This is a genomic window from Bacteroides sp. AM16-13, assembly GCF_003602705.1.
Taxonomy (GTDB): Bacteria; Bacteroidota; Bacteroidia; order Bacteroidales; family Bacteroidaceae; genus Bacteroides; species Bacteroides xylanisolvens.
On sequence record NZ_QTLK01000004.1, the window covers coordinates 1 to 57,671 of the forward strand.

Sequence of the window (57,671 nt, forward strand, 5' to 3'; positions counted from 1 at the left end):
TTGATACTGTTGTTGTAAAAGCCGTTTGGGCGAATGAGGAGAATCCGTTGAAAGGTTACCGGTTGGAAGGTATAACCTTAAGTTCCCCGACTGTCTTGTCGGTCAGTTATTACGATTCCTACGACTTCCTTGGTAAAAACGGTATTCCCGATGACGCAACGACAGCTTACAGCGAAACAGCCGGTTATGGCAAACGTTATGGAGATGATTGCAAAGGGCAGCAGACCGGAATCTTGACCGCCCGTTTTACTGACAGGGAATATACAGGCTTCATTTACTCGGCATTGTACTATGACGACCGCTACCGCGTTATCCAACGTAAGGGCAATAACGGGCAGCACGGTACTGAATCCGTTTATACGGCTTACAACTTCGAGGGTAGCCCAACGAAAGAGAAACATGTGCACATCGTTCCCGGACAGGCGTCGGTTACCGAGGTTCATACTTATACCTACGACCTTGCGAACCGCCTGTTGAAGAGCGTTTATCAATTGAATGACAAGGATTCTATCACTTTGGTTGACAATATTTACGACGAGGTCGGTCGTCTGTTTGTAGACAGGCGCAACGGTGTTCCTGAATTGCGTACTAATTACAGCTACAATCTCCGTTCTTGGCTGAAAGGAGTCAGCAGCCCGTTATTCAGCCAGACTTTGAACTATCAGGAGACTATTAATGATATTTCTCCTTGCTATAATGGTAATATCAGCAGTCTGTTTTGGCGTACGGCACAGAATAATGCTTCAAATGCATTGATTAGTTCTCCTGAAAAAGGCTATGGTTTTACCTATGACGGCCTTTCCCGCCTGAAAGACGCTGTATATGGTGAAGGTGCAAGCCTGAATCAAAACCGTAACCGTTTCAACGAACAGATAACCGGCTATGACAAAATGGGTAATATTCTGGGTCTGCTTCGTTACGGTCAAACGGGTACGGATTCTTACGGTCTGATTGACAACCTGAATCTGACCTACAATGGCAATCAACTAGAGTCCGTTTATGACAATGCCACCAACTGCGTATTTGGCAATGGTATGGAATTTAAGGATAATGCCGATGAGGCGGTAGAGTATGAATATGATAAAAACGGCAATCTGACTAAAGATTTAAACAAAAATATAAGTGGAATTCAATATAATATCTTAAATTTGCCTAGTCACATTAGCTTTGCTGACGGAAGTAGTATTGAATATGAATATGCGGCAGATGGCAGTAAAGTCCGTACTACGCATACTATAAACAATAACGTCACGTCCACTGTTTATTGTGGCAATGCGATCTATGAGAACGGCAGTTTGAAGATGTTGCTGAATGAAGTTGGTTATTATAGCTTCCAAGATAACAAGTTCCACTTTTACATTAAAGAGCATCAGGGAAATATCCGTATAGTTGCTGATGAAGCCGGTAAAGTCGATGAAGTGAATGATTATTATCCTCTTGGCGGATTGATGTCTAATGTATGCAATAATGTGCAGCCTTATAAGTATAATGGTAAAGAGCTGGATCGGAAAGGCGGATTGAATTGGTATGATTATGGGGCGAGACATTATGATGCGATGATTGGACGTTGGCACGTGGTGGATTCGATGGCGGAGAAATATTATGGTTGGAGTCCGTATACGTATTGTTTGGCAAATCCGATAAAATATGTAGATATTATTGGTGCTTTTACATCTCCTTATTACACAGAGGATGGTCAATTTTTGGGCGTAGATGAAAATGGGTTTACAGGTAATATTTACATTACAGATGAGGAAGTTTTTGAAAAGTATTCTAAAAACGGAATTGCTAATTCAAAAGATATTCAGAAAGATATGAATACTATTTTAATGAAAGATAAACTTTTAACTTCAGCAGCTGAATCTCATATATATACAGATATACTAAAGAAAAGCACGGATGCAAAACTTGATGTGTCGCAACTTTATAACGGTGAAGTGTCAATTGTGGAAGATGTGGTGAAGAGAAAAGATGAGGTTGTAGGGGTAGGATATAATAATCCAGAAGGGCATAGAAATGCTCCTAAGTACAGTCAATCGTATGTTGATGGAAAAATTAGAGTAACTGTAGCACAAGGTTCTAATCAGCATGATTTATATACAGTAGAAAGTGTGCAAAACTATTTAGGGGTGCATGAGTATTATGGTCATGGAATCAACAATTGGAGTCAAAAGGATACACATTGGAAATGTTATAATGCTCAAATGAATCATCCAACTTTTAGTAAATTACCTAAAGATCAACAATATGAAATCAAAACAAGAAAATATCACTATTATATCAATCGTAATCGTTAGGCGATTTATATGTTTTTTCGGTATAGCGATAATATTTGTGCTCAATGGGTATGCTCAAATAAACGAGTTGTCAATAGAATTGGAAATAGTAAGTATCAGTAAAGGAGATTATCATCCGAGTCCTCAAGAGTTGGTTAAAGGAGATACTTTTCCAAAACGAATTGATTTTGAATTCATTGTATATAACAATAGTAATAAAATGCTTATGATTGGCTCAAATACTCGTTGTTATTATCATTTTGATGGAAAAGATACTAACTGTGAAGAAATAGGACGTTTCTTAATGATAAATGGTATGGATACTATTCCTCTTTATACGGACAGGTATTATTTGCATCCTAACCCGCATTCTGGCGTAAAAGCGATTTGGGGAATTATAGAAAGTTCAAAGGATTCTAAGACTTGTCCCATATTTACTCCATTTCTTAGGCGTTGGACTAATGTGGGCAACGATAACATTAAAGAACTTTATAACTATTTGAAATCTTCTCGTTTTGTATATGTTCCAATACTAGCAGATTATCAAAGAGCACTTAATAAAATTAACAATAAATCAATAATTGACTGTATTATTTATCCTCGTAATACACTTGAGGTGAAAAAGAAAGAGCCTTTTTCTGTTTTTGTTGGTTATTCAGAGGAGAAGGATCATGACTATATTTATCCTTCAGAAGATAAATAAAAACGAGATATTAGGAGTATGGTATTTTATCTAGATTATTGTCTTACCCTGATATAGGTTGACTATTTTGTAATCTCATTTGGTTGTTACCCTGATATGGAACTAGAAATTATTCTGTGTCAGGGTATTTTTTACATAAATGCGGAAATGAAAAGTTGTTTTCTCAATGTAATATCTTAAATTTGCCTAGTCACATTACGTTTGGCAATGACTATAGTATTGAATAGAAATATGTAGTAGGCAGGGAAATCTATGTGTGATGTAACTTGCTGAAATTGAAGTACAGTGATTTGACGGTTGATATGAGTGCTGTAGAACTATATGTGAGAGATAAACAAGGTAAGCTAATTAAAGATGTGTGTAACACGAGTGTTATAAATGGATTAAGAGGATATAACAGCATTGGCTGTAAATAATGTAAGTAAGGCTATAATGTACTTGGACTGCCTATAATATAACGATGTTACAACTTGTGAGGAATAGTAAAGTTAATCAGTGCTATTTTGAGGTTGATGTATAGGTTTAAAAAATAATTGATTATGAAAAAGTATTTTATGCTAATAGTGTTATTGATTGGAGTACTATCATGCAGAATAGATAAGGCTGGTAGTTATGAGATGAAAGTGTTTAATGAGATTTTTGATAACTTGGTTGAGGAGATGGGAGCATTAAGTAGTTTTGAAATTCCTCCTCCAATACCATTTCTTGATAACAACAATCCAATAGCGTATGACACTGTTGGATATGATAAAAAGATTGTTGAGATTGAGAGAAAAAATAGAAAAATGAGAGATACGACCTTTGTTATTGCTGTTTTTGATACTCTATTCACTTGTTGTAATCTAAATTTAGATGTTGAATATATCGGAAAACAATTAATAGAGCCGGATTATACCGAGGCACTTAACTCTATGAATAAACAATCAATACAAAGTCGTCCACTGGATTTGTCTGAAATAGAGAATAGAAAACGGTTCATATTGAAATACACTTCAGAGTTTCCCGAAGGATTTAAGATATGGGAAAGAGAAAACTATAATTTTCTTTTTTCAGGAATATTGAGAATGTCGAGGATATACTTTGATAAAGAAAAGCGAGTTGGACTTTTTTATTGTTCTTATGCTTGTGGGCGGCTTTGCGGAGAGGAAACAATTATATGTATTCGCAAAATTAATAAAAAATGGATCATTGAAAAAGTAGTAGAGCTGGGTGTATCGTAATAGTTATCTCTATAAAGAACCATTATGAAGATTATGGTTGCAAATTATCTGGAAATTCAGCTAAGAATCAATGAAATGTGTCTTATTTCAGTAAACAGGAGAACGATTTTGTTGCATATAATATATCATGTACTAATCCTGTATTTGGTAATGGTTTGTAACTCAAGAACAATGTCAATGAATCAGATAAAGATGATAAAATAGCAATCTGGCTAACGATTTAAACAAGGAGATATTTGGAGTTTGATATATAATTGTTTAAATTTGTCTAATAAGATGCAGTTTGAAAATGATGACAGTATTTTTTTATGATGCAGATGTAACTAAGGCTTGGTGTTGTATATCTAACAAGTATGGCTCTGTATCTCTTTTGATGATTGGATGGCTGATGTATATAGAATTGTATACAAAATAACCACAGATGATTTAAAGTCAAATAATGAGTTAATATGAAAATAATAATAAAATTAATACCATATTATTGGATTATTCAAGGTCTATTAATTGCGATAACTATTCGAGGATTGGGTAGCTTACCATTTATTGGATGCATATTATTGATAGTTTGTACTATATTACATCAAAAAGTAAATGCTAAATACACAAAAGTGTTTTCAATATTATATATGATATATTCAATTATATTCATAATCATACAGGGGATCGTATTTCTTTTCTTCGGTTTTTATAATATTCATATTTTGATATTAATAGTTGCTATATTGAATGTTGCTTTATCGTTTATACAGTTGAGATATTCTGATAAATAATATATTAAATTAGCGTAGCTACATGTCTACGCGTCAGCAGAACATACAAGAAATAAACTAAATAAGCACCCAAAAGATCAAAAAGAAAAGCTCAAGATAGAGGTGGTGAAAAAGGAGATGTGCGAAGAACTAGATATAAATAGTAAGGTATGGAAAAAGGAAAATTGTATTCGTTTGAAATAAAAGGTTGGAAAGAACCTATATGCGGAATCGTTGAGGCATTTAGTGTTGATTGGATATTAATAAAATGGATTATTAATGATTTTCTGTTTGATGGATATTCTGTGATTCAGAGGAGGCATATAAAGAAATGCTTTCAAGATGAGAATCTCTTATTTAAAGAATCTGTATTACGAGCAAAAGGTGTAATGGATATTCCTACTCCAGAAATTCCTATAGATAGCAAAAGTGCACCTCTTAAATGGTTTTGTGATAATATGAATATCGTTCTTGTATCTCCTATAGATGAATCAGTCTGTGATGTGGGAAAAATAACGAAAGTTTTAAATAGAGTTTTTTATCTTAAAACGATGGATTGTGAGGGAAAATGGGATAATGTTTACGATAATTGTTTACTAAGTGAAATTGTGTCATTTAGTATTGATACTGATTATGTGAAGTCTCTATTGATTTACAGTCTGAAATTTGAAAAATAGGAATTGATTAAAGTTTTTATTTTATGGAAAATAAAAGACTATATACTATTTATATTAAAAACTGGAAGGATCCCATATCGGGAATAATAGAATCATCTTCCAATTATTGGGTATTAATAAAAAGGATACCTAATGATTACATATTGGATGGGTTTGCATTTATTCAAAAATGTCATATAGAATCATACAAACGCACAGAGGAAGATCGTTTTAAAGAGAAAATATTGATAGCTAAAGGGATTATGGATATACCAGTCCCAGAATTCTCTATATCTAATAGGTTGGATCTTTTGAATAGGCTCAATGCTCTGCAATGTGTTGTTGAAATTCAAACAGATCTGGAATCCTCTTTTTTTATTGGAAAGCTAGAAGAGGTGAAAACCTCCATTTTTCGATGGAAATCAATGGATAATCGAGGAAAATGGGAAAATGATCTTCGTCAATTGCGAGTTAGAGATATTGTTTCTATTAACGTAAATACTGATTATGTCACTTCATTAGTGGCCTATAATCAATCTCTTTAAAGTCAAAGATAGAGTTGTCCTGATACGAGCTGTTAAAACTACTCTTATACTGTACCAGAGACAACTCTTCTATTAAAAGTCCTTAACAAAACCCCAATCCATCACTTTTTATTTGTTTCTTTGCACCAAATTCGGGTATAGTGTTGTCTTGTCATTCGAGGCAGCACTTAATTTTGCTTAGATAGTTAATGGAGAAACTCAGTATAAATGCTTGTCCGGTGTGTGGCGGTGCGCACTTGAAACGCGTCATGACTTGTACGGATTTTTATGCTTCGGGCGAACAGTTTGAACTGTATTCGTGTGAGGACTGTGGATTTACATTCACACAAGGAGTTCCCGTGGAAGCAGAGATAGGCAAGTATTATGAGACTCCCGACTATATCTCTCACACTGATACGCGCAAAGGCGCGATGAATAATATCTACCATTATGTACGTTCCTATATGCTGGGCCGCAAAGCGCGCCTGGTAGCTAAGGAAGCGCATCGTAAAACAGGGCGCTTGCTCGATATAGGTACGGGAACTGGTTACTTTTCTGATACGATGGTTCGTCGGGGATGGAAGGTAGAGGCAGTGGAGAAAAGCCCACAGGCACGTGAGTTTGCGAAGTTGCATTTCGATCTGGACGTAAAGCCCGAATCGGCTTTGAAAGAGTTTGCTCCCGGCAGCTTTGATGTTATCACCCTTTGGCATGTGATGGAACATTTGGAACACCTTGATGAAGTGTGGCAGCGACTTCATGAGTTGCTGACAGAAAAAGGAGTATTGATTGTAGCTGTACCCAACTGCTCTTCTTATGATGCTCAACGCTACGGCGAGTATTGGGCGGCATACGACGTTCCCCGTCATCTCTGGCATTTTACTCCGGGCACTATACAACAACTGGCTTCCCGTCATGGCTTTATCATGGCGGCGCGTCATCCGATGCCGTTCGATGCGTTCTACGTATCCATGTTGAGCGAGAAACATCGTGGAAGTTCGTGCAGTTTCCTGAAAGGGATGTTTGCCGGAACGTTAGCGTGGTTTAATGCTTTAGGACGGAAAGAACGCAGTAGTTCCATGATTTATGTATTCCGAAAAAAGAGATAACGCATGAGAAATCAACACAAATATAAGTCAGGTTCGATCTTCGACATGCAGTTCATCACGTCGAGTATCAGTACGACACTGGTGTTGCTGCTGTTAGGACTGGTTGTCTTTTTCGTATTGACGGCGCACAATCTTTCCGTATACGTCCGCGAGAATATCAGTTTCTCCGTTCTTATCAGTGACGACATGAAAGAAGCGGATATACTGAAACTTCAGAAAAAACTGAATCAGGAACCTTTCGTGAAACAATCCGAATACATCTCTAAAAAACAAGCATTGAAAGAGCAGACGGAGGCAATGGGAACTGACCCGGAAGAATTCCTGGGCTATAACCCCTTTACCGCTTCCATCGAAATCAAGCTCCATTCCGACTATGCCAACTCCGACAGCATCGCGAGGATAGAGAAAATGATTAAAAAGAACACCAATATTCAAGACGTGCTCTATCGAAAGGAACTGATTGACGCTGTGAATGATAACATTCGAAATATCAGCCTGGTGCTACTCGCTCTGGCAGTGGTGCTCACTTTTATTTCTTTTGCTCTGATAAACAATACAATAAGGCTGGCCATCTACTCGAAACGCTTCCTCATTCATACAATGAAACTGGTAGGGGCGAGTTGGGGATTCATCCGAGGACCATTCCTCCGAAAGAATGTATGGAGCGGAATACTGGCAGCCATTGTTGCCGATTCCGTATTGATGGGAACCGCCTATTGGGCGGTGACGTACGAGCAGGAATTGCTTCAGGTCATCACGCCTGAAGTCATGTTGATTGTCTGTGCAAGCGTATTGGTATTTGGAATTGTAATAACGTGGCTATGTGCCTATTTCTCGATGAATAAATACTTGAGAATGAAAGCAAACAGCCTGTACTATATTTAGCGGATGGCGATCGGCTGATTGCAAACCTGTGTTTGTGTGTGGTTAGCATCCGTAACGCCCGGCTGATAGATTAAGGGAATGATTGTAATTAGTAATTTGTAATTAAATAAACTATGTCTGACAAGCAGAAATTTGCCTTTGATAAAGTGAACTTTATCTTGCTCGCGATAGGGATGGCGATTGTTATTATCGGCTTTCTATTGATGACGGGACCTACATCGTCCGAAACCTCTTTTGAACCCGATATTTTCAGTGTACGCAGAATCAAGGTAGCGCCGGTCGTTTGCCTGTTTGGTTTCTTGTCTATGATATATGCCGTGTTGCGTAAACCTAAAACAAAAGTAGAACAATAAAGAAATATGAGTTGGTTAGAAGCATTAATCCTTGGGCTGATTCAGGGGTTGACAGAGTACTTGCCTGTAAGCAGTAGTGGTCATTTGGCCATTGGGGCGGCATTGTTTGGGATACAGGGGGAGGAGAATCTGGCATTCACGATTGTGGTACATGTAGCTACGGTGTGTAGTACATTGGTGATTCTGTGGAAGGAGATAGACTGGATTTTCCGCGGCTTGTTCAAGTTCAGGATGAATGATGAGACGCGATATGTCATCAACATATTGATTTCAATGATCCCGATTGGTATCGTAGGAGTGTTCTTTAAGGATTATGTGGAGACGATTTTCGGTTCGGGACTGCTGATTGTGGGCTGTATGTTGTTGTTGACTGCCGCCCTGCTGACTTTCTCTTATTACTATAAGCCGCGTCAGAAAGAAAAAATCTCGATGAAGGATGCTTTGATTATCGGTATCGCACAAGCTTGCGCGGTTATGCCGGGGTTATCCCGTTCGGGGTCTACCATTGCTACGGGGCTTCTGTTGGGTGACAACAAGGCGAAATTGGCACAATTTTCTTTCCTGATGGTTATTCCGCCTATCTTGGGGGAAGCGTTACTCGATGGAATGAAGATGATGAATGGCGAAGATGTGGTAGGTGATATTCCTGCGTTGTCGCTGATTGTCGGTTTTCTGGCTGCTTTCGTGGCGGGTTGCCTGGCTTGTAAGTGGATGATTAATGTGGTGAAGAAAGGAAAACTGATCTATTTCGCTATTTATTGCGCGATAGCAGGGTTGGTAACGATTATATTGAGCTGATGAATTTTAAAAAAGGAGAAGTACTGTTTTTCAATAAACCTCTTGGCTGGACTTCATTTAAGGTAGTAGGGCACGCCCGCTATCATATTTGCCGTCGGATCGGAGTGAAAAAACTAAAAGTCGGCCATGCCGGAACACTGGACCCTCTTGCAACGGGGGTGATGATTGTATGCACAGGCAAGGCAACCAAACGAATAGAAGAGTTTCAATATCACACGAAGGAGTACGTCGCAACGTTGCGTTTGGGTGCTACTACCCCGTCATACGATTTGGAACATGAGATAGATGCCACCTACCCTACCGAGCATATCACAAGGGAGCTGGTGGAAGAAGTGTTGACGCGCTTTATCGGTGCCATCGATCAGGTGCCTCCTGCTTTCTCTGCCTGTATGGTAGATGGTAAACGTGCCTACGAACTGGCCCGGAAAGGCGAAGAAGTCGAACTAAAAGCAAAACAGCTTGTTATCGACGAGATTGAATTGCTGGAATGTCGCCTGGACGATCCGGAACCGATGATTCAAATCCGTGTCGTATGCAGCAAAGGAACATATATTCGTGCTCTGGCGCGTGATATTGGTGAAGCGCTCCATAGTGGAGCCCATCTGACAGGATTGATCCGCACCCGTGTAGGTGACGTCCGGTTGGAAGACTGCCTGAACCCCGAACACTTTAAAGAGTGGATTGACGGACAGGAAATAGAAAATGAGGAAGAAAATAATTAACGTAATAAGGAATAGATATGAAATTATCACAATTCAAATTTAAGTTACCCGAGGATAAGATCGCTCTACATCCTATGAAATATAGGGATGAGTCTCGTTTGATGGTATTGCATCGTAATACAGGTAAGATTGAGCACAAGATGTTCAAAGATGTGTTGGACTACTTTGATGATAAAGATGTGTTTATATTCAACGATACGAAGGTATTCCCTGCCCGTTTGTATGGTAACAAGGAAAAGACAGGTGCTCGTATCGAAGTATTCTTGTTGCGTGAGTTGAATGAAGAACTTCGTTTGTGGGACGTATTGGTCGATCCGGCACGTAAGATCCGTATCGGTAACAAACTGTATTTCGGTCCGGACGATTCGATGGTGGCCGAAGTGATTGATAACACTACTTCCCGTGGGCGTACGCTCCGTTTCCTTTATGACGGACCTCATGATGAGTTCAAAAAGGCTTTGTACTCTTTGGGTGAGACCCCACTTCCCCACTCTATCATCAACCGTCCTGTGGAACCGGAAGATGCAGAACGCTTCCAGTCTATCTTTGCGAAGAACGAAGGTGCGGTGACTGCTCCGACTGCTAGTTTGCACTTCAGCCGTGAGTTGATGAAACGTTTGGAAATCAAAGGTATAGACTTTGCATATATCACTTTGCACGCTGGTTTGGGTAACTTCCGCGACATCGACGTAGAAGACTTGACAAAGCATAAGATGGATTCGGAACAAATGTTTGTAAACGAAATGGCGGTGAAAACTGTTAACCGTGCCAAAGATAACGGCAGAAATGTTTGTGCGGTAGGTACGACCGTAATGCGTGCTATTGAAAGCGCAGTCAGCACCGACGGACATTTGAAGGAATTCGAAGGGTGGACTAATAAGTTTATCTTCCCTCCGTATGAGTTTACCGTAGCCAATTCAATGATTTCCAATTTCCACATGCCACTTTCTACCCTGCTGATGATTGTAGCTGCATTCGGTGGTTATGACCAGGTGATGGATGCTTACCATGTAGCATTGAAGGAAGGTTACCGTTTCGGCACGTATGGAGATGCAATGCTGATTCTGGACAAATAATGGCAAAAGTATATTTGGGACTTGGTACTAACCTTGGAGATAAAGAACAGAATCTCCGGGATGCCGTGCAAAAAATAGAAGAGCAGGTAGGGAACGTAGTTTCCCTGTCTGCTTTTTATGTTACTGCCCCCTGGGGCTTTGCTTCTGAAAACAGTTTCCTGAATGCGGCCGCTTGTGTAGAAACGGAATTATCTCCATTGGAAGTATTGCAAGAGACGCAAATGATTGAAAAGGAGCTGGGGCGTACCAAAAAGTCCGTCAATGGAATATATAGCGACCGCCTGATTGATATTGACCTGTTACTTTATGAAGATTTAGTGCTTTCTGTGACCTCTGCTTCCGGAGCAGAGTTAACCCTCCCCCATCCGTTGATGGCAGAACGTGACTTCGTTATGAAACCACTAGCGGAAATTGCTCCGGACATCTTGCACCCTGTGTTGGGAAAGACAATGAAAGGTATTTTGAACGCACTCTAACCCCTGTTCGGTGGGCATATATACTCACCGTATTGGGCATATATGTACAGCGTATTGGATATATATATCCAGTATGGTGAGTATATATACGCACCAAACAGACTATTTATTTCTTTTTCTCCGCAATAAACACCGGCAAATAGGCGATGCATCCTATCAGTACTGCATACAGCAAATGAATCTCCTGAAACGGCTTGTCGATGAAATGGCAAACAATGGCATAGATAGCAATCGTGAATCCTACATAGAACGCCAGCACCAAAAGCGTTTTTAATTTCTTATTTAGAATCATTATAAATCTATTTATGTGTTAAATACGTGGCAAAGATACTCATTATCTCCAAAATCTCTTTATCTTTGCAACCGAAATGAAAGTGTGGACAGATTTGAGTAGCTTGCAACCACGGAAAAAAATGCTAAAACACGTCTGATTGACGCCTTTCGGCTTATCCTTTGCAGCACTCGCCTCTCCTACTCTCTCATTCTTGATTCTTATTTTTTAATTCTTAATTTAAGAAAGATGGGATACTTATTTACATCCGAATCGGTGTCAGAAGGACACCCCGACAAGGTAGCCGATCAAATATCGGATGCCGTGCTTGACAAACTGTTGGCTTACGACCCCAGTTCGAAAGTAGCTTGCGAAACACTAGTGACTACCGGACAAGTGGTGCTAGCGGGTGAAGTGAAAACAAAAGCGTACGTTGACCTACAACTCATCGCACGCGAAGTGATTAAGAAAATCGGTTATACCAAAGGAGAGTACATGTTCGAAAGCAACTCTTGTGGTGTACTTTCCGCTATTCATGAGCAAAGCCCCGATATCAACCGTGGTGTAGAGCGTCAGGATCCGATGGAACAGGGTGCAGGCGACCAGGGAATGATGTTTGGTTATGCTACCAATGAAACGGAAAACTACATGCCGCTTTCTCTTGATTTGGCACACCGCATTCTGCAAGTGCTGGCCGACATCCGTCGTGAAGGAAAGGTAATGACTTACCTCCGCCCCGATGCCAAAAGCCAGGTTACTATCGAATATGATGACAACGGAACGCCTGTCCGTATCGATACAATCGTTGTTTCTACACAACATGATGACTTTATCCAACCGGAAGATGACTCTCAAGCTGCTCAACTGAAAGCTGACGAAGAAATGTTGTCTATCATCCGCCGTGATGTGATCGAGATTCTGATGCCTCGTGTAATTGCTTCTATTCATCACGATAAGGTATTGGCACTGTTCAATGATAAAATCATCTATCATGTGAATCCTACCGGAAAATTTGTAATCGGTGGTCCTCACGGAGATACCGGTTTGACCGGTCGTAAGATTATCGTTGATACTTATGGCGGTAAAGGTGCTCACGGTGGTGGCGCTTTCTCCGGAAAAGATCCTAGTAAGGTAGACCGTAGTGCAGCTTATGCAGCACGTCACATCGCAAAGAATATGGTTGCGGCAGGTGTAGCAGACGAAATGCTTGTACAGGTGAGCTATGCTATCGGTGTGGCTCGTCCGATCAATATCTTTGTCGATACTTACGGCCGTTCTCACGTCAACATGACTGATGGCGAGATTGCGCGTGTTATCGACCAATTGTTCGATCTTCGTCCGAAAGCTATCGAGGAACGTCTGAAACTTCGTAATCCTATTTATCAGGAAACAGCTGCTTACGGTCACATGGGACGTGAACCGCAAGTGATAACGAAGAAATTTTTCTCTCGTTACGAAGGAGACAAAACTGTGGAAGTGGAACTCTTTACATGGGAAAAACTCGACTACGTAGATAAAATTAAAGCTGCTTTTGGTCTGTAAAACAGTCTGAAACAGGGCTTAACTTGTTAAGAAAGAGCTGCAATTTCAACTTCCTTTAATGGAAATTGAAGTTGTAGCTCTTGATTTTTAATAAGTTATATTTAAATAAATGTTTTTTGGCTACTAAGTATGTTTTATCGGAAATTGCTACTTTTGTATCGTAAAATAAAACAGACTGCTAAATGAAAACAAGATGTTGTTGTTCTAAACGCTATTTATTGGTGTTCTCTATTTTACTTGTCAGCGTAGGTAGCATTTTTATGTCTGTCTCTCTTTCTTCCTGTTCCTCTCCTTCAGTGAAGAATCCATTGTTATTATGCGCTGATTCATTAATGGAGACATATCCAGATAGTGCTTTGTCTATTTTGGAATCAATTACTTATCCACAGAAGATGCCACGTGCTGACCGGGCGCTTTATGCGCTACTGCTCACCCAGGCACGGCATAAAAACTATATTGCTTTAGAGGATGATTCGTTGATAAAAACGGCTGTTGACTATTATGGCGATAAGAAGAAAAGTCTGCGTGCTGCAAAGGCTCATTATTACTGGGGAGCTACTTATCGGGAGATGGGGTATACTTCATTTGCTGTAGAAGAGTATCTGACAGCAATTCGGCTGATGCCCGTTAGGGATGAATTCTTAGCAATGATTTATGATAACTTGGCGGAGTGTTATGCAAAAGATGGTTTGAATAATGTGGCTATGGAGGCTTATCGTGCAGCTTATCAGATATTAAAAGGAGAAAGAGCACAAGTATACCCATTAAGAGGGATCGCAGGCGTATTTTTCTCGCAAAGTGAGAAAGATAGTGCATTATGTTATTATCAACAAGCCCTTGATTGTGCATTGACAATGCAGAATTCTAGTATGATAGGTGCAATTTATCATGACTTTGCTATGGTTTATAATGAAGAGAAAGATTATATCCGAGCAGATCAATATATATCAAAAGCTATTCTAGCAATGGGGCAGGATGAAGCGACTAATGCTTATTTGTTAAAAGCTGAAATTATGCTTAATTTGAATAAGCTTGATTCTGCGAGCTATTTTTTTAATAAAAATATGGATTATCTCGATATTAATGGAAGGGCTGTATGTTATGATGGAATGTATCAAGTAGCAAAGAGAAAAGGTCAATGGGAAGCTGCGATGAAAAATATGGATGCATATAAGGTTCTTTATGATTCTATCCAAGTTATGGCTGACAATGAGGAACTTAATCGGCTCATGGACAAACATCAATTGGAGGAACATAAAAGGTTATTGTCTGAGCGTACAAAAACATTGGTTTTTAGTTTAGTTACTGTATTTTTTTCTTTGATGGTTATATGTATCTTCTGGTTTATGTGGAATGATAGGCGAAGGAAAAAGTATTATATTGATTTGCAACACGAATTAACTCAAAAACGAGTAGATACAATGTTGTTGAGAGAGGAGGAGGTTTCTGAATCTAATAAGGAACATATAAATAAGAAAAGGTCAGATCTGACGGAACAACAGATTCAATTGTGTATATCCGTACTTAAGACTACTAATTGTTACGATCAATTGGAGGCGTTAGAGGGAGCGACTCCTAAACAGTTATTGGCGATGCGTAGCTTGAGGAAGGAAATACGTTCTGATATTTCTAACGCTTTTGTTGATGTGATGATGAATCTTAAGGAACGCTGCCCTGCTTTAACTGGCGATGATATCTTTTTTTGTGTTCTTTCACTGCTTTGTTGTTCAAAAACTGTTGTGATGGAGTTGATGGATGCTACATCAGATGCTCTTAAAACACGTAAAAATCGTATAAAGAACAAAATGGATGCGCAAATTTTTGAACGGGTATTTGGTGTTGATAATCAGTGAAATAGGACATGGTTTCTTGGCTGTTTTGTTTTTAGGTAACTGAGTGTTACCATTGTTACCACATAAAAATCGTTTCTTTTGCTTCATCTGTGTATTTTTGAAGCGAAATTTTAAACTCAATTATTATGAAAGCTAAATTTTTTCCTCTTTTGTTATTGACTATTTTGCTTCAAATGAGTATGTTTTCTTATGCGCATGAGATGATATCTGCACGGCAGATTAAATTGAGAACTAAGACTGAGGTACAACATCGGTCTGTCCCTGTTACTCCTGCTGCTTGTATTGAAAACTCATTGTTGTCTATAGACCTTCTTTCTACTGTTCCTACTGTAACTGTTATCATAAAGAATGCAGAAACAGATGAAGTTGTTTATACGTCTACTGATTTAAATGTAGATAAGGTTTATATTGATCTTACAGGTGAGGAGAAAGGTAAATATACTTTGGAGATACAACTTCCAAAGGAGGCCTTTACCGGAGATTTTGAATTAGAATAAATCTTTGAAATATATATTATTTGCAACTAACATAATGATGATATACCTAAATCATTAACTGATGAAGCCCCGCTGTTGAAATATATGGCGCATTGCTGAAATGGCGATTAGATGACCGAAAGGGGAAAGATCGGTAAATTCTATCCGTGGGCTTAATAAACCTTGTGAAAGGCGCATAAAGGTATATTGAAACGTAGAATTAAAATCACTTTTTTAAATTGTATGCTGAATACTACTGGTAGGGTGTTCGAATGATTTTATGATTCGAATAATAAAGTTCATTCAGCAACAATTTGATACACCTGTTAGTAGATGAGATATCTGTGATAGATGTATTCTTTGTGAGAAAGGTTCTTGGACTTCTGGATAAGGAGTCCAAGATTTTTTTTATAGGGATAGATAAATGTAAAGATAAAAATGATCTCTGATTAAGTTGAATGTGAATAACGGAATTTTTTCGTAATTTTGCCTTCTCGATATAATAATGGATAGTGATGAAGATGAATCAGATAAATTCCGTATGTGTATATAGTGCTTCCAGTACCAAGATAGACGCTGTTTACTTCCAAGCAGCCGATACTCTCGGCTATCTGCTTGCCGAACACCGTATTCGTTTGATAAATGGAGCCGGAAGTATTGGCCTGATGCGTTCTGTGGCAGATGCTGTATTGAAAAATGGTGGTGAGGTGACAGGTGTGATTCCTCGTTTTATGGTGGAGCAAAACTGGCATCATACGGGATTGACAGAACTGATTGAAGTAGAATCCATGCACGAACGCAAGCGGAAGATGGCAGATTTGAGCGATGGTATTATTGCTTTGCCCGGTGGATGCGGTACCCTTGAAGAACTGCTGGAGATTATTACCTGGAAACAATTGGGATTATATCTCAATCCGATTGTAATCCTCAATATAAACGGATTCTTCGATCCACTCCTCGAAATGCTTGAAAAAGCTATTGATGAGAACTTTATGCGCCGGCAGCATGGCGATATATGGAAAGTGGCGCAGACGCCGGAAGAAGCGGTTCAATTGCTTTATGAAACTCCTGTATGGGACATTTCCATTCGTAAATTTGCAGCGATATGATAGGCGACACACTAAGTTCCCGAAGTGCGGATACGCTGTCCCTTCTTCGGCAGAACCAGACTAGTCCGGCAAAGGCGGACACTGATAGTCTGCAGTTGGTTGATCTTCATGCTGTGCAAGAAGTTGATTCCGGCTTTGAGGGGACACCTATCTCCTACTCTCCCCGCACGGACGATGCCATTGCGTTGACTTTGCTGGCTTGCTTCTTTCTTTCCTCCATAGCCTTGGCGCGCGGAAAGAAATTTCTCTCCCAACAGGTGAAAGACTTTGTATTGCACCGTGAACGAACGAGTATTTTTGATAGTTCTACGGCAGCCGATGTGCGTTATCTCCTTGTGCTTGTGTTGCAGACTTGTGTCTTGTCGGGTATCACATTTCTCAATTATTTTCATGATACATGCCCTGCTTTGATGAACCGGGTATCCCCCCTCCTTTTGCTGGGTATCTACGTTGGATTCTGCCTTGCTTATTTCTTACTAAAATGGCTGATTTACATGTTTCTTGGGTGGACGTTTTTTGATAAAAATAAGACAAATATATGGCTGGAATCCTATTCTGCGCTCATATATTATGTCGGATTTGCCCTCTTTCCATTCGTTCTTTTTCTAGTTTATTTTGATTTAAGTCTCACAAATTTGGTCATAATTGGGGCTATTATTTTAATTTTCACTAAAATATTGATGTTTTATAAGTGGATAAAGCTTTTTTTTCATCAATTTAGCGGGCTTTTCCTATTAATTTTGTACTTTTGCGCTCTTGAAATAGTACCTTGTTTGCTACTCTATCAAGGTATGATTCAAATGAACAATATTTTGCTAATAAAATTTTAGGACGTTGAAAATTAAAAAAGTACTAGTGTCGCAGCCTAAGCCTGCGTCAGAGAAATCTCCCTATTACGACATAGCTGAAAAGTATGGCGTTAAAATAGATTTCCGACCATTTATTAAGGTTGAAAGTCTTTCGGCGAAAGAATTTCGGCAACAGAAAATTTCGATTCTCGACCACACTGCCGTAATATTCACTTCGCGCCATGCTATTGACCATTTTTTCACTTTGTGTACTGAATTGCGCGTGACAATTCCCGAAACGATGAAGTATTTCTGCGTGACGGAAGCTGTTGCATTGTATATTCAGAAATATGTGCAATACCGCAAGCGTAAGATCTTCTTCGGAGCTACCGGAAAGATTGAGGACCTGATACCTTCCATTGTGAAGCATAAAACGGAGAAATATCTCGTTCCGATGTCAGACGTACACAATGACGATGTGAAAAACTTGCTCGACAAGAATAACATTCAGCATACAGAAGCTGTGATGTACCGTACAGTGAGCAACGACTTTACACCGGACGAGGAGTTTGATTATGACATGTTAGTGTTCTTCAGCCCTGCCGGAGTGACTTCATTGAAGAAGAACTTCCCTGATTTTAATCAGAGAGAGATTAAGATCGGCACTTTCGGCTCTACTACCGCACAGGCTGTACGTGACGCAGGTCTCCGTCTGGACCTTGAAGCTCCTACGGTGCAGGCTCCGTCAATGACTGCCGCACTTGATATGTTTATCAGAGAAAACAATAAATAAACAGAGTGGGTATATATACTTTGTGTAAAGCCGAAAGGCTGAATAGTAAAATTTTGATCGGAAAGATGTTTGAAGGCGGCGTTTCGAAGTCGTTTTCCATCTTTCCGATACGCGTTGTATATATGCCTGTTGAGCAGGGCGAGGCTCCTGCTTCTATATTAATCAGCGTATCGAAACGTCGTTTTAAACGAGCGGTGAAACGCAACCGTGTGAAACGTCAGATACGTGAAGCCTACCGGAAGAACAAATCTCTCCTGGTGGACGAACTGCAACGTCGGGAGCAGCGGTTAGCCGTTGCCTTTATCTATCTGTCGGACGAGCTTATTGCAACTTCCGAATTGGAAGAAAAGATGAAAATAGCGCTTGCGCGCATCTCTGAAAAACTATCCTCATGAAACCTCGTAACTCCCGAATATCTGCCCTGTGGGTATTCGTAACGGGAATTTTGAGGAAAGTATTCTCTTTCTTGTTGCTTGTTCCCATCTACTTTTACCGGGTTTGTATTTCGCCTCTTACTCCTCCCTCTTGTCGATTCACGCCAACTTGCTCGGCTTATGCCGTCGAAGCAATTAAGAAACATGGTCCTATAAAGGGGCTTTATCTCGCTGTGCGACGTATTCTGCGGTGTCATCCCTGGGGTGGCTCCGGCTATGATCCCGTACCTTGAAACAACTGAAAGGAGAAATGAAAAATGAAAAAGAATATGACTGACATTTTGGATATTCATACTCATAAACAGGAGATTGACTCCCAAGGAAAATCCATCATCAATTATCCGCTATTAACGGACTCTCCATTGTATATGCCTTTGGCAAAGAATGCGGAAGTGGCGGTGAGCAGAGGGCTCCTGCTTGAAGAGTATTTAGGTTTTCTGAATGAGGGCGAGGGTTTGGTGGATGCTTTGTCTAACAATGTGTTCTCTGCTAGGAAAGGATATTATTATTCTGCCGGTATTCATCCTTGGGAGTTGGCAGAACGTAATGCCGATCAGCAATTGGCTTTTCTTCAGAAGCAGTTGAAGCATAAGCAGTTTGTGGCTGTAGGAGAGGCCGGGCTGGATAAGCTGGCAGCGGCTCCAATGGAACTGCAGTTGACAATGTTTAAGAAGCAGGTTCAGTTGTCGGAGAAGCATGGCTTGCCGTTGATTATCCACTGTGTGAGAGCGACGGATGAACTGCTGGCCGTGAAAAAAGAATTTCGTCCCCAACAAGCTTGGGTATGGCATGGTTTCCGTGGAAAACCGGAGCAGGCGATGCAGTTGTTGAAAAAGGGTTTTTATCTCTCTTTTGGAGAGTATTATCCTGATGAAACGATGCAGACAGTACCCGACGAACGGTTGTTTCTGGAAACGGACAACAGTTCGCTTGATATTGAAGATATCCTGTGCCGGGCAGCCAAAGTGCGTGGGGTAGAAGTGGAAGCGTTGCGTGAGACGATCCGCCGAAATATCCAAAATGTCTTTTTTAGGGCGTAAGAGTTGTATCTTCCGAGAAAGAGTCGTACTTTTGTCGCACATGGAATTGAAATACAATAAAAACCAAATAATTAAAGAGTAATACGATGAATTTTGTAGAAGAATTGAGATGGCGTGGCATGTTGCAGGACATTATGCCGGGAACGGAAGAGTTGTTAAGCAAAGAGCAGGTGACTGCCTATTTGGGTATCGACCCGACTGCCGATTCGCTACACATTGGTCACCTTTGTGGAGTGATGATCCTTCGTCATTTACAACGCTGCGGTCATAAGCCGCTGGCACTCATCGGTGGCGCTACAGGTATGATTGGAGACCCTTCCGGAAAATCTGCAGAACGTAACCTGCTGAACGAGGAAACATTGCGTCACAATCAGGCATGTATTAAAAATCAGCTTGCCAAGTTCCTCGACTTCGAGTCGGATGTACCTAACCGTGCCGAACTGGTGAACAATTACGACTGGATGAAAGATTTCACTTTCCTCGATTTTGTTCGCGAAGTAGGTAAGCACATCACTGTGAACTATATGATGGCAAAAGACTCTGTAAAACGCCGTCTGAATGGTGAAGCGCGTGATGGATTGTCATTTACCGAGTTCACTTATCAGTTGCTTCAAGGATATGACTTCCTTCATTTGTATGAAACAAAGGGCTGTAAGCTTCAGATGGGTGGTTCCGACCAATGGGGAAACATTACTACCGGTGCCGAATTGATCCGCCGTACCAATGGGGGAGAGGTGTTTGCACTGACTTGCCCGCTGATTACAAAAGCTGACGGCGGTAAGTTTGGTAAAACAGAATCCGGAAATATCTGGCTGGACCCTCGCTATACTTCACCTTACAAGTTCTATCAATTCTGGCTGAATGTAAGCGACTCCGATGCCGAACGTTACATCAAAATCTTCACTTCTATCGAAAAAGAAGAAATTGAAGCGTTGGTTGCCGAGCATCAGACAGCTCCGCACTTGCGTCTCCTTCAGAAACGTCTGGCTAAGGAAGTGACTGTGATGGTTCACTCTGAAGATGATTACAACGCAGCAGTAGACGCGTCGAACATATTGTTCGGTAACGCGACTTCGGAAGCTTTGCGCAAACTGGATGAAGATACTCTTCTTGCTGTATTCGAAGGAGTACCTCAATTTGAGATTTCACGTGACGCATTGGCGGAAGGAGTGAAGGCTGTCGACCTATTCGTTGATAATGCGGCCGTATTTGCGTCGAAAGGCGAAATGCGTAAGTTGGTTCAGGGCGGCGGCGTTTCGTTGAATAAGGAGAAGCTGGCGGCTTTCGATCAGGTGATTACAACTGCTGACTTGCTCGATGAGAAATATCTGCTTGTTCAGCGCGGCAAAAAGAACTATTATCTATTGATTGCAAAGTAATAATGCACGATTCACTCGATAGAACGTAAAAAAGTGAACGAAATATTTGGAGGTTTGCTTGCAAACCTCTATCTTTGCACCGCTTTTTAACAGAAAGCACATAAGTTTGGACTATGGTGTAATGGTAGCACAACAGGTTTTGGTTCTGTTTGTCCAAGTTCGAATCTTGGTAGTCCAACGAAGAAAAGCCCCGAAAGATGTCTCTTTCGGGGCTTTTTCTTTCGTGACTCTGAAGTCGTCGTTTTTGTATATCCTTATAAAATTGAAGGATATAGGGGATCAGCGTATATAGAATTCATTAATCTTATTTTATTCGTTATATTGACTATTTTAATGCTTATCGTGTTGGTCGTTGAATAGCTTATATTTTATTATAGAAGGTTCAAACTGTATTAGGTAGAAATCTCTCCCAAATCGTATTATAGTTCGTTAAAAAAGTGTACATTGCACAGATTCTGGACATTTTTGGTGGATAATTGGAACAAAATTGCAAGGTAAACCCGTTTTCTTTTGCTATTTTTGCATCGTGTACGTAAACGAAGTGCACGTAGAAAGAGAACTTATTCAATAACTATAAATAAATAAGGTATGAAAACGAACTATGAAATTCGCTATGCTGCGCATCCTGAAGATGCAAAAAGTTATGATACTACAAGAATCCGCAGAGATTTCTTAATCGAAAAGATATTTGTCCCCAATGAAGTAAATATGGTATATTCCATGTACGACCGTATGGTGGTAGGTGGTGCGCTGCCGATAGGAGAGGTGCTGACGCTTGAAGCAATCGATCCGCTGAAAGCTCCGTTCTTCCTCACCCGTCGCGAAATGGGTATCTACAATGTTGGTGGTCCTGGTATTGTGAAAGCAGGCGACGCGGAGTTCGAACTGGACTATAAAGAAGCTCTTTATCTGGGTTCGGGCGACCGTGAAGTGACTTTCGAAAGCAAAGACGCTGCCCATCCTGCAAAATTCTACTTCAACTCACTGACTGCACATCGCAACTATCCCGACCGCAAGGTGACGAAAGCCGATGCCGTAGTAGCTGAAATGGGTTCTTTGGAAGGCTCCAACCACCGTAATATCAATAAGATGCTGGTGAATCAGGTATTGCCCACCTGTCAGTTGCAGATGGGTATGACGGAGCTGGCTCCGGGAAGTGTATGGAACACGATGCCGGCCCACGTACACAGCCGTCGTATGGAAGCCTACTTCTATTTCGAGATTCCCGAAGATCATGCTATCTGCCACTTTATGGGTGAGGTAGGCGAAACACGCCACGTATGGATGAAAGGCGATCAGGCTGTTCTTTCGCCCGAATGGTCTATCCACTCGGCTGCTGCTACCCACAACTATACCTTTATCTGGGGAATGGGTGGTGAGAACCTCGACTATGGCGATCAGGACTTCTCGTTGATTACAGATTTGAAATAACAAATCCAATAGTTTTCCTAATTTAATAATAAAAAGAATTATGAATCAGTATTTGAATTTTTCTTTGGAAGGTAAAGTAGCGCTCGTTACAGGTGCTTCTTATGGTATCGGTTTTGCTATTGCTTCTGCATTCGCAGAACAAGGCGCTAAAGTTTGTTTTAACGACATCAATCAAGAGTTGGTAGACAAAGGAATGGCAGCTTATGCAGAAAAAGGTATCAAAGCTCACGGTTATGTATGCGACGTGACAGACGAACCGGCTGTTCAGGCTATGGTGGCTACGATTGCCAAAGAAGTAGGTACAATTGATATCCTTGTAAATAATGCAGGTATTATCCGTCGTGTTCCTATGCACGAGATGGATGCTGCTGATTTCCGTCGTGTAATCGACATCGACTTGAATGCTCCGTTCATCGTTGCTAAGGCTGTTCTTCCTGCTATGATGGAAAAACGTGCAGGTAAGATCATCAACATCTGCTCTATGATGTCCGAACTGGGTCGTGAAACTGTATCTGCTTACGCTGCCGCTAAGGGTGGACTGAAGATGCTGACTCGCAATATCTGCTCTGAATATGGTGAATACAACATTCAGTGTAACGGTATCGGCCCGGGTTACATCGCTACTCCGCAAACTGCTCCTCTTCGTGAGAAACAAGCAGACGGAAGCCGTCACCCATTCGATTCATTCATCTGCGCCAAGACTCCTGCCGGTCGTTGGTTGGATCCAGAAGAACTGACAGGTCCTGCTGTATTCCTTGCTTCTGAAGCTTCTAACGCTGTCAACGGCCACGTTCTTTATGTAGATGGTGGTATCCTTGCTTATATCGGAAAACAGCCGAAATAATGTAAGATAGAAGAGATTCCGATAAGGTGATAGAATGGCAAAGAGCATCCTCTTTTCATCTGTCACCTTATTTTTTATCATTCCCTTTGCAGGAGCTATAGGACCGACTTATTGGACATATATGCCCAACGTGTTGAACATATATATCCAACACGTTGGATATATATAGCTGATGCGTTGGATCTATATATCCAACAGATGCGGATATAATAGCCTCTATTTGCAAAGTATATATTATTCATTCAATATAGACTAATTATGAAAAAGATATTAATTCTGTTTGCTGTAGTCTTGATAGGGTTTGCTTCTTGTGCCGACAGTAAACAGTCAATGACAATCACAGTGACCAATCCGCTGGCTCTTGAACGGGTGGGGGAGATGGTTGAAGTGCCGATGAGCGATGTTGTTGCCAAGTTGAAACTGGCAGATACAGCGCAGATTGTAGTGCTTGATGTTGACGGTCAGCAAGTGCCTTATCAGGTGACGTATGACGAAAAGGTTGTTTTCCCCGCTACGGTAGAAGCGAACGGAACGGCTGTTTACACTATTCAACCGGGTACACCGGCGCCTTTCGATGTCGTTGCTTGCGGTAAATATTATCCCGAACGTCTGGACGACGTTGCCTGGGAGAATGATCTTGGCGGATTCCGTGCGTATGGTCCTGCCTTGCAAGCCCGTGGAGAGCGTGGTTTTGGCTACGATCTTTTCACGAAGTACAACACAACGGAACCGATTCTGGAATCTCTCTATGCGGAAGAACTGAATCCTGAAAAGCGTGCCAAGATAGCTGAATTGAAAAAGACAGATCCTAAAGCTGCCTCCGAACTACAAAAAGCTATCTCTTACCATATCGATCATGGATATGGCATGGATTGCTATGCCGTAGGACCTACGTTGGGTGCCGGTGTTGCTGCTCTGATGGCAGGTGACACTATTATCTATCCTTACTGCTATCGTACACAGGAAATCCTTGATAATGGTCCGCTGCGTTTCACGGTGAAGCTGGAATTTAATCCGCTGGTAGTTCGTGGAGACTCTAATGTAGTGGAGACTCGTGTAATCTCACTGGATGCGGGTTCTTATCTCAACAAAACGATTGTTTCATATACCAATCTGAAAGAAGCAATGCCGGTGACTACCGGACTTGTATTGCGTGAACCGGACGGTGCGACTGTGGCAGATGCTGCCAATGGCTATATCACTTACGTAGATCCTACAACAGATCGTAGCGGTGCAAACGGCAAGATATTTGTCGGTGCTGCATTTCCTGCACAGGTGAAAGAAGCGAAAGTGGTTCTTCTTTCTGAAAAGGAAAAGAAAGAACGTGGCGGAGCCGACGGTCATGTTTTGGCTATCAGCGAATATGAGCCGGGTTCTGAATATACTTATTATTGGGGTTCTGCCTGGGATAAGGCCGCTATCAAGACTCCGGATGCCTGGAATAAATATATGGCTGAATATGCGCAGAAGTTGCGTACTCCGCTGACAGTAGCATATTGATGTGTTGAATTGCTTTTCCAATAGATTAAGCAAAGGTTTCTTTGGTAAAAAGAAACCTTTGCTTAATTTTATCTTCCTGAAAAAGAAAGAAAGTTTTTGCGTTATAACGCCTTTGAATTATCTCGTAAAAGCGTGTTGTTCGTAATATTCGTATGTTGTTCCATCTTCTTTCTCTTTTTCACGAAGTTCATAGACTAATTCATTCTCTGTCATAGTGGTCACTGTCCACACTTCTGTGTAATTATCCTCTTCAGTGTCGATGAGAGTCAGCTTATTACCGGAGTAGCTCCATGTACCATGATAATAACTAGTACTTCCGGAAGAGTTATAGACATCTTTTTCTACATACGTACCATCTTCCTTGAACTCTATGGAATAACGGTTGGTTCCATTTACAAAATCTTCTTTAGAGTCACTTACCTTTTCACCATCTTCCCATTCTTGTGAAAGATAATACACTCCATTCCATGTTCCTAACAATAAATCGCGTGAACCGACAGCGTCATCGTCGTCGTCGCCACAGGAATAAATGCTGAACGACAGTAATACTACAACTATGCAAACAGTTGCTTTCCAGATTGTTTTCATAATAAATTGTTTTAATTGTTTGATTTTGAGATGATTTGTTTTTTAGACTCTATTTGATAATAGTTTCCACATGTCCGTTCTTGAAGAACAGGTAGAACGAGCTGGAATACATCCATTGCACTTCTCCATTTGATTCTTGAATAGTCTGCGGTTTGCCGAAAGCCAGTAGACATTCATCTTCCGTCATGCCTTTCACCGGCTTGTTGATATTGATTTCATTCCAGTGAGTAATCGGTGAAAGCTGGTTCGTTATGATGAAGTCGAACATTTTGTTCAATACTTGCGATTCAACCTGTACGAAGTCATCCATGATTTCTTTGTGAGATGCTTTCTTGCCCGGTTGTAGCTTCTCCATAGGAGTGATTTTTTTCATTATCACTGCTGATGACTCTATCCGTATATTGGAAAGATAATAAACCAGTTTACCGTCCTTTACTTGAAACAGGGCTTTGCAATAGTAAGTATTCTTTTGGCTTGAGTCTGCCTGCGAGGCAAGTATCAGATCGCAACTGAAGTTTTTAGCCGGTACGTTGACCTCCGCTATTCCTTCCCGTAACTGTGGGCAGACATTCTTGACGATCCATAGCAGTGCATTAGCGTAGATGTTTTCGTCTTGCATATCGCTGAAAGGGGTAAATCCGCTGACCACATATTTATTGCCGTCTGCACTGACAGGATAGCTCTTTTTCTGTTCGGTGAAAGTCTGTGCTATCAGTGGGATAATTCCTACCAGTAGATACAAGATTACCAGAAATTGTCGTTTGGTCATCATATTCCGTTCTTTTTAAGAAAACAGCATCCACGGCCCTTTTTGTGAAAAGAAAAGATCGTGGACGCTGAATAAATAATATGGTTTATTGAGGTTTGGTTGTCCTTAGAAGGCAATACCCAGACGAATCATAAAGTTACTGGTCTTGAATCCGTCGGCATCGCTGAATGCATCTATAAATCCGCGTTGATAGGTAAGATCCAGATTGAAACGGTCATACCAGACTCCTACGCCGATATTCATACCTGCATCAAAATGATTGTAGTCAACCTCCATATAATCTGCATAATCACCCCAACTGATGCTTTCTCCATCTTCTTTCATTTTGCTTGTGTAATCGTAACTAGCGAAGACTCCTACATGCGGGTCGATACGGACGTTGTCCGCCACAGCAAATTTCCATCCGAATGTGAACGGAGAATATTGTATGTTGTGAGCCATACATTTCGTGTCGTCCACTTTGAAACCACGGGAGCCAAGTCCAAACTCCATCCCCCAGTATCCTCCTGTACTGCCTAAAGGCTTCTGATAACCAAATGTTGCGTTATATCCGATGTTTGAATCAGCTCCTTCGGCTCCGTCACCGGAGAAGTTCATGATATTCAGGCCTGCACGTAAGAACCATTGTGTGCTGCTGGCTTGCTTTTCAGTTTTGACGATTGCACTTCTGGATGATACGATTTGCGCTTGAGTTCCTACGCACAATAAGAGTGCGGCAACCATTGATAATACTTTTTTCATTGTTATTGATATTTTAGTGATTAATTCTTATTCTTAACGACGGGCGCTATCTGGCTTTTTCCATCTGTGGGTGACAACTTCTGTAGGCGAATCCATTCGTAATCGTCCTTAGTGGCCGGATGCCAGTTGACGAAGATTCCGGGATAACCTACCACTGTAACCGTGTACCCACCTGTTTTTTCATTATCTTCCACTTTGAAAGTGGCTCCCATGATGACATCGCAGTTATATTTGATGGTGGACAGATACGTCCCCCATGCACGGATGTTGTCAAGTTCTCCTTTCATGGCGATTTCCACTTCCTCTTTGCTTAGTGTCCATTCATCCTTGATCCGTCCCTTATCTTCCAGTATTTTCACCTCGACAACTGTAGGTTTGACACAAACTTCAGTAACTGCATCGCCTGCACGTGCCTGTGCATCACGAAACTTGAAGACCGTCTTTTGCGCATGGGCTCCGACGGCACAACCGACAACCAGAGCAATAATCAGAAATAGTTTTTTCGTTTTCATGTCCTTTTGTGATTATATGTTAATATGCCTGCAAAGGTATGCGAAAGGAGTATACTACCGGGTGAAAACATAGTTCCAAGAACGATACGAAATTGTATCCTATTTGGATACACTGGGGAAGCTTCCGGTGTTGATACTGTCAGACAGATCGCGGAAGAAATCGTGGCCGAGGATGTAGGAGATGCGCCAGAGCAGGTGGATGTCGATATTCTCTTTCCGGAATATCTTGTAAACATTGGGGCGTGTGCAGCATAGTTGGGTAGCGAACCAAGTGACGGTGCGTCCCTGTTCGTGAAGCGTGCGTTCAATAAGTTGTCCTGCATGAATCATGTGCCTATTCTGCTTATGTGTGTCCCCCGGACTCCCGTTGGGCGGACAATTCAATCTATTATTGACAGGAATATATAGAAATGGCGTGGGAATCTCTCACCTTCGTCCGTTCCATGTTCAAGGCCTTCGCAATGCCAATTATCGGGAACGAACAACGCAGAAAGCCCACGCCGATATGTACAACACCCGTAGCCTCCCTTTGTTTATCAAAGTGAGGCACGGATGTATATAAATACACATCAGGAGGACGTCTTTGTTGCTGTTAGTCATTCCGATAGGTCAAAGTTTGCGAAGTTTTGAACATAAATGACAAACGCTTGTAAACGTCTTCTCAATATAAACATCTCTCCCTCGCCACCCGGAGGTCTTCTGCGGAAGAGACCGTTGCAAATGTATAAAAAAATACGGATGGAAAAGGTAATGTGAATCAGAAACTTTTTGAATACTGGTTATTTTGCCCTCTTTTTTTCCTTTGCCGGGCGAAATGCGCTTGTACTGACATCTTATAAGAAAGAGGAGTGATCTCCCAATTTCGGGCACGAAACAGGCCTTAAACAACAAAAGCCGGGGCGCAAGACCTCGGCTTATATTTTTATCTTCTTATCAGGGAGCTTTTTGGCTCATTGGAGACTTTTTTTCAAAAATCTCTGTTCTTATCGAAGTTTCTGTTTTCTCAAAGATTGTTATTATAACACCTTGAATTCATACCCTTCCTCTTTCAGGAATTCAATGGCACGAGGAAGTGCATACTGCAGGTTACCGTTATTCCAAGACTTCAGCGAATCATGGAAAGTGATGATGGAACCGTTGCGTGCATAGCGCTTCACATTGTTCAATACCTGTTCCGGGCGCATCCGTTTACTATAATCACGAGTCACGAGATCCCACATGATAATGCGGTAATGATAGCGCAAGGTATAATACTGCCGGAACCCCATGTGTCCGTGTGGCGGACGGAAGAGATCGGAATGGATAATTTCGTCTACCTTTCTGGCGTTTGCGAGGTAATCCGGATTAGAATATTCAAATCCACGGATGTGGTTGAAGGTATGGTTACCGATGCGGTGTCCGTGTTCTACCACTATCCGGTATTCATCCGGGTGCTTGCGTATATTGTCGCCTACCATAAAGAAGGTAGCTTTAATATGATGCTTTTCCAATACTTCCAGTACCCAGGGAGTTACTTCAGGGATGGGGCCGTCGTCAAAAGTCAGATAGACTGCCCGTTCATTCGGATCCATCCGGAAGATAGCTTGTGGATACAACGCCCGGAAAAGCCAAGGTGGTTGTTCTATAAACATGAGAGTCTGTGTTAAACAAGTATTAAGTAATAAGTATTAAGTATTATCCATGCGGAAAACATATCGGAAGCTATGGTAATACTTAATACCTGATACTTAATACTTACTATTTATTTCCCTTTCATTCTTGTCACGTACTCGTTATAAAGTTGGTCGAGCTGCGTGGAGTAATGTTTCGCGAGTTCTTCTGATTTGTATTTTTCCATTAAGCGGACTTCGGCGTCAAGCAAGCTGGCGTTGTACACGAAGTTTTCGCCGGCGATGGCAAGCTGGTTATCGTTCAGGCTAAGATACCAGATCATGTATTCGAGCGATTTGTTGGCAAGCTCGTCGATGATCTTGTTGGCTTTTTCGTTCTGTCCCAGTTGGTAATAAGATTCTGCCATTTGGAAGGCGCCGTTTGCCCAGTCGTACGGTACGTTGTATGACGGAATCATCTTTTCGGCGTAGTCGAGTGCGGCGAGTGCCTTATCCTTCTTGCCTTCTTTGATAAGCTGGCCTACAAGTTGAGTGAAGATACGGCGGTGCGTGTAGCACATACGCATCACGTTCTCGTCGATATAGATACCCGGTTTGTCGATACCGCCGAACTTGAACTTGTTCATCAGGTTGTCGTACATCTTTTCGCTGTCAATCTTGCTGTCCAGTTTGTCCGTATCGAACGGTGTGAAACGGTAGGCAAGACCTTCCTGCATAAAGTGGTTGCCCATGCCCAGATGGTTTTCGCTTCCTACGGTGATTGCCATATAGATAGGACGTTCCCAGTTGGCATTGGCAAGCATTTCAAGCATCATCAGTTCACTCTTGTAGAGGGCGCGTTTCGGGTTGCCGTTGGCGTCTCTAAGGGTGATTGTCATGTATTCGGGGATAGAATCGCCCAGAGCTTCCGGTATCTTCATGCCGGAGCGGCGTACGGCTTCTTTGTCCACCTTCATTACGATGCTGTCCGTAGGGATAAGCGGCAGTTGGATATCTTTTCCAGTCTTTTTGAGAAGCTCTTTCAACTGGTCGTTCTTGCCGAGCATCCAGCGGTTGATGATTTCTTTCAATTCGTATGGATTCTCACCGAAAATGGAGTGAACGAGTGATAATATGGTAGTGTCTCCCTGTGCAGCCAGTTCGTTTGCCTGTTTGAAATAGCTGTCGATAAAGGCCTTCATTTCCGTACGGATAGGGATATATTCATTTTGTCCTTCCACATATTCCACACGGTCCCAAGTGATAGGAAGCGACGGGGAATCGTAGGCCGGGCGTTTCATTTGGTCGATATACCAGTCTGTTTGCAAGTAACTTAGGTTACAGGTGCGGGCATCTGTACGGAAGCCTTCTGTTTCCTGGTTGTACCACAATGGGAAAGTATCATTATCACCATTGGTATAGATAATCGGATTTCCTTTTTCTTGTAAGGTCATCAGGTAGTTCTGTCCGAAGTCGCGGGCAACGAAGCGTCCGCTACGGTCGTGGTCATCCCAAGTCTGTCCCGCCATCTGGATGGGGACGAACAAACAGAGCACTGAAGCCAGTACGGCTGCCGGAAGTTCCTGCATCTTACAGTATTCTCGCAGCATACGGATGATACCTGCCACTCCCATACCTACCCAGATGGCAAAGGCGTAGAACGAACCGGCATACGCATAATCTCGTTCACGGGGTTGTGCAGGGGTTTGGTTGAGGTAGAGCACGATGGCGATACCTGTCATGAAGAACAGGAAGAAGACCACCCAGAATTGCTGGATACCCCGCTGGCTATGATAAGCCTGCCAGAAGAGTCCGATTAAGCCGAGAATCAGCGGCAGACAGTAGAATACATTGTGTCCTTTATTGTTTTTGAGATCCTGCGGAAGCAGTTCCTGATTGCCTACCAGCAAGTTGTCGATAAACGGAATACCGGTGATCCAGTTGCCGTGTTCAATTTCTCCGCTACCTTGTATGTCGTTCTGCCGTCCGGCAAAGTTCCACATGAAATAACGCCAGTACATGAAGTTCAACTGGTAGGAGAAGAAGAATTTGATATTTTCCCATTGGTTAGGCATGTTCACCATTACCATTTCTCCACACTGGTCGTAAGGAACGTCGTGTCCTTTGATGTCTACCCATTGCTTGTAGAGTGGTGCGTGTGACGAGCTGTACATACGCGGGAAAAACATATTCTGTGCATATTCGTATTCCACACGTCCGGGAAGTTCGATATAAGAGTCTTTTTCGTCGGGAGAAGTCTTTTCCTTGCGGACAAACTTGCTTCCTGCTTCCGACTGGCGCGGAATACAATAGCCGTCTTTTACGTCGAGTGCCACTTTCGAAGAGAAAGCAGGACCGTAGAAGAGCGGACGGGTTCCGTATTGTTCACGGCCGAGGTATTCGCCTAGGGTGAATATATCCTCCGGTGAGTTTTGGTCCATCGGAGTGTTGGCAGTAGAACGGATAACGATCAGTGCGTAAGAAGAATACCCGATCACGATCATCATGGTGCACAGCAAGGCTGTGTTCATGGTGCGGGCGGTGATACGCCATCTCTCTTTGATTTTAGCCTGTACACTCGGAGCAAGATAAAGTCCCAGTGCGGCAATAACCAAAATACCGATGATGATACTGCTGGCTCCGTGTCCGTAGAATGGGATACCCAGCAAAGCGATCGTCAGGATAAAGGAGATAGCCATGCGCGTTTTGTTCTTTTCGGTGTAACTTTCGTATACACCCCAAATCAGAGCGGCCGCAAGCAGAATGATATAAACCACTACGCCCGAATTGAATGACATTCCGAGTCCGTTGACGAACAACAGTTCAAACCAGCCACCTACTTTCACGATACCCGGTACGATGCCGTAAAGCACGGCTGCAACGAGCACCATTGAACCTAATAGCGCTATTAACGAACCTTTGGCGGTAGCATTCGGCGTTTTTTTGTAGTAGTATACCAATACGATGGCAGGCAGACAAAGCAAGTTCAATAAGTGCACACCGATACTCAATCCGGTCAGATAGGCAATGAGGATAATCCAACGGTCGCTGTGCGGCTGGTCGGCTACGTCTTCCCATTTCAGAATCAACCAGAAAACAACAGCGGTAAAGAGGGAGGAGAAGGCATATACTTCACCTTCCACGGCCGAGAACCAGAATGTGTCACTGAATGTATAAACCAGTGCACCGATCAGTCCGCTACCCATCACTGTGATAAGCTGTCCTTTGGTGATATTGTTTTCGTCAGTGATAACCAGTTTGCGTACCAGGTGGGTGATGCTCCAGAAAAGGAACAGGATACAGGCGCCACTCATGAGGGCACTCATGTAATTCACCATTTTAGCAACAGTTGTTACGTCGGAAGCAAATTGAGAAAACAGATTCGCCACTAGCATGAAGAAAGGCGCGCCGGGCGGGTGTCCGACTTCCAGTTTATAGCCGGTGGTTATGAACTCCGGGCAATCCCAGAAACTTGCGGTCGGTTCTATTGTCAGGCAGTAGACGGTTGCCGCAATGATGAATGTAAGCCAACCCATAAGGTTGTTTACGGTTCTGTACTGTTTCATTAGCACTATCGTAGTTTATTCGTTAAAAACAAATTATGAGGTCGCAAAGATAGTGATTTGTAAGGATAATGAGGAAGAAAGTAAGAAATATTAAGTAACGGAGGGGTGATTTACTATCTCTTTCACTCTTCCGGAAGGCGGGAACTTGTGTGTTGGCAAGTAAGGAATTTGTTTTTAGCCCTTTAATAAATAAGCTCTGGTGTATTAGAGATAAACTTCCTTTATCCTGTTAGTGAACTTCTTTTGCCTTAATAACAAACTTCCTTTTCATTAGTCATAAACTATAATTGCAAGTTTTGTTTTTATAAATGAAACTTGCAATTATAAAAACAAAGCTTGCAATTTTATAAACGTAACTTGCGTTTATAGATTATCCTTAGTCAAGCATAACTTTCCTGTTAGAGAAGAACAAGTTTACTATTAATACAACGGAAGTTTACTATTAATAGCTTGGCCGTTAGGTGTTAACACTTGTAATATCAGCTGTTAATGGTTGAGATTTCAGGTATTAATACTTGGGTTGCTGTATATATATGTTTGGGATATTGAATATGTGTATCCTTTAATGATGGTGATGATGTTCCCCTAAAACCCGATGAGGCAGTGTGCCGTGTCCCAATAGTTCGATGGGGCAGTTGAAGTTTCTTTCCAGCCATTCGGTAGTGACGCCCGTGTCCGGATGGTAATCCAGCGTTTCATTGACACAGGCGATGGATTTTACCTGTTGCAATACAGTGCCGATGTCGTGACTGACAAGGATAATGGCACATTCTTTATTGATTTCAGCCAATAACTCATAAAGGCGTGCTTCAAAACGCTTGTCGATATACGTGCTGGGCTCATCAAGAATCAACACTGCAGGGTCCGAGATGATGGCACGTCCTAACAAGGCACGTTGCAGTTGTCCACCGCTTAATTGTCCGATAGAACGGCTTTCGAGCCCTTCTAATCCCATGCGGGCGATAATCTGTTTGCCTTTCTCTCTCTGTTCGGGAGTGAACCGAGAGGTGAGCGACTTCTGTATGCTCAATCCGGACAGGATCACTTCTTCCACAGAAATAGGGAACTTTCGGTCTATGGTGCTGTATTGCGGCAGGTAACCGAGGAAAAGCTGGGATTTTGCGGAAGAGCTTTGAAAGGAACTTTTGGCAGATGTTTCTGTTGAAGTCCCTTCCGTAGATGTTCTTATGGGAGCCTTCTCGGGAGTATGGAATATAATTTCCCCTCCGGTTGGTTTTAACAAACCGAGGATGCACTTTATAAGCGTTGTTTTGCCGCCTCCGTTCGGACCTATAATACCTAGAAAATCCTGTTCGTAGATGCTTAGATTAACATCGTGGAGAACAGTGCGACCGTCATATCCGGCGGAAAGATTCTTTATTTCGATTATTGGTTTTATCATTGGAAAGGGCTTGATTGGTTCTTTCTTTATACGTTTATTTGGTGGCAGCTTGCGGCGCGAGGGCTTTGGCTACATTCAGCATTTCTTCTTCCCAGTCGTAACTTAGCGGATTGATAGGGATTACTTTCGTTCCGGTTTGCTGCGCGATGGTTTCCGCATTGCGTTTGTCAAATTCCGGTTGAACAAAGATAACGCGTACATCTTCTGCCTGACACAGGTCTATCAAAGCTTTCAGATGGGCGGGAGAAGGTTCTTTGCCTCCTTCTTCGATGGAAATTTGATGCAATCCGTAGTCGCGGGCGAAGTAGGAGAGGGCCGGATGATAAATCATGAAGGCTTTGGCTGCTTCGGGGGTGGAGAGTTGTCGGCGAATCAGGCTGTCGGTGTGCTGGATGCGCTGACAGAGAGAATCGTAACGGTTTCTATAATATGGTTCGTTTGCTTTATCCAGTTGACTAAGGGCCTTGTAGGTGTTTCCGGCGATGATTAAAGCATTACCGGTAGAATTCCATACGTGTGGCTCTACGGCGTGGATATGGCCGTCGTGACTGTTGTGGCCGTGGGCATGGTCATCATTGTTGAGTATGAGGTCGATTCCTTTCGAGGTGTCGAACACTTGGATATGGGGAGTATTGTTCATCAGGCGGTCCATCCAGGTTTGTTCGAAGCCGATGTACCCGATGCGGAAATAGGCTTTGCTGTCTCCTAAAGAAACAAGTTGCTGGGGGATAGGATCGTATGTCTCCGGGCTGGAACCTTTGGGCACCATGCTGACTACTTTGAATTTATCTCCGGCAATAGCTTCGGTGAAATAACGTTGCGGTTCCAGTGTGACGGTTATCACCGGCTTTGTCTCGTCATCGTTACTTGCTTGGGAGGAACGTCCTGTGCAGGCTGCCATCAGGAGGCAGGCACCAAGAAGGAAAAGTGTTCTCATATCTTTTAGTTGTTGTTTCATGATTTTTTCTGTTTCGGGGTTTCAATCTTATCTTGTTTCTACTCTTGTTTCCGGACCCGTAATATTTCCCGTTTACCACCCGGAGGTCCGGGGAGGCGTTCTACTGTGAATCCGGCTGTCTGCAACATTCGGCGTACTACACCTTTGGCACAGTAGGTAGTCAGAATTCCGTCTTTATCTAATAAAACATAGAGACGGTTGAATAGTTCTTGCGACCACATTTCCGGTTGCTTTTCCGGGGCGAAGGCGTCGAAATAGACTAGATTAAATGGAGAGTTGAGAGTTGAGAGTTGAGAGTCGGCTACGCTGTCATTGCTATTGTTCACTCTCAACTCTCCATTCTCAACTCTCAACTTATTCACGTCCGTTTCTATTTTTCGTAAGGTGAAGTGTGGCGTAAGCTGCACGTCTTTCTCCCAGGGCGATGTATGAAGCTGCTTAAACAATTCGATAGCCGGTTGTTGTTTTTCTTCATCATTCGGGGTAAATTGCTCATCGGTTGCTGTCTGCTTCCAATGTATGGTAAGCTGCTCATCGCTGGAGATATACCCTAGCTGTTCTACTGTCTGCCAGTCTAGTGGATAGAGTTCCAGTCCTGTATAGTGTATATTTCGTCTGCTTCTTTCCGCTTCTTCAAGGGTGAGCCAAGCGTTTAATCCTGTCCCGAAGCCGATTTCAAGAACACGTGGAGTAGCGGCAGGAGAGGCTTTCAGCCCCATATCGATGAAAATATGTTGAGACTCCGTGCGTGCCCCTTTCGTCGAATGATAATGTTCATTCAATTCCGGAACAAACAGAGTAGCGCTCCCGTCATCGGTTCTCTCAATTATTCTTTCCATCACTCAATCTTTAATACTTAATACCTAATACTTAATACTTAAAAAAGACCTCTACCCCGCCATAGCATCCCAGGCACTTTCGAGCACATACAGGAGAAGGATATAACGTATCAGTTTGCCGACAAACATGGAAACAATAGTAAGCCATGTGTTACTTCGCATAAATCCTAGTGCAATGGCGATCACTTCGCCAATGGCAGGAAGAAAGGTGAAGAATGCCATCAATGCCCCTTTCCCTTGCAGGAATTTCACCATTTTGTCTACCTTTTCTTTCTTTACCTTGAAGTATTTCTCAATCCAGCTAATTTTGCCCAGGCGCCCCATGTAGTAACAGGTCATTCCGCCCACTGTATTGCCCAGAGTGGCGGATATCAGACAGGCTATCGGGGGCAGGCCGAGTTTCACCAATGCCACCAGTACCAGTTCGGAACTGAAAGGCACGATGCTCCCAGCCAATAAAGCCGAGATGAATAATCCCGGAAGTCCCCATTCTATGAGGAGTTGTATCGTTGAATCTACAAAAGCGTCCATATATTAAAAGCGAATAAGAGGATGAGGCCGACCAATGAAATGATAAAGAACATATTCGAACTTTTACCATTGGTCAGTACAAAGAAATGTCCGATCAGGATGCTGTTGCTTATGATAAGCAAAGGCAGCAGGGCACTGCAATATATCGGTTGCAAGGCAATCAGCAGGAACAGGAAGAGCGTCAGGTCTATCAAGAACTGGAGATAGGCACGTGTGCGTATCTTATCCTCAAATCCGGCAGCGATGCAATGGACAGCACTGACGATAAACATCACGAGCAGATAGCCCAGTATAGCCAATTCCCAGGGTTGAAGGATTTGTAAGTTAAAGATTTCTCCGAAAGCTAATAGCTGGTTGAAAGGGCGGTAGAACAACTCCATCTCATTATAGAAGAAGGCGTGTCCGAACAGCATCCAGTAGGGCAGCATCCATCCGAGCAGCGCGCCGCAGAAACTACGCGGAGTGAGCGACTGGAAACGGTAGGCTTCGAGCAACCAAAGTACCGAGAGGATGGTGAGCTGCGGGAAAAGAATACTTCCCGCTCCGATAAAGAAGAAGGAATAGAATAGATAGCCCGCAGCTTGAGCTTGCTGATAGCTTTTAAACAGAAAATAAATGGAAATAAGAGAACCGAGGGCGACAATGTCTCCTATGTATAGTAAATGCATTCCCGGACAGACGGTAACCAGCAGGAAATAAATAGCTGTCTGCATGGAAGCCCTCATGCGGATAATACTGAACTGGTTGTTCAGCTCTATCAGAAAGTAGCCGATGATTGCGTAAACCAGAAAGCTGACAATTCGTTCTGCCCATCCCGGAAGCAGTAAATCGCGGGTGGATTGCAAGAAAGAAGAGCTGTCCTTGGGTGTTGTTGAGGCTATGGAGTCGGGAAATAAAAAGTAAGTCAACACCCAGCATAGGGCGCAGATAAAGATAACGGCAGGCAGGGTCCACCGTCCCGCTGTCACTTGACTTTGTAGTCTTTTATTTCTCATTGGTCTGTCAGTTCTTTTGCCGCCCGGCGGGCATATATCATCGCTTTGTAGGATCTATATGCCGTACAAATAGGGGATTTATGCCTGCCGTGGCGTATCATTACAGGTTGTTTCTTACAAATCGAATCCGATGTCGCGGCGGAAATACTTCTTGTCGAAGTCGATCATGTCTGCCACTTTGTAGCTCTGTGCCAGTGCTTCTTCTTTCGTTGCACCGTAAGAGCAAACGGCAATCACACGTCCGCCGTTCGTCACCACTTGTCCGTCTTTCATGGCTGTTCCGGCATGGAAGATGATGCTGTCGGTGGCGGCAGCCTGTTCCAGTCCGCTGATAGGGAATCCTTTTTCGTAGGCTTCGGGATAACCGCCGCTGACAAGAATGACGCAGCCGGCCGAACGTGGGTCCATCACCAGTGTTTTCTCGTTCAGATTGCCTGCCGCTGTGCCTTCAAGCAACTCTACGAAGTCGCTTTGGATGCGCAACATCACGCTTTCTGTTTCCGGGTCGCCCATGCGGACGTTGTATTCGATAACCATCGGTTCACCTTTCACCTTGATAAGACCGAGGAAGATGAAACCTTTGTAGGTGATCTTTTCTTCTTTCAGACCATTGATGGTCGGTTCGATGATACGTGTGCGTACTTTCTCCATATATACTTCATCAGCAAACGGAACCGGAGTTACGCTACCCATACCGCCTGTATTCAATCCTTTGTCGCCTTCACCGATACGTTTGTAGTCTTTCGCCACAGGGAGGACTTTGTAGTTGTCTCCGTCTGTCAGTACGAATACAGAGCACTCGATACCGCTCAAGAACTCTTCAATCACAACGGTTGCCGATGCGGAACCGAACATGCCGCCGAGCATTTCTTTCAGTTCTTTCTTCGCTTCATCCAGCGTAGGAAGGATGAGAACTCCTTTCCCGGCACAAAGGCCATCAGCCTTCAGTACGTAGGGAGCTTCCAACGTTTCGAGGAAAGCGAGGCCCTCTTCGAGGTTTTCGGAAGTGATGCTTTTGTAGCGGGCTGTCGGGATGTTGTGGCGCATCATGAAGCCTTTGGCAAATTCCTTGCTGCCTTCCAGTTGCGCTCCTTGAGCCGAAGGACCGATCACGGCAATATGCTTTAGCTCCGGACGGTTTTGGAAGTAATCGTAGATTCCTTTTACCAACGGATCTTCGGGGCCTACTACTATCATTTGGATGTTCTCTTTTAGAGCAAAAGCACTGATTGCTTCAAAATCGGTGGCTTTGATGTTGACATTCTCGCCTACGGCAGTTGTTCCGGCATTTCCCGGAGCAATGTATAGTTTTTCAACTTTCGGACTTTGGGCAATTTTCCATGCCAGTGCATGTTCGCGGCCGCCCGAGCCTAGTAATAATATCTTCATCTTTGTATTGTTATGGATTTATACTGTTATCTATGATTTGTATGGATACGGTGGTGTCTTTGTCAGTTTTATAAGTTCTGCTCAAAGTACCGGGTGATTTTCTCATGCAGATGTACACGGTCGCGTCCTGCTACGTTGTGCTTGTGGCACGGGTAGATAAACAGGTCGGGATAAGTGCGGGCATCTACACAAGCTTTCATGAACGACAGGGTGTGCTGTGGCACGCAAGTGTCGTCGTGGTCGTCGTGAATAATCAATAGGTGACCTTTCAGTTGGCCGGCAAGGTTTTTCAGATTACATTCTTTGTAGCCTTCCGGGTTGCTTTCCGGTGTATCCATATAGCGTTCGCCGTACATCACTTCATAATACCCCCAGTCGATTACCGGGCCTCCGGCAACGCCTACTTTGAATATTTCCGGGTAACGAAGCATCAAAGCGGTAGTCATGTGTCCTCCGAAGCTCCATCCGTGTACGCCGATGCGTTCGCTGTCTACGTAGGGGAGGGATTTCAGGAATTCAATACCTTTTACCTGGTCTTTACCTTCTTCGATGCCAAGACGGCGGAAGGTGGCATTTTCAAATGCCAGTCCACGGTTGCTGCTGCCACGGTTATCGATGGTAAACATGATATAGCCTTTACCTGCCATGTATGTGTCCCATCCGCGTGCGCCGTTTTGCCATCCTCCGGTGACGCATTGCGCGTGAGGACCTCCGTAGACGTATACGATGACGGGATATTTCTTGGCCGGGTCAAAGTTGGCCGGTTTCATCAGGCGATAATGCAGGTCGGTGGTGCCGTCTGCCGCTTTGATTGTTCCGGTTTCGATGCTTGGCATTTGGTAGCCTTCGTAAGGGCTTTCAGCAGTCAGCAGATTGGCTGTTTCTTTGAAGTTTTTGGTGTCTACCAGGTTGATGATGCGAGGCTGGTCTTTTGTTGAATAACGGTCGATAAGATAAGTGCCGGAAGCGCTAAGCATGCCGCTATGTTCGCTTTCTTTGCAGTTCTCGAACGGTTGGCTTATTTTTCCATTGCTCACGTTTACAGCGAAATGTCCGCTTCTCAAGCCTTCTACGGCTGTGAAGATGATTTCTTTACGCTTTGTGTTGAATCCCAGGACGTCGCTGACCAGCCAGTTGCCTTTGGTCAGTTGTTTGACTTTGCCGGCCTGGAAGTAAGTACCACCGTTGGCGCTGTTATAAGTTTCACCTTTCATGTTGGCTGCATTGGCATCAAAGAGATAAAGATGATTGTAGCCGTCACGCTGACTTTGATAGATGAACTTGGTAGGGTCCCACGGCAAAAATACGATTGCGTTTTGTGGCTCCACGTATTTAGGATGCATTTCTTCGTAGAGAACGCCCATCGGTTCTCCTGTTTCTGCGTTGTACTGGCAAAGTTTGGCGTGGTTCTGGTCACGGTTTACTTCAATCAGGTAGAGGCTTTTTTCATCCGGTGACCAGCTGATATTGGTGAAATAACGGTCTGTGGGATCACCTGCGTTCAGATAAATGCTTTTGCCTGTGGCAGGATTGTAAATGCCTACTTTTACCTGATGGCTCGTCATGCCTGCCATCGGATAACGTACATTGTTCACTTCGCCTACGCGTGCAGTGATGTCTACAAGCGGGTATTGTGTCACCATGCTCTCGTCCATACGGTAGAAAGCGAGCAGGTTGCCTTTCGGGCTCCAGAAAGTGCCTTTGTTGATACCGAATTCATTGCGGTGTACTGTTTGCCCGCAAACGATGCCTTCGGGTTCATTGGTTACCGCTTTTTCGTTCACATATAGATTGTTACCTATCGTGTATGCTACGTTTCCACTGGCTGCGCAATAGTCTTCATTATCCGCTCCGTCTTTTGTTTTGAGAGTGCTGACAACTTGATTGCTCTTGAAATCATATACAATGAACTTTCCTGCTATCGTGAATAGCATTTGTGGCTTATCGGCCCATGGGAAACTGACGGAATACAAGTGTGATAACTTTCCTGCCTTGTTCTCTTCAAGCACTTTGTTGATCTGTTCACGAGTGATAACCATTGTTTCTTTCCCCGTTTTGGGTTGAATCGAATAAAGGGTATCTACGCCCGGCTTGATACATTCGTCACCCCACCATTGCAGTCCGTACAGGTTGTCTGCATAGCGGTAACTCTCGCCACCCGGAATCAATTCTTCCAGTGTCGGCTTTTTGGTTTCTTGTGCCATAACATTGAATCCGATTGGTAGTGCCAACAATAAAAGCATGGCTCTTTTTCCAATTTTACTCATTGCTCTTTTCTTTATTATTTGTTTTAAATCCTTCTATTTTTACTCTGTCCAAAGGAGTCTGTCTTGATTGGATAATTGCACTTATTTTAGCAAAGGCATTAAATAGGTCGTCAAATTGTTTTTCGTAACTTTCCCTATCAGAGGTAATATCTTCTTCGAGATATTCGATGCGTTGTTTTAATTCTTCCAACTCCTTTTTAGGTATATTGGATAGAAGATATTGGCGCATACGTACAAAAGCACGGATAATATTGATATTTACTTCCACAGCGGTCTTGGATTTGAGGACGCTGGATAACATAACTATACCATATTCAGTAAATGCAAACGGAAGATATTTGATGTTATATCCTTGTCCTGTTTTCAAGGTCGCAATTTGCGACCTTGAAATTGCAACTTCTTCTTTTGTTAGCTCGAACATGAATTCAGCAGGAAAGCGTTCAATATTACGACGTACTTGTTCCTTGAGGCGTTTAGTCTCAACTCCATACATTTCTGCCAAATCAAAGTCAAGCATAACTTTTTGCCCTCTGATTTCGTATATTTTGTTTTCTATAATGGCTATATCATCCATCTTTTTTTGTTTAGACAGGTTCCAATTTGTGACTGAACATTAGAACTATGGTGTAAACTTGAAGTTCCAATTTGGAACTTCAAGTTTTTAATTAATTATTAACTAGCGAATTACAGGGTGAATAAGTTGTTGGAATTAGAATTGTTTATTCCTCTTCCTTCTTCGGAATCGTCGGCTCCCGATTTCCTTTAAACTCTCTCGGTCCTCTTGAATCTCTTCCTCCACGAAACTCTCCCCGCGGCTTTCTATCTCTTCCATCGCCACCTTTGAACTCACCACCTTCTCTGCGTGGCTTGTATTCTCCCTCTCTGCGAGGTCTGGATTCACCATCCCGACGCGGTTTGAATTCACCTTCGCGGCGTGGCTTAAATTCTTTTTTTTCTCTGAATCTTGGAGTCTGTTCTCCTTCAGCCTCTTTCTTTTCTTCTCCCTCTTCCTGGCTCTTGAACTCTTTGTATTTTCCGTCAAAAATCTCATATTTGCGGAACTCACACTCCAACGGTCCATTGAACAAAGGAACTTTCTGACTTGCTTTCAAACCAATCTGATCGAAACACTCTTCCCGATAAGAAAGCACCCATGCTTCATTTCCTACAAACGCATGTTTCAGACGTTCACCGATCATCTGATAAAGTCCAAGCAAATCATTAGTGGAAATACGTTCACCGTATGGCGGGTTAGTGATGATAATCGACTTCTCCTGCGGCTGTTCAAACTGCTGGAACGGCTGCAGCTTCAACACGATGTCTTTCGATACACCGGCAGCTTTTATATTATGAGTCGCAATCTCATTAGCTTTCGGATTGTTATCGTATCCGTAAATCTTATGAGCAAATTCGCGCTCCTGACTGTCATCATTGTAAATCTCATCGAACATATCCGCATCGAAATCTACCCATTTCTCAAAAGCAAACCCTTTACGGAATACTCCCGGAGCGATATTCTTAGCAATCAGTGCCGCTTCAACAGGGATAGTACCCGAACCACACATCGGGTCGATCAAATCACACTCTCCGCGCCATCCGGTCATTAGAATCATGCCGGCAGCCAATACCTCATTTAACGGGGCTTCTACTGCTTCCTGGCGATAACCGCGACGGTGAAGTGATTCTCCGGACGAGTCCAAAGACAACGTACAGGTAGTCTGTGCAATATGAATATTCAGAAGTACATCCGGATTGTTGATACGTACCGACGGACGTTTTCCTGTTTTATCACGGAAATAATCCACAATCGCATCTTTCACCTTATACGAAACGAATTTCGAATGGCGGAACTCATCGCTGAATACTACTGCATCGATAGCGAACGTCTTGTTCACATCGAGATATTCTTCCCATGGAATAGCCTGTATTTGATTATAAACCTCATCGGCATCTTTGGCTGTAAAGTTTTTAATTGGTTTCAGGATACGGATGGCGGTGCGAAGGCAAAAATTCGCCTTATACATCATACGTTTATCTCCTGTGAATGAAACCATGCGGCGTCCTATTTGAATGTCGTTGGCTCCTAATGCTGTCAGTTCTTCTGCAAGTATCTCTTCCAGTCCCTGGAAAGTCTTGGCTATCATCTCGAATTGTTCGCTCATATAGATTCTTTTGATTTTATTTTTTTGCTTTAGTTTGTACGATTCTTGCTCCTGCAGGAACATTCTCCGTTACCCAGATATTACCGCCTACGGTTGCGTCACGTCCGATGGTGATTCTTCCCAAAATAGTAGCATTGGAATAAACAATCACATTGTCTTCCAGGATCGGATGGCGGGGGATTCCCTTGATTGGTTTTCCGTCGGCATCCAGCGGGAAACTCTTGGCTCCCAGTGTGACGCCCTGATATAGCTTGACGTTATTTCCGATAATACTCGTGGCACCGATAACGACACCCGTACCGTGGTCGATAGTGAAGTGAGTGCCAATCTTTGCGGCCGGATGGATATCAATTCCCGTTTCGCTATGCGCCATCTCCGTGATGATGCGGGGAATCAAAGGAACACCCAGTTCCAGCAGTTCATGCGCGATACGGTAATTGCTGATCGCTTTAATGGCCGGATAGCAGAAAATTACCTCTCCATAACTTTCGGCAGCCGGATCGCCGTTATAGGCGGCTTCCACATCGGTTGCCAATATTCTTCTCATGGCAGGTAGCTTACTGATGAATTTAGCAGCAAGACGTGCAGCCTCTTCCCGTTTCGAGTCGGAGCAGACGTTGCATTTCCCCTCTATGGAAGTGCTAAAACACAATCCGGCCAGGATTTGCTCACAAAGTAAATCAAACAATTTTTCAATGTTGACGCCGATGTGATAATTAATTGTCCGGCTGTTAATAGTAGAATTTCCGTAATATCCGGGGAAGAGAATGGAGCGTGAAAGCTCAATAATTTCATACAAGACTTTAGCAGAGGGCAGTGGTTCGCCATCTTTGTGCTGATGAAACAGTCCTTTATAAGATTCGCTTTCCGATAGCTCATCGACTGCCTGTGTCAAAATGTGGGTGAAGTTCAGTGGACTCATTAGGTCAGTTACTCATATTTATATGGGCACAAAGGTATTAAAAAAAATAATAAAATTCGCTGGGATTCAGGATAAATAATGTATTTTTGTCACATTCAAAACATGACATGAATAAGGGGACTGATGAATCGGAAGACTGCTATGAAACTATTTGGACTGTTGGGGTTGTTGATGTTGTTGAGTTGCGGATATGCTGATAGATACCGCAATAACTCTTCGTGCGAACAGGTGTTGGTTGATTCTCTGGAAGTTCGTATACAGGATTCTTTGTTTTCCAATGTGCATTATTCCCGCTCACAGGTGCTTGACGCACTGACACAGGCGCAAGATTCCCAGGTCTACTATCGTCTGCTTGCCCTTTATGGGAAAACATTCTTTGTCTCTTCCGATTTTGATTCTATACTCTATTACAACCGTCGGGTAAAGGAATTTTCCCGCAATGCTTCCCAATCTCTCCAATCTCCCCAATGGAATGATGTATTATCCGATGTTTATAATATCGAAGGCAACGTGTGGATGCAACTGAACCGCCCTGATTCTGCAATTACCGACTATAAGAAAGCCTACGAATATCGCCTGAAAGGAAAGAAACTACACCTGCTCCCGGATATTTGTATCAATACTGCTGATGCCTACCTGCATCGCAGTGACTTGGCACACACTGCTTCGTATTATCGTCGTGCCCTGTTTCTCTGTGATTCGCTAAACTTGTCCGAGCACGCGAAATTCCCTGTCTACTACGGATTAGGGCAAACCTATATGGAGCTGCGGGATTTCGATTTATCCAATCATTACTATGAATTGGCCGGACAGTATTTCGATGAGATGAACGTGAGCGAACGATGGACTTATCTCAACAATCGCGGTAATCATTATTATTACCGGAAAGACTATCAAGAAGCCTTGAAATATATGCGCAGGGCCAATGTGCTCGTCTCTTCTTATCCGCAGATGGTGTTTGAACAGAATTTTATCAAAGTAAACCTGGGAGAACTGTACCTGTTGACTGACAAACTGGACTCCGCACAGGTCTGTCTGGACGAGAGTTATCGATTCTTCTCCGATATACAGCATAACTCGGCCGTACATTACATCGAAACCCAGATGATTGAACTGGCATTGAAGAAAGGAAATATAGCTCAAGCGAAAACAATGATTGCCCGGACTGCTCCTGTCGGTCATCTTGACGCCAATATGCTGACTATACGCAATCAGTATCTACAACATTATTTTGAACAGATTGGTGATTACCGTCATGCCTATGAGTATCTGAAACGCGATTGTCATCTGGATGATTCTATTCGTAGCGAACGAGTACAGATGCGTGTTGCCGAACTGGATATGCGCTACCGGCAAGATACAATCGTGCTTCGTAAAGAAATGCAGATTCAGCGACAGGCAGGAGAGATGAGGGTGCTCAAATTGAGCGTATTTATCTGGGTGCTTGTCTGCGTGCTGCTTGTGGCGGGAGTAGTGGTGGTGGTCTGGTATATGCGTAAAAAGAGGGAGTTTCTTCGTCAGCGTTTCTTCCAGCAAATCAACCGGGTTCGCATGGAGAACTTGCGGAGCCGTATTTCTCCTCATTTCACTTTTAATGTATTGGGACGTGAAATCAACCAGTTTAACGGCTCGGAAGAAGTGAAACATAATCTGATGGAGCTGGTGAAGTATCTTCGTCGGAGCCTCGAACTGACCGAGAAGTTGAGTGTATCTTTGCAAGACGAACTGGATTTCGTGCGTACATACATCGAATTGGAGCGTGGACGTGTGGGGGAGGATTTTGTAGCGACGGTCACAGTGGAGGACGGATTGGATGCAACCCGCATCATGATTCCTTCTATGATTGTACAAATTCCGGTAGAAAATGCGATTAAGCATGGACTGGCGGGAAAGGACGGAAAAAAGGAACTAAGTGTATATGTTTCCCGTGAAACAAATGGGATTCGTATAACGGTTACCGACAACGGACGCGGGTATCTCCCGCAGGTAGTTTCCGCCACACAGGGTACTGGTACAGGATTGAAAGTGTTGTATCAGACCATTCAATTACTGAATACAAAGAACAAGAGTGATAAAATACGTTTTAATATAACCAACAGAAGCGATGGACAAACCGGTACGGAAGTGTCGGTATATATCCCGTTTCGTTTTTCTTATGATTTATGATGGAGACAGAAGAAAAGTATAAGGTAGTCATCGTTGACGATGAACGTACAGCGATTGATGCTTTGCGCCGCGAGTTAGAGCCCTATCGTGAATTTGAAGTAAAAGGAATTGCAGGGAATGGTGCAAAGGGTAAAAAGATGATTATGGAGTTGCATCCGGATTTATTGTTTCTCGATGTGGAGCTTCCGGATACATTGGGGCTTAACCTGCTAAGTGAAATTAGAGAGGATATTTTGTGGGATATGAAGGTGGTGTTTTACACCTCTTATGATAAATACTTGCTTCAGGCATTGCGTGAGTCGGCTTTCGACTTCCTGTTAAAGCCTTTTGAGGCGGAAGACCTGAAAGTGATTATGGAGCGTTACCGGAAGGCAATGACCTCTGCTGCGCTTCCTCTTTTGCCTTCTTTTGCCTCTTCTATCAGTGCATTAATGCCACAACAAGGCATGTTTATGATTAGCACAGTGACGGGTTTCAAGCTTTTACGCCTGGAAGAAATCGGCTTTTTTGAGTATCTGAAAGACAAACGTCAATGGCAGGTAGTCTTGTTCAATCAGACTCGCCTGAATTTGAAGCGGAATACAAAAGCAGAAGATATTATCAGTTATTCACAAGCTTTTGTGCAGATTAGCCAATCGGCTATTGTAAATGTTAATTATTTGGCAATGGTTGATGGTAAGTGTTGTCAACTCTATCCGCCTTTTCACGATAAAAACGATCTGATGATTTCTCGAAGTTATCTGAAAGAACTGCAAGAGCGTTTTTTTGTTTTGTAATGTAGACCTTATAAATTGCAATACGCCACTTCTTCAGCAGAAGCGGCGTATCTTTTTTGTTAGAATATTAGAATGAGAGAGAGTTTATGTTACATATTTGTATTATCCATCGTAACAGTCATTTCGGGTACCAGTATATAGGCTTGTTTTTTAGCGTTCCATTTATAATAATTGGTAGTAACGGTCTTGCCTTCATACGTATAGTTGATGCGTAGGTCTTTTTCCCATTCGTCCTTGTTGTTATTCCACTTTAAGGCTTCGCTTTCAATCATACGTTTATTGTCATCGTACTTGTAGTTGTACTTCATGTAGTTGGCAAGTGTGTTTCCGTCCATTTTGTAAACGGTCTGTCCTACTGTCATACCATTCTCTTCGATTGGATTATAAATCAATTGATTGTCGTAGCTACGTGCAGAAGTAGCAAGCGATACAACAAGAAGAGCTGCAGATAAAACGAACATTTTTAAAGATACTTTTGCTTTCATGGCTATTTAAGTTTTGAGTTATACTTTCATTTGTCTATCAAATGTATTGGTTTTACGCTGCAAATCTACATATTAATTTGGTATTTATGCATTTTAGAAGATGAAATATTGTCAAAATGTCAATGGGTGGGGCGGAGGATAGGTTGCTTTTTGCCAAGATTGGTGACAAAAAAATATCCGGCAGTCAATCTGCCGGATATAGAATGAATCACTTCGTCGAAAAAGGATTCCTTTTTCTAGCTTTCTGGATAATGAGTTAAATAATGTTATTATCTATACTTGCTTCTATTTTGTAAGCGGAAACCCCGGATAGGGTGGAGTCTCCCTGCGCAATTAGTATCTAAAAGATAGCAATTCCTTATTGAGGTGGCCTTTATCCACTTGATGGTTTAATGTGCCTCAAGCCAGTTTTTGCCCCATCCGCAATCTGCTTTCAAGGGGACGTGCATGCGGTATGCTTTCTCCATTTCTTCGATGACAATTTCTTCTACACGCTCTTTTTCATTGACAGGAACGCTGAAGTTTAATTCGTCATGTACTTGTAGGATCATTTTGGCTTGTATTCCTTCGGCCTGGAACCGTTGATAGATACGTGCCATTGCTACTTTTATAATATCTGCCGCACTTCCCTGGATAGGGGCGTTGATGGCATTTCGTTCCGCATATCCGCGTACAACGGCATTGCGGGAGTTGATGTCCGGCAAGAAGCGTTTCCGGTGGAAAATTGTTTCTACATAACCTTTTTCCTGGGCCACCTGAATACTTTTGTCCATATAGGCTTTCACTCCCGGATAAGTTTCAAAGTAACCGTCGATTAGTTCTTTGGCTTCTTTGCGGTCTACATTCATCCGTTCGGCAAGACCAAATACGGATATGCCATAGATGATACCGAAATTGGCAGTCTTGGCTTTACGGCGCATGTCGGAATCTACATCTTTCAGATCAATCTTATAGATTTTGGCAGCGGTGGCAGCATGAATATCGTGGTTGCTAAGGAAAGCATCAATCATATTCTTATCCTCGCTAAGGTGTGCCATAATACGCAATTCGATCTGCGAATAGTCGGCAGAGAAGAAGAGGCAGCCTTCATCGGGGATGAATGCTTTACGGATTTCTTTTCCATTCTCGTCGCGGATAGGGATATTCTGTAAATTCGGGTTACTTGAGCTAAGGCGTCCCGTAGCGGTTACAGTCTGGTTGAAAGAGGTATGCACCCTTCCTGTGCGTGGGTTGATAAGTAGGGGAAGCGCATCGATATACGTGCCCAATAGCTTTTTCAGTCCGCGATGTTCCAGAATCTTTTCTACCACAGGATGTTTATGCCGGAGGCTTTCGAGCACTTCTTCCGAGGTGACATACTGCCCGGTCTTGGTCTTTTTTGCTTTTTCTATAATCTTCAGCTTGTCAAACAAGACTTCGCCGACTTGCTTGGGTGAAGCGATGTTGAAGGTCTCACCGGCCAGTTCGTAGATTTCTTTTTCGATTTGCTCCATCTGGGCGGTGAAATGAGCGGATGATTGTTGCAGTGCTTCCGTGTCCAGCAATACTCCGTTCCGTTCGATATTGACTAATACCGGAACAAGAGGCATTTCTATATCATAGAATAAACGTTCGGCGTCATTCTCTTTCAGCTCTTTCTCCAATACGTTTTTCAATTTCAGAGTGATGTCCGCATCTTCGCAAGCGTACAGATATACATCTTTCGGGTCGAGGTCGCGCATGTTCTTCTGATTCTTTCCTTTGGGGCCTATCAGTTCGTCAATATGGATGGTCTGATAATGCAGATAAATTTCTGCCAGGTAATCCATACCATGACGAAGCTCCGGTTGAAGAACATAGTGAGCGATCATCGTATCGAAAAGCGGACCTTTTACTACTGCACCATAATTTTGAAGAACGATCATATCGTACTTGATATTCTGTCCGACTTTTAACGAATTCTCATTTTCGAAGACCGGGCGGAACTCTTTTACGATTTTTAACGCTTCGTCCCGATCTGATGGAACAGGAACATAAAATGCTTCATTTTCGGCAATGGAAAAACTCATTCCGACCAATTCGGCATCCATTGGTTCGGTTCCGGTGGTTTCCGTATCTAACGAGAGAATTTTTGATGTAAGTAACTTTTGAATGATTACTCTTCTTTTCTCCTCTGTATCAATGAGTTGATAGTTGTGTGGCTGCGATTCTAACGTCTCTAGATTCGATTTTTTTGCTTCATCCGGCTCATTGGGCGTGAAATTCGCAAACAAATCGCCTTGTATTCCGCCTCCTTCTTCGGGGAAAAGTGGAAGAGGAGAGGGGGCGCTTTTTCCGGTGGCTACTTTGCTTCCGGGAGTGGAGGTTATTCCATTTCCGGAAACCTCTTTTTTTAGTACCCGATCGATGAGCGTTCTAAATTCCAGTTCTTCGAAAATACTGCGAAGTGAATCTTCGTCTGCTTCTTCGCGGACAAGAGAATCCATTTCAAGTTGGATGGGCACATCGATTTTAATCGTGGCGAGGAATTTCGAGAAAGTAATCATTTCCCGGTTCGTTTCCACTTTTGTTTTCAGTGCACCTTTCAGTTGGTCGGTATGCTCTAATAAATTTTCGATGCTTCCGAATTCGGAAATCAGTTTTTGAGCAGTCTTTTCTCCTACTCCGGGACATCCGGGGATATTATCCGAAGAGTCTCCCATCAGTCCGAGCATGTCAATCACTTGTGCCGGAGACTGAATGTCAAACTTGGCTTTCACTTCTTCAACACCCATCACTTCGAAACCTCCTGTGTGCTTGGGACGGTACATAAATACCTTGTCGCTTACCAACTGTCCGTAATCTTTGTCGGGAGTCATCATATAGGTGGTGATACCTTGGCGGCCGGCTTCGGTGGCAAGCGTACCTATCACGTCGTCGGCTTCGTAGCCTGCAACTTCCAGAATAGGGATGCGGTAAGCACGAATAATATCCTTTATAATAGGTACGGAAAGACGGATCGCTTCCGGAGTTTCTTCACGCTGCGCTTTATATTGTTCGAAAGCTTCGTGGCGGAAGGTAGGTCCTGCAGGGTCGAAGGCTACTCCTATATGAGTGGGATTCTCTTTTTTCAGCACTTCTTCGAGGGTGTTTACAAAACCCAGTATAGCTGAAGTGTTGAATCCTTTGGAATTGATTCTTGGGTTCTTAATAAAGGCGTAATACGCCCGGTATATCAGTGCATAAGCGTCTAAAAGAAATAATTTATTACTTGAATCCATAGATTTAATTAATTTTTCATGGTAAAAGTACAAAAAAATACGGTATTCAGCGTTTTATTATTACTTTTGTGCTCAAATTGTGTAATTAATGGACAGCATCTCACTCATCAGAACTCCGATTGAAGCAGAACTGAGAGACTTCAAAGAACTTTTTGATAGTTCTCTCTCCAGTTCAAATGCATTGCTCGATAGTGTCGTATCTCACATACGGCAGAGGAATGGTAAGATGATGCGTCCTATTCTTGTTTTGCTGGTGGCACGTCTTTATGGTGCTGTATGTCCTTCCACTCTTCATGCAGCTGTTTCATTGGAACTTCTTCATACAGCCAGTTTAGTACATGACGACGTCGTGGATGAAAGTACCGAACGCCGTGGACAACTCTCGGTGAATGCTATCTTTAATAATAAAGTAGCCGTGTTGACGGGCGACTATCTACTGGCAACCAGTCTGGTGCATGCCGAACTGACGAATAGTCACCGCATTATTCAACTGGTGTCTACTCTTGGGCAGGATCTTGCTGACGGTGAGTTGCTTCAGCTTTCAAATGTAAGTAATCATAGCTTTTCTGAGGAGGTTTACTTTGATGTAATCCGTAAGAAGACTGCCGCTCTTTTTGCCGCCTGTACGAAAGCTGCCGCTTTTTCGGTAGGTGTAGGGGAGGGAGAAGCCGAACTAGCTCGTTTGTTGGGCGAATATATTGGTATCTGCTTTCAGATAAAAGATGATATTTTCGATTACTTTGATAATAGAGAGATTGGCAAACCGACAGGTAATGATATGCTTGAAGGTAAACTGACATTGCCCGCTTTGTATGTATTGAACACAACAAAAAACGATGAGGCGCAAGAATTGGCAATCAAGGTAAAGGAGGGTGCAGCTACTCTCGATGAAATTGCCCATTTGATCTCGTTTATCAAAGAAAACGGGGGCATTGAATATGCCGTTCAGACGATGAATGTATATAAGCAAAAGGCTTTTGATTTACTGGCTTCTTTGCCGGAATCTGATATTTGTGTAGCTCTCCGGGCTTACTTGGATTACGTGGTAGACCGCGAAAAATAGTTACTTCCTGTGCCTGCCCAGGAGTGAATAGCACGATAATAATCGATCCCAATCTTCTATCTTTCCCGATTTCATCGCTTTTCCTAAAAGGAAACTCTTGTCTATTTCTTCAGCTGTATGAAGATCTAACGAACATAATTGGGCTGCTTGTTCTATGTACTTCCAGGCTTGTTCTTTGCTGATGTGCCCGCATGTTTGGGAGGCGCGCGCCAAGCTGACAAGCAATCCCATGTCCCATCCGATAATCCCTTTTTCTAAGTCATTTATCCATATAATCGGGTCTCTTCTTTCCTCTGTATATTTCACGAATTTGTATAGATTCTTTCCTTGCTGAATGAAGCGTTCTACTCCGAAAAAGCGCTTTTGGATGATACTTTCGAACTCGTTGATGTTCTCTGTGGAGAGCAGATAGGGGAGCATAATCTGGTAGGAGACCCTGTCTCCTTCGTTAATCAGGAACTGGAATAATCCAGTGACGGACTCGGTATTGGTGCAGTGGAACTCTTCTGTCAGCAGTCTGGATAGCTTTTGTGGATGGACTCCGGTCTCCATGGAGTTGAGATAGAAGCCTTGCAGTCCGGCTTCCATATAACCGATGCGTAGTCCCTTCTTTTTCTCTGTTCCGAGGATGAGATTCAGAGGGTTGTGATTGAATCGTAAGGTTCTCGTGTAAGCGTCCATCCTTAATACCTCCATAAAGTTCATGAAAAGCGTGAGAACTGTTGCCATGTATTTTCCTGAGGCTTCGGCAAGCCGTTATGAGTATACAAGCAACAGTCCCACGCCCCATTCGATATATAACAAAATTATATACATGAAGGTGCGTGAGACCCGTTTGCTTATTACCATTCATAACTTTGAATTTTGCCGAATTCCAGGAACTGGTAATAAATGAAACGTTCTCTAATATAACTAATTAGCTATATTTTCATCGCTAAACCATTTACAAAGATAATTATTTTTCCGAATTGCCCAGTAACTATCTTTAGTTTTTCTTAAATAAAAAATACCGCGTCGATTCCCGTGATACGGGAGTCGCGCGGTAAGGCGTATTTGATTGCTAATGTAGCCTTTAATTTTTAGAAGAACTTGATTTCTTCGCCTTTGATGTCGGAAAGGAGGAGGTTGGCTAAACGGCTGGTTCCCAAGCGGAACAGTTGATTATCCAGCCATTCTTCACCTAATAGTTCTTTTACAATAGTGTAGTAAATAATCGCATCGTTAACGGTGTTGATACCACCTGCCGGTTTGAATCCAATCTTGATTCCTGTCTTCTGATAGTATTCTTTGATAGCTTCACACATCACGTAAGCGGCTTCTGGCGTGGCGGCAGGCTGCTGCTTTCCGGTAGATGTCTTGATGAAGTCTGCGCCCGAATACATGGATAGGATAGAGGCTTTCTTGATGTTGGAAGCACTCTTTAATGCGCCTGTTTCGAGGATTACTTTAAGGTGGTGTTCCTTGCAAACTTCTTTTAGTTCCTGTATTTCTTCGCACATTCCTTCGTAGTCTCCGCTAAGGAACTTGCCGATGGAAATCACAATATCTATTTCGTCTGCACCGTCTGCAATGGCCAGTGCTGTTTCTGCCACTTTCACTTCAATGAATGTCTGTGAAGAGGGGAAACCTCCTGATACACAGGCGATATTGACTCCGTCTACTTCCAGCGTGTTTTTAACGATGGCTGCAAAGTTGGGGTACACACAGATGGCTGCTACGTTTTTCAGATCAGGATATTCGTCGTCAAACTGATTGACTTTTTCAGTAAAGTGCATCACGCTTTCGTCGCTGTCCGTACTGTTCAGGGTGGTCAGATCAATGCAGTTGAACAGGAATTTCTTAACGTCTTCCGTGTTGTTCTCCGGCACTTTTTTCTCAATCAATTCAGCTACGCGAGCTTGAATATCTGCATCGCTCAGATTGGTATTATACTTTGCCAATGCGGCCTTGTACTTGTTGGGCTGTGAGTTATTCTCTTCCATGATCTTTCAGTTTTGGGTTGTTGATATGTCTTTTATTATCTCGTTTCGTTTTCTTCTCCATGCTTTTCCGGAAAGCGTCAGTGATGTCTACTCCCGTCTGGTTGGCGATGCAGAGAAGCACCCATAAGACGTCTGCTATTTCTTCATCTATGTTGTCTTTTTCTCCTTCCTTGAAGGATTGGTCGCCATATTTGCGGGCCATGACACGGGCCAGTTCTCCTACTTCTTCCGTCAGGACTGCCATATTGGTCAACTCGCTGAAGTAGCGGACACCGTATGTTTTCACCCATTGGTCCACTTGTTTCTGTGCTTCTTCCAGAGTCATTTTTTTAATGATTAGTGATTAATGATTAGTATGGAATATCTATTCTTTGTTTTTGGTATCCATGCATATAGTAACAGGACCGTCGTTTAAAAGTTCAACTTTCATGTCTGCTCCGAAGATTCCTGTGCCTATTTCTTTTCCCAGTGCACCGCTTAAATCTTTGCAGAATTGCTCGTAGAGTGGGATAGAGATATCCGGTTTGGCAGCTTTGATGTAGGAGGGGCGATTTCCCTTTTTGGTAGAAGCGTGTAGCGTGAACTGGCTGATAACTAAAATTTCGCCTCCATCTTCTAAAATAGACTTGTTCATCACCCCATTTTCATCGTCGAAGATACGTAGATTTACTATCTTTTTGCAGAGCCAGTCGATGTCTTCCTGCCCGTCTGATTCTTCGATGCCAACTAATATCAGCATCCCTTTTCCGATGGACGATTTGCAGTGTCCTTCAATGGTTACTGACGCATGGCTTACCCGTTGTATAACTATTCGCATTGTTATTTATTCTATTTCGTGGTTAGGAAAGGCAAATTTACAAAATTCGAAAGAGAAAACGGTGTGTTGACAGGAAAATATTATAAGGTTTTGCCGAAAGCTTTAATGGCTTATTATTTAGGCACGGATTACACAGATTGCACGGATAACGCGGTTTTTAGTAATTTAACCGTGAAATCCGTGCAATCTGTGTAATCCGCGGCTAAAAATGATAGGAAGATAACTGGCTCCACTCCGCCGGCTTCTTATTCATTTTTTGATGATTCATTGTTTAATCCCTCTTTTACGGTCTTGGCTTTCGCTTCTCCGATGATAACGGCAATCTCCTCAAAAGAGGCTTCTTTTATTCGTTTTACGCTCCTAAACTCTTTCAAAAGTGCTGTTTTTGTCTTTTCTCCAATACCTTTGATATTATCCAGTGCGGACGCAACTTGTCTTTTGCTGCGTTTATCACGATGGAAACTAATAGCAAAACGGTGTACTTCATCTTGAATCTGTGTCAGCAGACGGAATAATGGGCTTTGCTGTTTGATACCAATCGTCTGCGGAGGAAATCCAAAAAGCAGTTCCGATGTGCGGTGGCGGTTGTCCTTTGCTAGTCCGGCAATAGGAATAGCCAGATTCAGTTCGTCTTCAATGACTTCTCTGACGACCTCCATTTGACCTTTTCCACCATCAGTGATAATCAGGTCGGGTAGAGGAGAATTCTCTTCGATAGCGCGTTGATAACGCCTTCTGACGACCTCTTTCATGGAAGCATAGTCATCAGGCCCTACAACCGTCTTTATATTGTATTTCCGGTAATCTTTCTTTGATGGCTTGGCCTTCTTAAATACAACACAGGCTGCCACGGCATCAGAACCCTGTATGTTTGAGTTATCAAAACACTCGATTTGTAGCGGCGGTCTTTCCAAATGCAACTCTTGCTGAATTTCTTTCATTAAACGCATGCTTCTTTGCTCCGGATTCAATTTTTCCGCCTGTTTTAGGCGATCGGCCTTGTACTGTTTCACGTTTAGAACCGAAAGATCCAGCAATTTCTTCTTATCTCCCCGCTGTGGAACGGTAAATACGACATTGTTTAACTCCAAATCGAGTTCAAAAGGCACTATAATCTCTCTGGATTGGCTTTTATAGCGTTCCCGCATTTCAATAATACCAAGCGTCAGAAGCTCCTCTTTTGATTCGTTCAGCTTCTTTTTATATTCGAACGTGAAAGCCTGATTGATGGCACCATTTGTAATGTGCAGATAATTGATGAAAGCAGAGTTCGACTCGTCCTCTTCGATTGAGAATACATCGATATTGTGCAATACAGCACTTACTACCTCTGATTTGGAGCGGTAACTCTCTATCAGGAGATATTTCTCTTTCACTTTCTGCGCCTCTTCAAACTTCATTTCGCTAGCCAACGTCTGCATCCTTTCCAGCAACATACGACTGATATCTTGTGTATTCCCTTTCAGGATTTCTTTGATTTCATCTATGTTTTTGAGATAATCCTCCTGTGATTGCAGACCGATGCATGGCCCGGCGCAGTTTTTTATATGATATTCCAGACATACATTAAATTTGCCCGCCCGTATGTTTTCCGGACTTAGGTTTAAATTGCATGTGCGCAAGGGATATAAATGCTTTATCAGGTCCAATACCGCATACATTGATGGAATGTGACTGTACGGGCCATAATAAGAGGAGCCGTTCCTGATAACCTTTCTTGTTTTGAAGACTCTCGGAAAGTATTCATTCTGCACGCAAATAGAAGGGTAGGTCTTGTCGTCCTTTAACAGAACGTTGTAGCGCGGCTTATATTTCTTTATCAGATTATTCTCCAGCAATAACGCATCTTCTTCTGTGTTGACTACGATATAGCGAATATCAGCGATTTTACTGACCAGTACTCGTGTCTTTCCCGGCTCATGCTCTTTGCTGAAATAAGAATAGACTCTTTTCTTTAGATTTTTTGCCTTTCCAACGTATATAATCGTTCCTTCCGTATTCAGGTATTGGTAAATACCCGGTTTCTCGGGAAGGTTGGCTACAATCCCTTTCAGATATTCATTGGTTTTGCTTTTGCTTTCCGGTTCTACATTCATAATCGTTAGGTATGAGAGATCGCTAGCTGCTTACTTTTGACATATTCGCTGCAAATAGATGCAAATCCTTTATAAAGTCAATACCGATTCTACTTCTACGTCGTCTCCGAATACTGATTTTCCATTCAGTTCTTTCAGTTCGATGATGAAGTTTACATATACCTTTTTAGGCTTTAATCTTTTCACCAATTCACAAGCCGCTTTCATTGTGCCTCCTGTTGCCAGCAAGTCGTCGTGTAATAGAACTACGTCATTCTCATCCAGTGCGTCTTTGTGAATTTGCACGGTGTCCTTTCCGTATTCCTTGTCATAGCTTTCTTCAATCGTTTCTGCAGGGAGCTTGCCGGGCTTGCGGATAGGAATGAAACCGGCGTTCAGGCGGGTGGCTAAAATCGGTCCCATGATGAAGCCCCTTGATTCTATTCCTACTACTTTGGTGATCCCTTTATCCTTATACATATCAAACATGATGTTTGATAATTCTTGCAGGCACCATGGATCTTTGAATAGGGTGGTGACATCGTAGAATAGGATTCCGGGGATCGGAAAATCGGGTACTTCCCGAATACTTTTGATTAGTGTTTCTTTGCTCATAATCATTGAATTATATCGTTTCTTTAAATGATTTGTTTCACGTGAAACGTTACCGCCTATCGTCCCGAAAGCACGAGCAGTACGTTGATGTCACTTGGAGAGACTCCCGGAATTCTGCTCGCCTGCGCAATCGTCTCCGGATCTATCTTTGCCAACTTTTGCCGAGCTTCGGTGGATAGGGACTGAATGGTGGAATAATCAAATTTTCCTTTGATC

At 42.8% G+C, this 57,671-nt stretch carries 55 protein-coding genes and 1 tRNA gene (1 of these 56 running past the window's edge); 29 read left to right on the plus strand and 27 right to left on the minus strand.

Going from position 1 to position 57,671, the window contains the following annotated elements:
• The 12 genes from DW173_RS03725 to folK form a co-directional block, all read left to right on the plus strand.
• Nucleotides 1-2,297, plus strand: a 2,297-nt coding sequence (locus DW173_RS03725; RefSeq protein WP_233562091.1) for an RHS repeat domain-containing protein, incomplete at its 5' end; no start/stop codon positions are given.
• Nucleotides 2,248-2,979 (plus strand): hypothetical protein, encoded by a 732-nt coding sequence (locus tag DW173_RS03730; protein WP_008023715.1) that lies wholly within the window; start codon nt 2,248-2,250, stop codon nt 2,977-2,979. The genes DW173_RS03725 and DW173_RS03730, both read left to right, overlap by 50 nt.
• 539 nt (nt 2,980-3,518) lie before the next feature.
• Nucleotides 3,519-4,199, plus strand: coding sequence for a hypothetical protein (locus DW173_RS03735; protein WP_008023716.1), 681 nt, complete (start codon nt 3,519-3,521; stop codon nt 4,197-4,199).
• Between the two features lie 919 nt (nt 4,200-5,118).
• Nucleotides 5,119-5,625, plus strand: a complete 507-nt coding sequence (locus tag DW173_RS03745) for a hypothetical protein (protein ID WP_008023721.1) — start codon at nt 5,119-5,121, stop codon at nt 5,623-5,625.
• A gap of 23 nt (nt 5,626-5,648) precedes the next feature.
• Entirely contained in the window at nt 5,649-6,149 is a 501-nt protein-coding gene (locus DW173_RS03750; RefSeq protein WP_008023722.1) for a hypothetical protein, read from the plus strand.
• 188 nt (nt 6,150-6,337) lie between these two features.
• Complete coding sequence (locus DW173_RS03755; RefSeq protein WP_004324184.1) at nt 6,338-7,237, plus strand: methyltransferase domain-containing protein; 900 nt, start codon at nt 6,338-6,340, stop codon at nt 7,235-7,237.
• A 3-nt stretch (nt 7,238-7,240) separates the two neighbouring features.
• Nucleotides 7,241-8,122, plus strand: coding sequence for a cell division protein FtsX (locus DW173_RS03760; protein WP_008023725.1), 882 nt, complete (start codon nt 7,241-7,243; stop codon nt 8,120-8,122).
• A gap of 113 nt (nt 8,123-8,235) precedes the next feature.
• Nucleotides 8,236-8,475 (plus strand): DUF3098 domain-containing protein, encoded by a 240-nt coding sequence (locus tag DW173_RS03765; RefSeq protein WP_008023727.1) that lies wholly within the window; start codon nt 8,236-8,238, stop codon nt 8,473-8,475.
• Between the two features lie 6 nt (nt 8,476-8,481).
• A complete protein-coding gene (locus DW173_RS03770; RefSeq protein ID WP_008023730.1) occupies nt 8,482-9,273 on the plus strand; it encodes an undecaprenyl-diphosphate phosphatase in 792 nt (263 codons plus the stop codon).
• Nucleotides 9,273-9,995 carry a tRNA pseudouridine(55) synthase TruB gene (gene truB / locus DW173_RS03775; protein WP_004302892.1) on the plus strand — a complete coding sequence of 241 codons (723 nt, stop codon included), beginning with the start codon at nt 9,273-9,275 and terminating at the stop codon, nt 9,993-9,995. The genes DW173_RS03770 and truB overlap by 1 nt, the downstream gene beginning before the upstream one ends.
• Nucleotides 9,996-10,012: 17 nt before the next feature.
• Nucleotides 10,013-11,071 (plus strand): tRNA preQ1(34) S-adenosylmethionine ribosyltransferase-isomerase QueA, encoded by a 1,059-nt coding sequence (queA, locus tag DW173_RS03780; RefSeq protein ID WP_004302895.1) that lies wholly within the window; start codon nt 10,013-10,015, stop codon nt 11,069-11,071.
• Nucleotides 11,071-11,547, plus strand: coding sequence for a 2-amino-4-hydroxy-6-hydroxymethyldihydropteridine diphosphokinase (gene folK / locus DW173_RS03785; protein WP_087317994.1), 477 nt, complete (start codon nt 11,071-11,073; stop codon nt 11,545-11,547). Before queA ends, folK begins: the two co-directional genes overlap by 1 nt.
• A 106-nt stretch (nt 11,548-11,653) precedes the next feature.
• Here folK and DW173_RS03790 read toward each other — a convergent pair whose 3' ends face one another.
• A complete protein-coding gene (locus DW173_RS03790) occupies nt 11,654-11,839 on the minus strand; it encodes a hypothetical protein (RefSeq protein ID WP_087317993.1) in 186 nt (61 codons plus the stop codon).
• Between the two features lie 228 nt (nt 11,840-12,067).
• On the opposite strand from DW173_RS03790, the gene metK reads away from it, so the two are divergent.
• The 14 genes from metK (at nt 12,068) to DW173_RS03860 (ending at nt 25,007) form a co-directional block, all read left to right on the plus strand.
• Complete coding sequence (metK, locus tag DW173_RS03795; RefSeq protein ID WP_008023738.1) at nt 12,068-13,360, plus strand: methionine adenosyltransferase; 1,293 nt, start codon at nt 12,068-12,070, stop codon at nt 13,358-13,360.
• Between the two features lie 182 nt (nt 13,361-13,542).
• Nucleotides 13,543-15,213 carry a tetratricopeptide repeat protein gene (locus DW173_RS03800; protein WP_049701499.1) on the plus strand — a complete coding sequence of 557 codons (1,671 nt, stop codon included), beginning with the start codon at nt 13,543-13,545 and terminating at the stop codon, nt 15,211-15,213.
• Nucleotides 15,214-15,338: 125 nt separating this feature from the next.
• Nucleotides 15,339-15,710, plus strand: coding sequence for a DUF3244 domain-containing protein (locus tag DW173_RS03805; protein WP_009040712.1), 372 nt, complete (start codon nt 15,339-15,341; stop codon nt 15,708-15,710).
• Nucleotides 15,711-16,210: 500 nt separating this feature from the next.
• On the plus strand, nt 16,211-16,798 hold the full coding sequence (locus DW173_RS03810; RefSeq protein WP_061447943.1) for a TIGR00730 family Rossman fold protein: 588 nt from the start codon (nt 16,211-16,213) through the stop codon (nt 16,796-16,798).
• Nucleotides 16,795-17,628 carry a DUF4271 domain-containing protein gene (locus DW173_RS03815; protein ID WP_008641572.1) on the plus strand — a complete coding sequence of 278 codons (834 nt, stop codon included), beginning with the start codon at nt 16,795-16,797 and terminating at the stop codon, nt 17,626-17,628. Before DW173_RS03810 ends, DW173_RS03815 begins: the two co-directional genes overlap by 4 nt.
• A gap of 4 nt (nt 17,629-17,632) precedes the next feature.
• Nucleotides 17,633-18,379 carry a uroporphyrinogen-III synthase gene (locus DW173_RS03820; protein ID WP_008023747.1) on the plus strand — a complete coding sequence of 249 codons (747 nt, stop codon included), beginning with the start codon at nt 17,633-17,635 and terminating at the stop codon, nt 18,377-18,379.
• Between the two features lie 5 nt (nt 18,380-18,384).
• On the plus strand, nt 18,385-18,774 hold the full coding sequence (gene rnpA / locus DW173_RS03825; protein ID WP_009040713.1) for a ribonuclease P protein component: 390 nt from the start codon (nt 18,385-18,387) through the stop codon (nt 18,772-18,774).
• Nucleotides 18,771-19,046 (plus strand): membrane protein insertion efficiency factor YidD, encoded by a 276-nt coding sequence (gene yidD / locus DW173_RS03830; RefSeq protein ID WP_008023749.1) that lies wholly within the window; start codon nt 18,771-18,773, stop codon nt 19,044-19,046. Before rnpA ends, yidD begins: the two co-directional genes overlap by 4 nt.
• 24 nt (nt 19,047-19,070) lie before the next feature.
• On the plus strand, nt 19,071-19,853 hold the full coding sequence (locus DW173_RS03835) for a TatD family hydrolase (protein ID WP_120143779.1): 783 nt from the start codon (nt 19,071-19,073) through the stop codon (nt 19,851-19,853).
• A gap of 86 nt (nt 19,854-19,939) precedes the next feature.
• Complete coding sequence (gene tyrS, locus DW173_RS03840) at nt 19,940-21,232, plus strand: tyrosine--tRNA ligase (RefSeq protein WP_120143781.1); 1,293 nt, start codon at nt 19,940-19,942, stop codon at nt 21,230-21,232.
• Nucleotides 21,233-21,339: 107 nt separating this feature from the next.
• A tRNA-Gln gene (locus DW173_RS03845) sits at nt 21,340-21,410 on the plus strand.
• 410 nt (nt 21,411-21,820) lie between these two features.
• Nucleotides 21,821-22,663 carry a 5-dehydro-4-deoxy-D-glucuronate isomerase gene (gene kduI, locus DW173_RS03850; protein ID WP_120143782.1) on the plus strand — a complete coding sequence of 281 codons (843 nt, stop codon included), beginning with the start codon at nt 21,821-21,823 and terminating at the stop codon, nt 22,661-22,663.
• A 40-nt stretch (nt 22,664-22,703) separates the two neighbouring features.
• A complete protein-coding gene (locus DW173_RS03855) occupies nt 22,704-23,507 on the plus strand; it encodes a gluconate 5-dehydrogenase (RefSeq protein WP_049701506.1) in 804 nt (267 codons plus the stop codon).
• 258 nt (nt 23,508-23,765) lie between these two features.
• On the plus strand, nt 23,766-25,007 hold the full coding sequence (locus DW173_RS03860) for a DUF4861 domain-containing protein (RefSeq protein WP_120143784.1): 1,242 nt from the start codon (nt 23,766-23,768) through the stop codon (nt 25,005-25,007).
• Nucleotides 25,008-25,124: 117 nt separating this feature from the next.
• Here DW173_RS03860 and DW173_RS03865 read toward each other — a convergent pair whose 3' ends face one another.
• From DW173_RS03865 to DW173_RS03955, 17 genes are all read right to left on the minus strand, one after another.
• Nucleotides 25,125-25,595, minus strand: coding sequence for a lipocalin family protein (locus DW173_RS03865; RefSeq protein WP_049701508.1), 471 nt, complete (start codon nt 25,593-25,595; stop codon nt 25,125-25,127).
• Between the two features lie 49 nt (nt 25,596-25,644).
• Nucleotides 25,645-26,364 carry a hypothetical protein gene (locus DW173_RS03870; protein ID WP_369904567.1) on the minus strand — a complete coding sequence of 240 codons (720 nt, stop codon included), beginning with the start codon at nt 26,362-26,364 and terminating at the stop codon, nt 25,645-25,647.
• A gap of 105 nt (nt 26,365-26,469) precedes the next feature.
• A complete protein-coding gene (locus DW173_RS03875; protein ID WP_008641585.1) occupies nt 26,470-27,105 on the minus strand; it encodes an outer membrane beta-barrel protein in 636 nt (211 codons plus the stop codon).
• Nucleotides 27,106-27,125: 20 nt separating this feature from the next.
• Nucleotides 27,126-27,617 carry a hypothetical protein gene (locus DW173_RS23905; RefSeq protein WP_192923113.1) on the minus strand — a complete coding sequence of 164 codons (492 nt, stop codon included), beginning with the start codon at nt 27,615-27,617 and terminating at the stop codon, nt 27,126-27,128.
• Nucleotides 27,618-27,716: 99 nt separating this feature from the next.
• Nucleotides 27,717-27,947, minus strand: a complete 231-nt coding sequence (locus DW173_RS03890) for a hypothetical protein (RefSeq protein WP_004313711.1) — start codon at nt 27,945-27,947, stop codon at nt 27,717-27,719.
• Between the two features lie 686 nt (nt 27,948-28,633).
• Entirely contained in the window at nt 28,634-29,248 is a 615-nt protein-coding gene (locus DW173_RS03900) for a polysaccharide deacetylase family protein (RefSeq protein ID WP_120143789.1), read from the minus strand.
• 110 nt (nt 29,249-29,358) lie between these two features.
• A complete protein-coding gene (locus tag DW173_RS03905; RefSeq protein WP_120143791.1) occupies nt 29,359-32,772 on the minus strand; it encodes a DUF2723 domain-containing protein in 3,414 nt (1,137 codons plus the stop codon).
• A 562-nt stretch (nt 32,773-33,334) separates the two neighbouring features.
• Nucleotides 33,335-34,174 carry a metal ABC transporter ATP-binding protein gene (locus tag DW173_RS03910; protein ID WP_120143793.1) on the minus strand — a complete coding sequence of 280 codons (840 nt, stop codon included), beginning with the start codon at nt 34,172-34,174 and terminating at the stop codon, nt 33,335-33,337.
• 34 nt (nt 34,175-34,208) lie between these two features.
• On the minus strand, nt 34,209-35,132 hold the full coding sequence (locus DW173_RS03915) for a metal ABC transporter solute-binding protein, Zn/Mn family (RefSeq protein WP_120143795.1): 924 nt from the start codon (nt 35,130-35,132) through the stop codon (nt 34,209-34,211).
• 38 nt (nt 35,133-35,170) lie between these two features.
• Nucleotides 35,171-35,971, minus strand: coding sequence for a tRNA (5-methylaminomethyl-2-thiouridine)(34)-methyltransferase MnmD (gene mnmD, locus DW173_RS03920; protein ID WP_120143796.1), 801 nt, complete (start codon nt 35,969-35,971; stop codon nt 35,171-35,173).
• A gap of 51 nt (nt 35,972-36,022) precedes the next feature.
• Nucleotides 36,023-36,502 carry a YqaA family protein gene (locus DW173_RS03925; protein WP_008641597.1) on the minus strand — a complete coding sequence of 160 codons (480 nt, stop codon included), beginning with the start codon at nt 36,500-36,502 and terminating at the stop codon, nt 36,023-36,025.
• Nucleotides 36,487-37,497: a hypothetical protein gene (locus DW173_RS03930; RefSeq protein ID WP_120143798.1), complete on the minus strand. Its 1,011-nt coding sequence runs from the start codon at nt 37,495-37,497 to the stop codon at nt 36,487-36,489. The genes DW173_RS03925 and DW173_RS03930 overlap by 16 nt, the downstream gene beginning before the upstream one ends.
• 114 nt (nt 37,498-37,611) lie before the next feature.
• Nucleotides 37,612-38,886, minus strand: a complete 1,275-nt coding sequence (purD, locus tag DW173_RS03935; protein ID WP_120143799.1) for a phosphoribosylamine--glycine ligase — start codon at nt 38,884-38,886, stop codon at nt 37,612-37,614.
• Nucleotides 38,887-38,954: 68 nt separating this feature from the next.
• Nucleotides 38,955-41,153, minus strand: coding sequence for a S9 family peptidase (locus DW173_RS03940; RefSeq protein WP_120143801.1), 2,199 nt, complete (start codon nt 41,151-41,153; stop codon nt 38,955-38,957).
• The gene (locus tag DW173_RS03945; protein WP_087321029.1) at nt 41,146-41,727 is read right to left on the minus strand and encodes an ORF6N domain-containing protein; all 582 of its coding nucleotides are present in this window, start codon (nt 41,725-41,727) and stop codon (nt 41,146-41,148) included. The genes DW173_RS03940 and DW173_RS03945 overlap by 8 nt, the downstream gene beginning before the upstream one ends.
• Before the next feature lie 145 nt (nt 41,728-41,872).
• On the minus strand, nt 41,873-43,315 hold the full coding sequence (locus DW173_RS03950; RefSeq protein WP_120143921.1) for a class I SAM-dependent RNA methyltransferase: 1,443 nt from the start codon (nt 43,313-43,315) through the stop codon (nt 41,873-41,875).
• Between the two features lie 16 nt (nt 43,316-43,331).
• Nucleotides 43,332-44,237, minus strand: coding sequence for a serine O-acetyltransferase (locus DW173_RS03955; protein WP_004296704.1), 906 nt, complete (start codon nt 44,235-44,237; stop codon nt 43,332-43,334).
• Between the two features lie 123 nt (nt 44,238-44,360).
• On the opposite strand from DW173_RS03955, the gene DW173_RS03960 reads away from it, so the two are divergent.
• Together DW173_RS03960 and DW173_RS03965 are read left to right on the plus strand one after the other, a co-directional pair.
• The gene (locus DW173_RS03960) at nt 44,361-46,403 is read left to right on the plus strand and encodes a histidine kinase (RefSeq protein WP_049701519.1); all 2,043 of its coding nucleotides are present in this window, start codon (nt 44,361-44,363) and stop codon (nt 46,401-46,403) included.
• On the plus strand, nt 46,400-47,179 hold the full coding sequence (locus DW173_RS03965; protein WP_049701520.1) for a LytR/AlgR family response regulator transcription factor: 780 nt from the start codon (nt 46,400-46,402) through the stop codon (nt 47,177-47,179). The genes DW173_RS03960 and DW173_RS03965 overlap by 4 nt, the downstream gene beginning before the upstream one ends.
• Nucleotides 47,180-47,268: 89 nt before the next feature.
• On the opposite strand, the gene DW173_RS03970 is transcribed toward DW173_RS03965, so the two are convergent.
• Together DW173_RS03970 and polA are read right to left on the minus strand one after the other, a co-directional pair.
• Entirely contained in the window at nt 47,269-47,664 is a 396-nt protein-coding gene (locus DW173_RS03970; RefSeq protein ID WP_049701521.1) for a DUF3836 domain-containing protein, read from the minus strand.
• A gap of 389 nt (nt 47,665-48,053) precedes the next feature.
• Nucleotides 48,054-50,903: a DNA polymerase I gene (gene polA / locus DW173_RS03980; protein ID WP_049701523.1), complete on the minus strand. Its 2,850-nt coding sequence runs from the start codon at nt 50,901-50,903 to the stop codon at nt 48,054-48,056.
• Nucleotides 50,904-50,991: 88 nt separating this feature from the next.
• Between polA and DW173_RS03985 the strand changes: the two genes are divergently transcribed.
• Entirely contained in the window at nt 50,992-51,966 is a 975-nt protein-coding gene (locus DW173_RS03985) for a polyprenyl synthetase family protein (RefSeq protein WP_008641604.1), read from the plus strand.
• Here the strand turns inward: DW173_RS03985 and DW173_RS03990 are convergent, their stop codons facing one another.
• The 7 genes from DW173_RS03990 to mnmG all read right to left on the minus strand — a co-directional run.
• Complete coding sequence (locus tag DW173_RS03990; protein WP_120143923.1) at nt 51,967-52,647, minus strand: DUF1266 domain-containing protein; 681 nt, start codon at nt 52,645-52,647, stop codon at nt 51,967-51,969. It abuts the gene before it with no gap.
• Between the two features lie 398 nt (nt 52,648-53,045).
• On the minus strand, nt 53,046-53,948 hold the full coding sequence (gene deoC / locus DW173_RS04000; RefSeq protein ID WP_120143803.1) for a deoxyribose-phosphate aldolase: 903 nt from the start codon (nt 53,946-53,948) through the stop codon (nt 53,046-53,048).
• Nucleotides 53,935-54,273, minus strand: a complete 339-nt coding sequence (locus DW173_RS04005; protein ID WP_009041169.1) for a nucleotide pyrophosphohydrolase — start codon at nt 54,271-54,273, stop codon at nt 53,935-53,937. The genes deoC and DW173_RS04005 overlap by 14 nt, the downstream gene beginning before the upstream one ends.
• 39 nt (nt 54,274-54,312) lie before the next feature.
• Nucleotides 54,313-54,765: a D-aminoacyl-tRNA deacylase gene (gene dtd / locus DW173_RS04010; RefSeq protein ID WP_004313732.1), complete on the minus strand. Its 453-nt coding sequence runs from the start codon at nt 54,763-54,765 to the stop codon at nt 54,313-54,315.
• A gap of 245 nt (nt 54,766-55,010) precedes the next feature.
• A complete protein-coding gene (uvrC, locus tag DW173_RS04020) occupies nt 55,011-56,861 on the minus strand; it encodes an excinuclease ABC subunit UvrC (RefSeq protein WP_120143804.1) in 1,851 nt (616 codons plus the stop codon).
• 69 nt (nt 56,862-56,930) lie between these two features.
• Nucleotides 56,931-57,461 (minus strand): adenine phosphoribosyltransferase, encoded by a 531-nt coding sequence (locus tag DW173_RS04025; protein WP_004313735.1) that lies wholly within the window; start codon nt 57,459-57,461, stop codon nt 56,931-56,933.
• Between the two features lie 50 nt (nt 57,462-57,511).
• On the minus strand, nt 57,512-57,671 hold the 3' portion of the coding sequence (mnmG, locus tag DW173_RS04030) for a tRNA uridine-5-carboxymethylaminomethyl(34) synthesis enzyme MnmG (RefSeq protein ID WP_049701526.1). It continues 1,727 nt past the right edge of the window; only the last 160 of its 1,887 coding nucleotides appear in the window; its start codon lies off the right edge, out of view; its stop codon occupies nt 57,512-57,514.

Coding starts and splice junctions, on each gene's coding strand:
- DW173_RS03730 (WP_008023715.1), top strand. CDS start 2,248: ATGAAATCAAAACAAGAAAATATCACTATTATATCAATCGTAATCGTT.
- DW173_RS03735 (WP_008023716.1), top strand. CDS start 3,519: ATGAAAAAGTATTTTATGCTAATAGTGTTATTGATTGGAGTACTATCA.
- DW173_RS03745 (WP_008023721.1), top strand. CDS start 5,119: ATGGAAAAAGGAAAATTGTATTCGTTTGAAATAAAAGGTTGGAAAGAA.
- DW173_RS03750 (WP_008023722.1), top strand. CDS start 5,649: ATGGAAAATAAAAGACTATATACTATTTATATTAAAAACTGGAAGGAT.
- DW173_RS03755 (WP_004324184.1), top strand. CDS start 6,338: ATGGAGAAACTCAGTATAAATGCTTGTCCGGTGTGTGGCGGTGCGCAC.
- DW173_RS03760 (WP_008023725.1), top strand. CDS start 7,241: ATGAGAAATCAACACAAATATAAGTCAGGTTCGATCTTCGACATGCAG.
- DW173_RS03765 (WP_008023727.1), top strand. CDS start 8,236: ATGTCTGACAAGCAGAAATTTGCCTTTGATAAAGTGAACTTTATCTTG.
- DW173_RS03770 (WP_008023730.1), top strand. CDS start 8,482: ATGAGTTGGTTAGAAGCATTAATCCTTGGGCTGATTCAGGGGTTGACA.
- truB (WP_004302892.1), top strand. CDS start 9,273: ATGAATTTTAAAAAAGGAGAAGTACTGTTTTTCAATAAACCTCTTGGC.
- queA (WP_004302895.1), top strand. CDS start 10,013: ATGAAATTATCACAATTCAAATTTAAGTTACCCGAGGATAAGATCGCT.
- folK (WP_087317994.1), top strand. CDS start 11,071: ATGGCAAAAGTATATTTGGGACTTGGTACTAACCTTGGAGATAAAGAA.
- DW173_RS03790 (WP_087317993.1), bottom strand. CDS start 11,839: ATGATTCTAAATAAGAAATTAAAAACGCTTTTGGTGCTGGCGTTCTAT.
- metK (WP_008023738.1), top strand. CDS start 12,068: ATGGGATACTTATTTACATCCGAATCGGTGTCAGAAGGACACCCCGAC.
- DW173_RS03800 (WP_049701499.1), top strand. CDS start 13,543: ATGAAAACAAGATGTTGTTGTTCTAAACGCTATTTATTGGTGTTCTCT.
- DW173_RS03805 (WP_009040712.1), top strand. CDS start 15,339: ATGAAAGCTAAATTTTTTCCTCTTTTGTTATTGACTATTTTGCTTCAA.
- DW173_RS03810 (WP_061447943.1), top strand. CDS start 16,211: ATGAATCAGATAAATTCCGTATGTGTATATAGTGCTTCCAGTACCAAG.
- DW173_RS03815 (WP_008641572.1), top strand. CDS start 16,795: ATGATAGGCGACACACTAAGTTCCCGAAGTGCGGATACGCTGTCCCTT.
- yidD (WP_008023749.1), top strand. CDS start 18,771: ATGAAACCTCGTAACTCCCGAATATCTGCCCTGTGGGTATTCGTAACG.
- DW173_RS03835 (WP_120143779.1), top strand. CDS start 19,071: ATGAAAAAGAATATGACTGACATTTTGGATATTCATACTCATAAACAG.
- tyrS (WP_120143781.1), top strand. CDS start 19,940: ATGAATTTTGTAGAAGAATTGAGATGGCGTGGCATGTTGCAGGACATT.
- kduI (WP_120143782.1), top strand. CDS start 21,821: ATGAAAACGAACTATGAAATTCGCTATGCTGCGCATCCTGAAGATGCA.
- DW173_RS03855 (WP_049701506.1), top strand. CDS start 22,704: ATGAATCAGTATTTGAATTTTTCTTTGGAAGGTAAAGTAGCGCTCGTT.
- DW173_RS03860 (WP_120143784.1), top strand. CDS start 23,766: ATGAAAAAGATATTAATTCTGTTTGCTGTAGTCTTGATAGGGTTTGCT.
- DW173_RS03865 (WP_049701508.1), bottom strand. CDS start 25,595: ATGAAAACAATCTGGAAAGCAACTGTTTGCATAGTTGTAGTATTACTG.
- DW173_RS03870 (WP_369904567.1), bottom strand. CDS start 26,364: ATGACCAAACGACAATTTCTGGTAATCTTGTATCTACTGGTAGGAATT.
- DW173_RS03875 (WP_008641585.1), bottom strand. CDS start 27,105: ATGAAAAAAGTATTATCAATGGTTGCCGCACTCTTATTGTGCGTAGGA.
- DW173_RS23905 (WP_192923113.1), bottom strand. CDS start 27,617: ATGAAAACGAAAAAACTATTTCTGATTATTGCTCTGGTTGTCGGTTGT.
- DW173_RS03890 (WP_004313711.1), bottom strand. CDS start 27,947: ATGATTCATGCAGGACAACTTATTGAACGCACGCTTCACGAACAGGGA.
- DW173_RS03900 (WP_120143789.1), bottom strand. CDS start 29,248: ATGTTTATAGAACAACCACCTTGGCTTTTCCGGGCGTTGTATCCACAA.
- DW173_RS03905 (WP_120143791.1), bottom strand. CDS start 32,772: ATGAAACAGTACAGAACCGTAAACAACCTTATGGGTTGGCTTACATTC.
- DW173_RS03910 (WP_120143793.1), bottom strand. CDS start 34,174: ATGATAAAACCAATAATCGAAATAAAGAATCTTTCCGCCGGATATGAC.
- DW173_RS03915 (WP_120143795.1), bottom strand. CDS start 35,132: ATGAAACAACAACTAAAAGATATGAGAACACTTTTCCTTCTTGGTGCC.
- mnmD (WP_120143796.1), bottom strand. CDS start 35,971: ATGGAAAGAATAATTGAGAGAACCGATGACGGGAGCGCTACTCTGTTT.
- DW173_RS03925 (WP_008641597.1), bottom strand. CDS start 36,502: ATGGACGCTTTTGTAGATTCAACGATACAACTCCTCATAGAATGGGGA.
- DW173_RS03930 (WP_120143798.1), bottom strand. CDS start 37,497: ATGAGAAATAAAAGACTACAAAGTCAAGTGACAGCGGGACGGTGGACC.
- purD (WP_120143799.1), bottom strand. CDS start 38,886: ATGAAGATATTATTACTAGGCTCGGGCGGCCGCGAACATGCACTGGCA.
- DW173_RS03940 (WP_120143801.1), bottom strand. CDS start 41,153: ATGAGTAAAATTGGAAAAAGAGCCATGCTTTTATTGTTGGCACTACCA.
- DW173_RS03945 (WP_087321029.1), bottom strand. CDS start 41,727: ATGGATGATATAGCCATTATAGAAAACAAAATATACGAAATCAGAGGG.
- DW173_RS03950 (WP_120143921.1), bottom strand. CDS start 43,315: ATGAGCGAACAATTCGAGATGATAGCCAAGACTTTCCAGGGACTGGAA.
- DW173_RS03955 (WP_004296704.1), bottom strand. CDS start 44,237: ATGAGTCCACTGAACTTCACCCACATTTTGACACAGGCAGTCGATGAG.
- DW173_RS03960 (WP_049701519.1), top strand. CDS start 44,361: ATGAATCGGAAGACTGCTATGAAACTATTTGGACTGTTGGGGTTGTTG.
- DW173_RS03965 (WP_049701520.1), top strand. CDS start 46,400: ATGATGGAGACAGAAGAAAAGTATAAGGTAGTCATCGTTGACGATGAA.
- DW173_RS03970 (WP_049701521.1), bottom strand. CDS start 47,664: ATGAAAGCAAAAGTATCTTTAAAAATGTTCGTTTTATCTGCAGCTCTT.
- polA (WP_049701523.1), bottom strand. CDS start 50,903: ATGGATTCAAGTAATAAATTATTTCTTTTAGACGCTTATGCACTGATA.
- DW173_RS03985 (WP_008641604.1), top strand. CDS start 50,992: ATGGACAGCATCTCACTCATCAGAACTCCGATTGAAGCAGAACTGAGA.
- DW173_RS03990 (WP_120143923.1), bottom strand. CDS start 52,647: ATGGACGCTTACACGAGAACCTTACGATTCAATCACAACCCTCTGAAT.
- deoC (WP_120143803.1), bottom strand. CDS start 53,948: ATGGAAGAGAATAACTCACAGCCCAACAAGTACAAGGCCGCATTGGCA.
- DW173_RS04005 (WP_009041169.1), bottom strand. CDS start 54,273: ATGACTCTGGAAGAAGCACAGAAACAAGTGGACCAATGGGTGAAAACA.
- dtd (WP_004313732.1), bottom strand. CDS start 54,765: ATGCGAATAGTTATACAACGGGTAAGCCATGCGTCAGTAACCATTGAA.
- uvrC (WP_120143804.1), bottom strand. CDS start 56,861: ATGAATGTAGAACCGGAAAGCAAAAGCAAAACCAATGAATATCTGAAA.
- DW173_RS04025 (WP_004313735.1), bottom strand. CDS start 57,461: ATGATTATGAGCAAAGAAACACTAATCAAAAGTATTCGGGAAGTACCC.